The organism is Actinomadura sp. B10D3, from assembly GCF_039871695.1.
In the GTDB taxonomy this organism is placed as follows: domain Bacteria; phylum Actinomycetota; class Actinomycetes; order Streptosporangiales; family Streptosporangiaceae; genus Spirillospora; species Spirillospora madurae.
Genome location: NZ_JBDPLY010000032.1, coordinates 56196 through 113866, shown reverse-complemented (window position 1 = coordinate 113866; position 57671 = coordinate 56196). Strand labels below are relative to the sequence as shown.

38 protein-coding genes (2 of these 38 cut by a window edge) are annotated in these 57671 nt (G+C 73.2%); 17 read left to right on the top strand and 21 right to left on the bottom strand.

What is annotated here, in order from left to right:
* Nucleotides 1–300: the 5' end (the start) of a hypothetical protein gene (locus tag ABGB11_RS35010; RefSeq protein WP_347639773.1), read on the bottom strand. 1140 nt of this gene lie to the left of the window's left edge; the window shows 300 of its 1440 coding nt (coding positions 1–300); it begins with the start codon at nt 298–300; the stop codon falls past the left edge of the window.
* Between the two features lie 169 nt (nt 301–469).
* Here ABGB11_RS35010 and ABGB11_RS35005 point away from each other — a divergent pair, with 169 nt between their 5' ends.
* From ABGB11_RS35005 to ABGB11_RS34990, 4 genes are read left to right on the top strand one after another with little or no spacing between them, the layout of a single operon-like run.
* The gene (locus ABGB11_RS35005) at nt 470–1999 is read left to right on the top strand and encodes an ABC transporter substrate-binding protein (protein WP_347639772.1); all 1530 of its coding nucleotides are present in this window, start codon (nt 470–472) and stop codon (nt 1997–1999) included.
* A gap of 58 nt (nt 2000–2057) precedes the next feature.
* The gene (locus tag ABGB11_RS35000; RefSeq protein WP_347639771.1) at nt 2058–3137 is read left to right on the top strand and encodes a LacI family DNA-binding transcriptional regulator; all 1080 of its coding nucleotides are present in this window, start codon (nt 2058–2060) and stop codon (nt 3135–3137) included.
* A gap of 23 nt (nt 3138–3160) precedes the next feature.
* Complete coding sequence (locus ABGB11_RS34995; protein WP_347639770.1) at nt 3161–3724, top strand: TetR/AcrR family transcriptional regulator; 564 nt, start codon at nt 3161–3163, stop codon at nt 3722–3724.
* A 9-nt stretch (nt 3725–3733) separates the two neighbouring features.
* Nucleotides 3734–4519 (top strand): MBL fold metallo-hydrolase, encoded by a 786-nt coding sequence (locus ABGB11_RS34990; RefSeq protein WP_347639769.1) that lies wholly within the window; start codon nt 3734–3736, stop codon nt 4517–4519.
* Here the strand turns inward: ABGB11_RS34990 and ABGB11_RS34985 are convergent.
* Nucleotides 4510–6741, bottom strand: a complete 2232-nt coding sequence (locus ABGB11_RS34985) for an ATP-dependent RecD-like DNA helicase (RefSeq protein WP_347639768.1) — start codon at nt 6739–6741, stop codon at nt 4510–4512. The two genes, ABGB11_RS34990 and ABGB11_RS34985, sit on opposite strands and share 10 nt — an antisense overlap.
* Before the next feature lie 132 nt (nt 6742–6873).
* Between ABGB11_RS34985 and ABGB11_RS34980 the strand changes: the two genes are divergently transcribed.
* The 3 genes from ABGB11_RS34980 to ABGB11_RS34970 are packed head-to-tail and all read left to right on the top strand — an operon-like array spanning nt 6874 to nt 9238.
* Nucleotides 6874–7251, top strand: a complete 378-nt coding sequence (locus ABGB11_RS34980) for a PA domain-containing protein (protein WP_347639767.1) — start codon at nt 6874–6876, stop codon at nt 7249–7251.
* The gene (locus ABGB11_RS34975) at nt 7245–8069 is read left to right on the top strand and encodes a transferrin receptor-like dimerization domain-containing protein (protein ID WP_347639766.1); all 825 of its coding nucleotides are present in this window, start codon (nt 7245–7247) and stop codon (nt 8067–8069) included. The genes ABGB11_RS34980 and ABGB11_RS34975 overlap by 7 nt, the downstream gene beginning before the upstream one ends.
* A 2-nt stretch (nt 8070–8071) precedes the next feature.
* On the top strand, nt 8072–9238 hold the full coding sequence (locus ABGB11_RS34970) for an aldose epimerase family protein (RefSeq protein WP_347639765.1): 1167 nt from the start codon (nt 8072–8074) through the stop codon (nt 9236–9238).
* Here ABGB11_RS34970 and mtnA read toward each other — a convergent pair.
* Nucleotides 9214–10251, bottom strand: coding sequence for an S-methyl-5-thioribose-1-phosphate isomerase (gene mtnA / locus ABGB11_RS34965; RefSeq protein ID WP_347639764.1), 1038 nt, complete (start codon nt 10249–10251; stop codon nt 9214–9216). The genes ABGB11_RS34970 and mtnA overlap by 25 nt on opposite strands.
* Nucleotides 10252–10397: 146 nt before the next feature.
* On the opposite strand from mtnA, the gene ABGB11_RS34960 reads away from it, so the two are divergent.
* The 4 genes from ABGB11_RS34960 to ABGB11_RS34945 all read left to right on the top strand — a co-directional run bounded on the left by ABGB11_RS34960 (nt 10398) and on the right by ABGB11_RS34945 (nt 18277).
* A complete protein-coding gene (locus ABGB11_RS34960; RefSeq protein ID WP_347639763.1) occupies nt 10398–11189 on the top strand; it encodes a hypothetical protein in 792 nt (263 codons plus the stop codon).
* Entirely contained in the window at nt 11186–12709 is a 1524-nt protein-coding gene (locus ABGB11_RS34955; protein WP_347639762.1) for a DNA polymerase Y family protein, read from the top strand. Before ABGB11_RS34960 ends, ABGB11_RS34955 begins: the two co-directional genes overlap by 4 nt.
* Before the next feature lie 9 nt (nt 12710–12718).
* Nucleotides 12719–16033 (top strand): error-prone DNA polymerase, encoded by a 3315-nt coding sequence (locus ABGB11_RS34950; protein WP_347639761.1) that lies wholly within the window; start codon nt 12719–12721, stop codon nt 16031–16033.
* A 129-nt stretch (nt 16034–16162) separates the two neighbouring features.
* Nucleotides 16163–18277 (top strand): protein kinase, encoded by a 2115-nt coding sequence (locus tag ABGB11_RS34945; protein WP_347639760.1) that lies wholly within the window; start codon nt 16163–16165, stop codon nt 18275–18277.
* A 14-nt stretch (nt 18278–18291) separates the two neighbouring features.
* On the opposite strand, the gene ABGB11_RS34940 is transcribed toward ABGB11_RS34945, so the two are convergent.
* Complete coding sequence (locus ABGB11_RS34940; RefSeq protein WP_347639759.1) at nt 18292–20445, bottom strand: MMPL family transporter; 2154 nt, start codon at nt 20443–20445, stop codon at nt 18292–18294.
* Nucleotides 20446–20562: 117 nt separating this feature from the next.
* Nucleotides 20563–21492 (bottom strand): Ppx/GppA phosphatase family protein, encoded by a 930-nt coding sequence (locus tag ABGB11_RS34935; protein ID WP_347639758.1) that lies wholly within the window; start codon nt 21490–21492, stop codon nt 20563–20565.
* 107 nt (nt 21493–21599) lie between these two features.
* Here ABGB11_RS34935 and ABGB11_RS34930 point away from each other — a divergent pair, with 107 nt between their 5' ends.
* Nucleotides 21600–21983, top strand: a complete 384-nt coding sequence (locus ABGB11_RS34930; protein WP_347639757.1) for a PH domain-containing protein — start codon at nt 21600–21602, stop codon at nt 21981–21983.
* Nucleotide 21984: 1 nt separating this feature from the next.
* On the opposite strand, the gene ABGB11_RS34925 is transcribed toward ABGB11_RS34930, so the two are convergent.
* Nucleotides 21985–22878: a ribokinase gene (locus ABGB11_RS34925; RefSeq protein ID WP_347639756.1), complete on the bottom strand. Its 894-nt coding sequence runs from the start codon at nt 22876–22878 to the stop codon at nt 21985–21987.
* A gap of 357 nt (nt 22879–23235) precedes the next feature.
* Here ABGB11_RS34925 and ABGB11_RS34920 point away from each other — a divergent pair, with 357 nt between their 5' ends.
* From ABGB11_RS34920 to ABGB11_RS34905, 4 genes are all read left to right on the top strand, one after another.
* The gene (locus tag ABGB11_RS34920) at nt 23236–23970 is read left to right on the top strand and encodes a Crp/Fnr family transcriptional regulator (RefSeq protein WP_347639755.1); all 735 of its coding nucleotides are present in this window, start codon (nt 23236–23238) and stop codon (nt 23968–23970) included.
* A 72-nt stretch (nt 23971–24042) separates the two neighbouring features.
* Nucleotides 24043–24816, top strand: coding sequence for a hypothetical protein (locus tag ABGB11_RS34915; RefSeq protein ID WP_347639754.1), 774 nt, complete (start codon nt 24043–24045; stop codon nt 24814–24816).
* Nucleotides 24817–24825: 9 nt separating this feature from the next.
* Nucleotides 24826–26772, top strand: coding sequence for a hypothetical protein (locus ABGB11_RS34910; protein ID WP_347639753.1), 1947 nt, complete (start codon nt 24826–24828; stop codon nt 26770–26772).
* Nucleotides 26769–27641: a hypothetical protein gene (locus ABGB11_RS34905; RefSeq protein WP_347639752.1), complete on the top strand. Its 873-nt coding sequence runs from the start codon at nt 26769–26771 to the stop codon at nt 27639–27641. Before ABGB11_RS34910 ends, ABGB11_RS34905 begins: the two co-directional genes overlap by 4 nt.
* 225 nt (nt 27642–27866) lie before the next feature.
* Here the strand turns inward: ABGB11_RS34905 and ABGB11_RS34900 are convergent, their stop codons facing one another.
* A complete protein-coding gene (locus ABGB11_RS34900) occupies nt 27867–28085 on the bottom strand; it encodes a hypothetical protein (RefSeq protein ID WP_347639751.1) in 219 nt (72 codons plus the stop codon).
* A gap of 83 nt (nt 28086–28168) precedes the next feature.
* Between ABGB11_RS34900 and ABGB11_RS34895 the strand changes: the two genes are divergently transcribed.
* On the top strand, nt 28169–28972 hold the full coding sequence (locus tag ABGB11_RS34895) for an SAM-dependent methyltransferase (protein ID WP_347639750.1): 804 nt from the start codon (nt 28169–28171) through the stop codon (nt 28970–28972).
* A 9-nt stretch (nt 28973–28981) separates the two neighbouring features.
* Here ABGB11_RS34895 and ABGB11_RS34890 read toward each other — a convergent pair whose 3' ends face one another.
* The 14 genes from ABGB11_RS34890 to ABGB11_RS34825 form a co-directional block, all read right to left on the bottom strand.
* Entirely contained in the window at nt 28982–29770 is a 789-nt protein-coding gene (locus ABGB11_RS34890) for an aldo/keto reductase (protein ID WP_347639779.1), read from the bottom strand.
* 53 nt (nt 29771–29823) lie between these two features.
* A complete protein-coding gene (locus tag ABGB11_RS34885) occupies nt 29824–30042 on the bottom strand; it encodes a hypothetical protein (protein ID WP_347639749.1) in 219 nt (72 codons plus the stop codon).
* A 277-nt stretch (nt 30043–30319) separates the two neighbouring features.
* Nucleotides 30320–33259: a glycosyl hydrolase gene (locus tag ABGB11_RS34880; protein WP_347639748.1), complete on the bottom strand. Its 2940-nt coding sequence runs from the start codon at nt 33257–33259 to the stop codon at nt 30320–30322.
* Nucleotides 33256–33825, bottom strand: a complete 570-nt coding sequence (locus ABGB11_RS34875; RefSeq protein ID WP_347639747.1) for an alpha-L-rhamnosidase C-terminal domain-containing protein — start codon at nt 33823–33825, stop codon at nt 33256–33258. Before ABGB11_RS34875 ends, ABGB11_RS34880 begins: the two co-directional genes overlap by 4 nt.
* On the bottom strand, nt 33822–34457 hold the full coding sequence (locus ABGB11_RS34870) for a hypothetical protein (protein WP_347639746.1): 636 nt from the start codon (nt 34455–34457) through the stop codon (nt 33822–33824). Before ABGB11_RS34870 ends, ABGB11_RS34875 begins: the two co-directional genes overlap by 4 nt.
* Nucleotides 34454–37648, bottom strand: coding sequence for a family 78 glycoside hydrolase catalytic domain (locus ABGB11_RS34865; RefSeq protein WP_347639745.1), 3195 nt, complete (start codon nt 37646–37648; stop codon nt 34454–34456). Before ABGB11_RS34865 ends, ABGB11_RS34870 begins: the two co-directional genes overlap by 4 nt.
* 10 nt (nt 37649–37658) lie before the next feature.
* Nucleotides 37659–40412: a family 78 glycoside hydrolase catalytic domain gene (locus ABGB11_RS34860; protein ID WP_347639744.1), complete on the bottom strand. Its 2754-nt coding sequence runs from the start codon at nt 40410–40412 to the stop codon at nt 37659–37661.
* Nucleotides 40413–40465: 53 nt separating this feature from the next.
* The gene (locus ABGB11_RS34855; protein WP_347639743.1) at nt 40466–44185 is read right to left on the bottom strand and encodes a glycosyl hydrolase; all 3720 of its coding nucleotides are present in this window, start codon (nt 44183–44185) and stop codon (nt 40466–40468) included.
* A gap of 52 nt (nt 44186–44237) precedes the next feature.
* Nucleotides 44238–47351: a glycoside hydrolase family 78 protein gene (locus ABGB11_RS34850; RefSeq protein WP_347639742.1), complete on the bottom strand. Its 3114-nt coding sequence runs from the start codon at nt 47349–47351 to the stop codon at nt 44238–44240.
* A 110-nt stretch (nt 47352–47461) separates the two neighbouring features.
* Nucleotides 47462–48880: an L-fucose/L-arabinose isomerase family protein gene (locus ABGB11_RS34845; RefSeq protein ID WP_347639741.1), complete on the bottom strand. Its 1419-nt coding sequence runs from the start codon at nt 48878–48880 to the stop codon at nt 47462–47464.
* A 19-nt stretch (nt 48881–48899) separates the two neighbouring features.
* Nucleotides 48900–51110, bottom strand: a complete 2211-nt coding sequence (locus ABGB11_RS34840; protein ID WP_347639740.1) for an alpha-L-rhamnosidase C-terminal domain-containing protein — start codon at nt 51108–51110, stop codon at nt 48900–48902.
* A 9-nt stretch (nt 51111–51119) separates the two neighbouring features.
* On the bottom strand, nt 51120–53648 hold the full coding sequence (locus ABGB11_RS34835) for an alpha-L-rhamnosidase C-terminal domain-containing protein (protein ID WP_347639739.1): 2529 nt from the start codon (nt 53646–53648) through the stop codon (nt 51120–51122).
* A gap of 143 nt (nt 53649–53791) precedes the next feature.
* Nucleotides 53792–55843 carry a bifunctional aldolase/short-chain dehydrogenase gene (locus ABGB11_RS34830; RefSeq protein ID WP_347639738.1) on the bottom strand — a complete coding sequence of 684 codons (2052 nt, stop codon included), beginning with the start codon at nt 55841–55843 and terminating at the stop codon, nt 53792–53794.
* A gap of 11 nt (nt 55844–55854) precedes the next feature.
* Nucleotides 55855–57671: the 3' portion of a family 78 glycoside hydrolase catalytic domain gene (locus ABGB11_RS34825; RefSeq protein WP_347639737.1), read on the bottom strand. It continues 1426 nt past the right edge of the window; the window shows 1817 of its 3243 coding nt (coding positions 1427–3243); the start codon falls outside the window, past its right edge — the gene reads right to left on this strand; it ends in the stop codon at nt 55855–55857.

Here is a 57671-nt window from a genome sequence, read left to right as displayed (position 1 = left end):
GCCGTGGCCGTAGTCCATGAACATCAGCGAGATGGCGCCCTTGGCGTCCGACACCCCGCCGACGCGCCGCACGCCCTTGGTCGCCTCGGACTTCTTCACGGCGGCGGGGTCGGCCCGGTGGTAGTGCCCGGCGTGGCCCCCGCCCGTACCCTCGCCCTCGGCGGCGGCCTTGGTGGTCTGCTGGTTCTCCGGCTCGGGCGGGCACGCCCAGGCGGAGCCCGCCATGAGCGCCACGGCGGCCGCGACGGCGGCGCCGCCCCGCAGCGCGCGCCCGGCGGGAAGGGATGTGCGAGGGAGCATCGCGCCTCCACGGAACGGATCTTCGCAAGCGCCAGTGTGACCGGGACACCGGACGTGATCAACAATTCCCGGGTCACGAAATGGACTCAGGACCATCAGGAGTGGTCGGACCTGACATCCTGGTCCCGATCGTCCCGTCCGCGTCCGCTCCGGCTCCCGGGAGAGGCCGTTGAAGAGCTCCACCCGCACCGCCGCCCTGATCATCGGGGCCGTGGCGGTGCTGCTGGCCCCGGTCGCGGCCTTCACCGCCTGGAGCGAGCCGGACGACCCGCGGATCTCGGTCGGCGCGCCCGCTCCGGCCACGCTGCTGCCGGGCGACGTCAGCGACACGGCGGGCCGGATGATCGCGAACGCGGTGTGGAGGGGCCTCGTCTCCTACGACCACGACACGGGCGCGTCCGTGAACGCCGCGGCCGAGACGGTCACCAGCGAGGACCGGCGGGTCTGGACGGTCCGGGTGCGCGAGGGCGAGACCTTCCAGGACGGGACGCCCGTCACCGCCCGCTCGTTCACCGGCGCGTGGACGGCCGTGCTGCGCGAGGGCTGGGCCGGGTCGCGCCTGTTCACCGACGTCGCCCGCGTCAAGGGCGCCCGGAAGGGCGAGGACAAGGTGTCCGGTTTGAAGGTCGAGGACGACCTGACCTTCACGGTGACCCTCGACCGTCCGCTGGGCAGGTTCCCCTCCATGCTCGGCGACCCGGCGTTCTTCCCGCTGCCCGAGAGCGTCCTGAAGTCGCGGGACTGGACGTCCTACGGCCGCGCCCCCGTGGGCAACGGCCCCTTCCGGGTGGCGTCGCGGAGCACGCGGGAGATCGTCCTGAAGCGGCGGTCGGGCCGCGGCCGGGCCGTCGTGGTCAAGGCGATGCCGGACGCGAAGCGCCAGTACGAGGCCGCCGGCGGCGGCGACCTGGACGTCGCCACGCTGGTGCCGCCGAACCGGCACGAGTCGATGGAGGCCGACTTCGGCGACCGGCACCGTGCCGTCCCCGGGCGGGACGTGACCTACCTGGCCTTTCCCGGCGGGGAGGAGCGCCTCGCGTCCCCCACCGTCCGGCAGGCCCTGTCGATGGCGATCGACCGGTCCGCCGTGACCGAGGGGCCGCTCGGCCACCAGTACTCCCCCGCCGACTCGCTCGTCGCGCCGGGCATCCGGCCCGGCCACCGCGAGGGGCAGTGCCGCCTCTGCGTGCACGACTCCAAGGCCGCGGTCGCCGCGCTCGCCGACGCGGGCGGGCTCACGGGCCCGCTGAACCTCTGGTACGAGGCGGGCCGCGGCGACGACGCGTGGGTGCGGGCCGTCGCCGGTCAGCTCCGCAAGGAACTGAAGCTCGACGCCCGCCCGCGCGCCGTGGCCGACCTTCGCAAGGCCGTGGACGACCATGAGGTCGACGGCCCGTTCGTCGTGCACACCACGGCCGCCTACCCGGCCCCGGTCGCCGCGCTCGCGCCGCTCCTGGAGGCGGGAACCGGCTTCGACGACGACTACACGACCGGCCTGGTCGACGACGCCCAACGGGCGGTCACCGCGGGTGACAGCGTGATCCCGGCCCGGCTCGCCGAGACCGCCATGCTGCGCGACATGCCCGCGATGCCGCTGTGGTCCGCCCATGACCACCTGGTGTGGTCGGAGCGCATCCGCGGGGTCACCGCGAGCGCCTTCACCGGGCTGCGCCTGGAGCGCCTCACCATTCCGGAGTGACGCGCGCCTCGCTTCCGCCAACTTTCGAACGAGACTCCGAAATCCTTATGCTGCGGGCATGCAGCAGGACGACGAGACAGGCCGGGTGACCCTGGCCCAAGTGGCGGATCAGGCCGGCGTCTCCATTTCGACGGTTTCGAAAGTTCTCAACGGACGCGAGGACGTGGCGAGCAAGACCCGGCTGCGCGTGGAGCAGCTGCTGGAGCACCACGGCTACCGGCGCGGGTCCCGGGCCGCCACCGAGGCGCCGCTCATCGAGATCGTCCTGCACGAGATCGAGAGCCTCTGGACGATGGAGCTGATCCGCGGCGTGGAGAGCGTCGCGACGGCCAACGGCGCCAGCCTGGTCCTGACCGAGAGCGGCACCCGGCACTCCCCCGGGCCCGAATGGATCGGCGGGGTGCTGCGGCGCCGGCCGCTCGGCGTCATCCTGCTGTTCTCCAGCCTGCCGCCGGCGCACAAGAAGCGGCTGCGGTCCCGCTCGATCCCGTTCGTCATCATCGACCCGGCCGGCGACCCGGACCCGGACGTCCCGTCGGTGGGCTCGGCCAACTGGTCCGGCGGGCTGGCGGCGACCCGGCACCTCATCGACCAGGGCCACCGGCGGATCGCGATCATCACCGGCCCGGCGGACATGCTGTGCTCCGTCGCGCGCCTGGACGGGTTCCGGTCCGCGATGAGCATGGCCGGGCTGGACGTCGAGCCGACCTTCGTGACCTACGGGGACTTCCACGTCCAGGGCGGCTTCGAGCGGGCGATGGAGCTGCTCGGCCGGCCCGACCGGCCCACGGCGATCTTCGCGGGGAGCGACCTGCAGGCGCTCGGCGTGCTGGAGGCCGCGCGGGTCCACGGCCTGCGGGTCCCGGACGACCTGTCGGTCGTCGGCTACGACGACGTCGCGGTCGCCCCCTGGGCGAGCCCCGCCCTCACCACCGTCCTGCAGCCGCTGCGGCAGATGGCCGAGTCCGCCGCCCAGATGCTCCTGAGCATCCGGGCGGGCGAGCCCGTCGCCACCCGGATGGAGCTGTCGACCAGCCTGGTCGTCCGCAAGAGCACCGCGCCGCCGCCCCCGGAGGACGGGAAGGACGAGGACGGCCCCCGGGGGGAGCGGGACGCGGCTCCGGAGTTGAATCTATAGACCAGTCGGTCTAGTCTCGTCCCATGACACCCCGGGGCGAGACACGAGAGCGCGTGCTGCGGACGGCCGCGGACCTCTTCCAGCGGCAGGGCTACCACGGCACCGGGCTCAACCAGGTGCTCGCGGAGAGCGGGGCGCCGAAGGGCTCGCTGTACTTCCACTTCCCGGACGGGAAGGAGCAGTTGGCGTCCGAGTCGGTGGCGCTGTCCGGCCGCGCCGTGGGCGAGGCGCTCACCGAGGCCGTCCTCGCCGCACCCGACGCGCGGGCCGGGCTGGCGGCGATGGGCGAGCACTTCGCGCGGAGCCTGCGCGAGTCCGGTTACAGCAAGGGCTGCCCGGTCGCGACCGTGGCGCTGGAGACGGCCGCCGAGAGCGAGACCATCCGGGCGGCCTGCGACGACGTCTACGCCGGGTGGCAGCGGGGCATCGCGGCGGCCCTGCGGGGATGGGGCGTGCAGGACGAGCGCGCCGAACCGCTGGCCGCGCTCGTCCTGTCGTCCCTGCAGGGCGCCGTCATGCTCGCCCGCGTCCAGCGGGACGCGTCGGTCATCCACCGCGTGACCACCCAACTCGCCGACCTGATCTGAGGAGCCCACATGCGCGTTCACCACCTCGACTGCGCCCCCATGCGGGAGATCGAACCGGCGGACGGGCCGCAGAGCCCGCTCCGGCCGGCACGGGCCGCCGGCCATGTGCTGCTGGTCGAGACCGACGCGGCCGGGCTGGTGCTCGTGGACGCCGGCATCGGCCTCGGCGACATCGAGCGCCCGTCCGAGCGGCTACTGGACGACTGGGTGGAGATGGCGGGGCCGACGCTCGACCCCGCCGCGACGGCCGTCCGGCAGGTCGAGGGCCTCGGGTTCCCGGCCTCCGACGTGCGGCACATCGTCCCGACGCACCTGCACCGCGACCACGCGGGCGGGCTGAGCGACTTCCCGGACGCGGCCGTGCACCTGTTCGAGGCGGAGCGGGCGGACGGCGGCAAGACCCCGGCACAGCTCGCCCACGGCCCGAAGTGGGTCGTCTACGAGGACGGCGAGGGCGAGACCTGGCACGGGTTCGACGGCGTGCGGGCCCTGGAGGGCGTGCCGGAGGACATCCTGCTGATCCCGCTCGGCGGGCACACTCCGGGCCACGCCGGGGTCGCGGTCCGGGACGGCGACCGGTGGCTGCTGCACGCGGGCGACGCGTACATGTACCACGGGGAGGTGGACCGCCCCGAGCCGGTCACGCACCCGCTGATGGAGCTCGTGCAGGCCGGCGGCGAGGTCGACCGGGAGCTGCGGCTCGCGAACGTGGCCCGGCTGCGGGAGCTGGCGCGCGGCGGCGAGGTCGAGGTGTTCTGCGCCCACGACCCCTGGGAGCTGATGCGCTACCGCTGAGAGAGGCGGTGCGCCAGTGCGGTGTGGCGGCGGCCGGCCCCGGCGGTGCGGACGGCGGCGGCCAGCGCGCGGCGCGACCCGACGAGGACGACGAGCTTCTTCGCTCGGGTGATGCCCGTGTAGAGCAGGTTGCGGCGCAGCATCATCCACGCCCCGGTCGTCAGCGGGACGACGACCGCCGGGTACTCGCTGCCCTGCGACCGGTGGATCGTGATCGCGTAGGCGTGGGCGAGTTCGTCCAGCTCGTCGAAGGCGTAGTCGATGCTCTCGTCCTCGTCGGTCAGGACGGTGAGCGACTGCTCTTCGAGGGAGACGGACGTGACCACGCCGACAGTGCCGTTGAAGACGCCCGCCTCGCCCTTGTCGTAGTTGTTGCGGAGCTGGGTGACCTTGTCGCCGACGCGGAACACGCGCCCGCCGTAGCGGCGTTCGGGGCGGGCGTCGTCGTGCGGGGTCAGCGCCTCCTGGAGCATCGTGTTCAGCGTCCCCGCCCCGGCCGCGCCCCGGTGCATGGGCGTGAGGACCTGGACGTCGCGGCGCGGGTCGAGACCGAACTTGCGCGGGATGCGGTTGGCGACGACGTCCACGGTCATCTCGGCGGCCTCGTCCTGCTCCTCGCACGGGAACAGGAAGAAGTCGTCGTAGCCGCGGGTGTGCGGGTGGTCGCCGGAGTTGACGCGGTGCGCGTTGACGACGATCCCGGACCGCTGCGCCTGCCGGAAGATCTTCGTGAGCCGCACCCGCGGGATCGCCTCGGCGCCGAGCAGGTCGGCCAGCACCTCGCCCGCGCCGACGGACGGGAGCTGGTCGACGTCCCCGACGAGCAGCAGGTGCGCGCCGCGCGGGATCGCCTTCACCAGCTTGTTGGCGAGGATCAGGTCGACCATGGAACTCTCGTCCACGACGACCAGGTCGGCGTCCAGCGGGCTGTCCTGGTCGAACTTCGGGTCGCCCCCGGGCTGGAGCTGGAGGAGCCGGTGGACGGTCGCCGCCTCGTGCCCGGTCAGCTCGGCGAGCCGCTTGGCGGCGCGGCCGGTCGGCGCCACCAGGACGATCTTGGCCTTCTTCGCCGCGGCGAGCTCCACCACCGACCGGACGGTGAAGCTCTTGCCGCAGCCCGGCCCGCCGGTCAGCACCGCGACCTTGGAGGTCAGCGCGAGCTTGACGGCCTCCTCCTGCTCGGGCGCGAGGGCCTGGCCGGTGCGCTGCCTCAGCCACGGGAGCGCCCTGTCCCAGTCGACGTCCGCGAACGCCTTCAGCCGGTCGGTCGGCGCGTCCAGCAGGTCCAGCAGCCCGCGGGCGAGGGACCGCTCGGCCCGGTGGAACGGCACCAGGTAGACCGCCGGGATCGTCGCGGCGTCCTCCCCGCCGCCGGGGATCGGCTCGCGGACGACGCCCTCGTCGCGGGCCAGCTCGTCCAGCGCCGGGACGATCAGCTCGCGCGGCACGCCGAGGATCTTCTCGGCCGCCGTGACCAGGTTCGGCTCGGGCAGGAAGCAGTGCCCGTCGTCGGCCGCCTCGGACAGCGTGTACTGCAGGCCCGCCTTGATCCGCTCCGGGCTGTCGTGCGGGATGCCGACCGCCTGCGCGATCGTGTCGGCGGTCTTGAACCCGATGCCCCACACGTCCGACGCGAGCTGGTACGGCCGCCTGCGGACGGTGTCGATCGACTCGTCCCCGTACTTCTTGTAGATGCGGACGGCGAGGGAGGTGGAGACGCCGACGCCCTGGAGGAAGACCATGACCTCCTTGATGGCCTTCTGCTCCTCCCACGCGTCCGCGATCCGCCGGGTGCGCTTCGGGCCGAGGCCGGGGACCTCGACGAGGCGCTCCGGCTCCTCCTCGATGATCCGCAGGATGTCGGTGCCGAAGTGCCCGACCATCCGGTCGGCCATCACCGGGCCGATCCCCTTGATCATCCCGGAGCCGAGGTAGCGGCGGATGCCCTGGATCGTCGCCGGCAGGACGGTCGTGTAGGAGTCCACCTCGAACTGCTTGCCGTACTTCGGATGCGAGCGCCACCGCCCGACCAGGCGCAGGCTCTCCCCCACCTGGGCGCCGAGCAGCGCGCCGACGACCGTGAGCAGGTCGCTCCCGCTCTTGGCGGTCGCCACGCGGGCGACGGTGTAGCCGGTCTCCTCGTTGGCGTAGGTGATCCGCTCAAGGACCGCCTCGAGCTCCGCCGGACGCGGCGTGGCGGTGGGGGTCGCGGGGGTCGGCACGTCAACCATGATGGCCGATCCACCGGGCGGGCTGGCCGGATCCGGCGAACGTTCTGGATCTTCCGGTGATCGCGGCGTACGGTCCGGGCGCACCCGTACGTGCACCCGCAATGCGTACCGGAGGTATCGCTGGTGTTCCGCTCCCGAGCCCAGGCGCTGGCGGCGCTCGGCGCCCCTGCCGTGTCCCTCGCCCTCACGCTCACCGCGCTGCCGCGGCACGTGAAAGTGGAGATGACGGCGCCGCAGCGGCGGTCCCTGCCGGTCAAGGAGAAGAAGCGTCCCTGGCAGAAGCACTACGACGACGTGATCCCCGGGCACAACGGCATGTCGCCGTCGGGGAACGTCCGCGGCGAGGTCGTCTACGCCAACTACGGCCGCCCCGAGGACTTCGCGCTGCTCGCCGAGAAGGGCGTCTCCGTGAAGGGCAAGATCGTCCTCGTCCGGTACGGGGCGGTGTTCCGCGGGATCAAGCCGCGCGAGGCCGCCAAGCGGGGGCCAAGGGCGTGCTGATCTACTCCGACCCGGCCGACGACGGGTTCGCCCGGGGGCCGGTGTACCCGGACGGGCCGTGGCGCGCCGCGGACGGCATCCAGCGCGGGAGCGTCGCGCAGATCCAGCTCAAGGCCGGGGACCCGCAGACGCCCGGCCGGCCGTCGGTGAAGGGCGCGCGCCGGATCCCGCCGTCGCAGGCCCCGATGCTCAAGGGGCTCGTCCCGACGACGCCGATCTCCTACGGCGCGGCCGAACCGCTCCTGCGCGCGCTGAACGGCGACCAGGTGCCGGAGGAGTGGCAGGGCGGCCTGCCGTTCGCGTACCGGTTCGGCCCCGGCGGGACGAAGGTGCACCTGGACCTGAAGAACACGTTCCAGGTCCGCCCGCTGTGGGACGTCACCGTGCGCATCCCCGGCAGCGAGCATCCCGAGCAGGAGGTCATCCTCGGGGCGCACCATGACGCGTGGACGTCCGTCGTCGTTGACGTCTCGCGCGACATCGAGCAGGCCAAGGCCTGGCAGCGCGCGGCCGAGGCCCTGCAGGCGCGTGCGGACGCCGCGCTCCGGAAGGGCGACACGGCCGCGTTCCGCCGCCTCAACGACAAGATCATGCAGACCGAGCGGGACCTGCTGACCGGGGCGGGGCTGCCGGGCCGTCCCTGGTACCGGCCCCAGGTCTACGCGCCCGGCATCGACACCGGATACGCCACCCAGCGGCTTCCCGCACTGAACGACGCACTCTTCGTCGACCGCAACGTCCGTTCCGCCAAGGCGTACGAGGCCCGCCTGTTCGGGAGCCTCCGCGCCGCGACCCGCACCCTCGCACCGGAGGAGTAACCATGAAGAGAATCCTGGCGATCACGGCGTCGGCCGTGGTCGGCTCCGCCCTGGCGGTCTCCGCCGTCCCGGCGGGCGCCTCGCCCTCTCACCAGCGGCCGGGCATCTCCAAGGAGCCGTTCGGCGCCCTGGAGGACGGCACGAAGGTCGACCGCTACACCCTCACCAGCGGGCGAGGCGTCCGGGTGCGCATCATCACCTACGGCGGCATCGTCCAGACCCTCGAGACACCGGACCGGCACGGGCGGCGCGCCAACGTCGTCCTCGGCTTCCCGACGCTGAAGGACTACGTCGACCTGAACGGCGGTCCCTACTTCGGCGCCATCATCGGGCGGTACGCCAACCGCATCGCCAAGGGCCGCTTCACGCTGGACGGCACCACCTACCAGCTCGCCCTCAACAACGGCGAGAACAGCCTGCACGGCGGCCCCGAGGGCTTCCACACCAAGGTCTGGGACGCGCAACCGATCAAGGACCGCGACAGCGTCGGCCTCCGCCTGGAGTACACCAGCGCGGACGGCGAGGAGAACTACCCCGGCACGCTCAAGACCACCGTCACCTACACGCTGACGACCGACGACCAGTTGCGGGTCAACTACCACGCGACCACCGACAAGGCCACCATCGTCAACCTGACCAACCACTCGTACTTCAACCTCGCCGGGGAGGGCACGGGCACCATCTACGACCACCGGCTGACGCTCAACGCGTCCCGCTTCACGCCGGTCGACCAGACGCTGATCCCGACCGGCGAGCTCGCCCCGGTGAAGGGCACCCCGTTCGACTTCACCCGGCCGCACGCGATCGGCGAGCGCATCCGCGTCAACGACCCGCAGCTGCTCATCGGGCAGGGGTACGACCACAACTTCGTGCTCGACCAGCGGCGGGCCGGCGCGCTCACCGAGGCCGCGCGGGTCATCGAGCCGCGCTCCGGGCGCGTCCTGAAGATCAGCACGACCGAGCCGGGCATGCAGTTCTACTCCGGCAACTTCCTCGACGGGACCTTCGCCGGGACGAGCGGCCGCATCTACCGGCAGGGCGACGGGTTCGCGCTGGAGACCCAGCACTTCCCCGACTCCCCGAACCAGCCGGACTTCCCGTCCACCGTCCTGCGGCCGGGCGAGACGTTCGACTCCACCACCGTCTACGGGTTCTCCGCCGCCCGCTGAGCGGGCGTCACGCCGGCCGACACCTCCAGCACGCCCGTCTCGGTGACCAGCGCGGTCACGAGGCGGGCGGGCGTGACGTCGAAGGCCGGGTTGTGCGCGCCCACGCCGTCCGGGGCGGTCCTCGCGCCGCCCCAGGACAGGATCTCCGCGGCGGGACGCTCCTCGATCGGGATGCCGGCGCCGTCCGGGACCGCGAGGTCGACGGTGCTCCAGGGCGCGGCGACGACCATCGGGATCCCGGCGGCGTGGCACGCCAGCGCCACGCCCACCGAGCCGATCTTGTTGGCGGTGTCGCCGTTGGCGGCGATCCGGTCGGCGCCGATGACCGCCACGTCCGCGAGGCCGCGCAGGATCGTGCTCGGCGCGGCGCCGTCCGCCTGGACGGCGCACGGGATGCCCGCCCGGTCGAGCTCCCACGCGGTGAGCCGCGCGCCCTGCAGGAGGGGCCGTGTCTCGTCGGCGTAGACCATCTCGACGCGTCCCCGGGCGTGCAGCTCGCGGACGACGCCGAGCGCCGTTCCCCACCCGGCCGTGGCGAGGGCGCCGGCGTTGCAGTGCGTGAGGATCCGCAGGGGCCGGTCGCCCGCCCGCGCGAGGATCCAGTCGGCGCCGAACGCCCCGATGGCGCGGTTGCCGCGCACGTCCTCGTCCAGGAGCGCCTGCGCCTCGGCCGCCACCGCGTCGGCGCCCTTCGCGACGTACGGGCGGACGCGGTCGACACCGGCCGCGAGGTTCACCGCCGTCGGGCGCGCCTGCCGGACCCGGGCGATCGCGGCGTCGCGCCCGGCGTCGTCCCAGCCCTCCCTGGCGGCCTGCCGGACGGCGATGGCGACGCCGAACGCGCCCGCCACCCCGAGGGCGGGGGCACCGCGCACGACCAGCCGCCGGATCGCGTCCACGAGCGCGGCGACGTCGTCCACGACGACATGCTCCACCCGGCCGGGCAGCACGGTCTGGTCCAGGAGCCGCAGCCCCTCGCCCGTCCACTCGACGGTCCGCGCGTCGTTCTCCATACCGCCCATCATGCCCAAAATCCCGTGAAGCCCGACGCCACCGGGCTTCCCACCTCCCTCGACTCCGCGCCGTGACCTGCGGCAACTTGACACGGATCGAACTCTTGTTCGAAATTGGTCAGGAGCGGGCGAGAGGAGGGACCACCGTGCCGGAGGCGGCCCTGCGGGACCTGGCGACGGCCCTGGAAAGCATCGCCCTGGAAGGCGCCGAGCCGGGTCCGGAGGCGGCGGTGCCCGTGCTGCCCGCCCTGCGGACCGTGGTCCCCGGAGGCGGGCTGCGGCCCGGCTCCATCGTCGGCCTCGGCGGCCCCGGCGCCGGGTCCCTCGGCCTCGCCCTCGTCGCGGGCGTGTCCCGGCACGGCGGCGAGGACGGCACCGGCGGCTGGTGCGGCGTGGTCGGCCTCCCCGGCTTCGGCGTGGCCGCCGCGGCCGGCATGGGCGCCGCCCCCGAGCGGCTGCTGCTCGTCGACGACCCCGGCGACCGCTGGCCGGACGTCGTGGCCGCGCTGGCCGAGGCCGTCGAGCTGGTCCTGCTGTGCCCGCCGGAGCGCCCGGGCGCCGCCGCGGTCCGCCGGCTGTCGGCGCTGGCCCGCAAGCACGGCAGCGTCCTCACGCTGACCGGCCCGTTCGCCGGCGACTGGCCCGGCGTCCGGCTGCGGTTCCGGCTGGAGGACGCGGCCTGGGAGGGGCTCGCCGGCGGCCACGGGCGGCTGACCGGCCGCCGCGTCGAGGTCGTCGCCGAGGGCCGCGACGCGCCCGGGCGCGGACGCCGCGCCCGCCTCTGGCTCCCCGCGCCGGACGGCACCGTCCGGACGGACGAGACGGCGCGGCCGCCGCTGGAGCTCGTCCCGGGCACCGTCGCGGCGGGGGCCCCGGTGCACGCACCGCGCCCGGTCCTCCCCCGCGCCCACGCGCCCGCAGGGGAGGGGGTCGCATGACTCGGGTGCTGGTGGTGTGGTGCCCGGACTGGCCGGTCACCGCGGTCGGGATCGACGCGGCGACCCCGGGCGCCGCGGTGGTGCAGGGCCAGGTGGCGGCCTGCACGGCCGCGGCGCGGGCCGAGGGCGTGCGGCGCGGGCAGCGGCTCCGGGACGCGCAGCGCCGCTGCCCGGAGCTGGTGGTGCGCGACCGGGACACGGGCGCCGAGGGGCGGCTGTTCGAGGCCGTGGTGGAGGCGGTCGCCGAGCTGACGCCGCGCGTGGAGGTGGTGCGCCCGGGGCTGTGCGCCATCGCGGTGCGCGGGCCCGCCCGGTTCTACGGGGGCGAGGAGGCGCTGCGCGTCCTGGTGCAGGACACGGTGGTGGAAGCCGGCTTCGACTGCGGGACAGGCGTCGCGGACGGGCTGTTCGCGGCCGAGCTGGCGGCCCGTGCCGGGCAGGGCGGCGTGGTCGTCCCGGAGGGCGGCGCGGCGGCGTTCCTCGCGCCGTACCCGCCCGCCGTCCTCGACCGGCCCGACCTGGCCGACCTGCTCCGGCGCCTCGGCATCCGGACGCTCGGCGACTTCGCCGCGCTGCCGTCCGGGCACGTCGCCGGGCGGTTCGGCGCGGACGGGGCGCTCGCGCACCGGCTGGCGCGCGGCGAGGAACCGCGCCCGCTCGCGCCGGTCGAGGGCGCCGCGGACCTGTCGGTGCGCGCCGGGTTCGACCCGCCCGCCGAGCAGGCGGAGCGGGTGGTGTTCGCGGCGAAGCGGCTCGCGGGCGAGCTGCACGAGGGGCTCGCGGCTGGCGGGCTGGCGTGCGTCCGGCTGGAGGTCGCGGTCGGGTTCGCCGGCGGGCACGTCCTGCGGCGGCTGTGGCGGCACGACGGCCTGTCGGCGCTCGCCGTCGCCGAGCGCGTGCGCTGGCAGCTCTCCGCCCACGACCCGGCGGGGACGGGCGGCGGCGCCGACGCCGTCTGGGGCGGCGTGACCTGGATCGAGCTGGCTCCCGACCAGCTCGTCCCCGACGAGGGGCGGCAGGAGGGGCTGTGGGGCCGCACCGCCGTCACCGACCGGATCGCGCGGGCCGCCGACCGCGTCCAGGCCCTCCTCGGCCACCACGGGATCACGCGGCCGGTGCTGGTGGGCGGGCGCGGGCCGGGCGAGCGGGTCGTCCGGGTGCCGGTCGGCGACCTGGCCCCCGCCGCGCCGCCGGAGGGCCCGTGGCCCGGCCGGGTGTCCGGCCCGGCGCCGGCGGTCGTCCCGCCGGAGCCGTCCCCCGCCGAACTGGTCGACGCGTCCGGGACGGCGGTCGTGGTGTCGGCGCGGTGCGAGGTGTCCGCGCCGCCCGCGGTGCTCGCGGTCCGGGGGCGGCCCGCCGCGGTCACCGGCTGGACGGGCCCGTGGCCCGCGGACGAGCGCTGGTGGGACCCCGCCGCCGCGCGGCGCCGGGCGCGGTTCCAGGTCACCACCGAGGACGGCGCCGCCTACCTGCTCGCCGTCGAGGGCGGGCGCTGGCACGTCGAGGCCGTCTATGACTAGCGGGCACTGATGGGGTGGCACAATCCGCCCGTTCCGTGGCGGGAGGTCGAGCAGCGGCTGTCGTGGCGGTCCGCCGAGCGGTCTCCGGAGGACGCGGAGGACCGCCCCCCGCCAGAAAGCGCGCGGGGTCCGGAGCCGCTGCCGGAGGCGCCCGCCGCGCCGCGCCGGGCAGGCGCGGACGTGCCGTGGGCTGAACTGCACGTCCACTCGTCGTTCAGCTTCCTGGACGGGGCGAGCGACCCCGGCTCGCTGGTCGCCGAGGCCGCGCGGCTCGGCGTGGAGGCGATGGCGATCACCGACCACGACGGCATGTACGGCGCCGTGCAGTTCGCGCAGGCCGCGGGCGAGGCCGGCATCGGGACGGTGTTCGGCGCGGAGCTGAGCCTCGGCCTGCCGGGGCCGCAGACCGGCGAGCCCGACCCGGCGGGGCGGCACCTGCTCGTCCTCGCCCGGGGCGCGCCCGGATACGCGCGGCTCTGCTCGGCGATCACGGCGGCGCAGCTCGCGGGCGGGCGCAAGGGCCGTCCCGTGTACGACCTGGACGCGCTGGCCGGGGCCCACGACGGCCACTGGGCGGTGCTGACCGGGTGCCGCAAGGGCCCGGTCCCGGCGGCGCTGGAGGCGGGCGGGCCGGACGCGGCGGAGCGGGAGCTGCGCGACCTCGTCGGCAGGTTCGGCCGCGGCAACGTGTTCGTCGAGCTGATCGACCACGACCAGCCCGACGACGACCTGCGCAACGAGGCCCTGGTCGAGCTGGCGCGGCGCGCCCGGGTGGACGTGGTCGCGTCCAACAACGTGCACCACGCGGCGCCCGGGGCCGACGCGCGGCTGGCGCAGGCGCTGGCGGCCGTCCGGGCCCGGCGCAGCCTGGACGAGATGGCGGGCTGGCTCCCCGCGAACGGGACCGCGCACGTCCGCGGCGGCGCCGAGATGGCGAGGCGGCTGGCGCGGTTCCCCGGCGTCCGGGAGCGGACGGTCGCGCTGGCGCGCGAGTGCCTGTTCGGCTTCGAGGTGGTCGCGCCGCGGCTGCCCGACTGGCCCGTCCCGGACGGGCACACCGAGGCGAGCTGGCTGCGGCACCTGGTGAAGGAGGGCGCGCGGCAGCGGTACGGGCCGCCCGAGCGGGAGCGGATCTCCGGCGCCCACGAGCAGATCGCCAAGGAGCTCGACGTCATCGAGCAGCTCGGCTTCCCCGGCTACTTCCTGATCGTCCACGACATCGTGGAGTTCTGCCGGAGCAGGGGGATCCTGTGCCAGGGGCGCGGGTCGGCGGCCAACTCGGCGGTCTGCTACGCGCTCGGCATCACCGGTGTGGACGCCGTCCGGCACGGGCTGCTGTTCGAGCGGTTCCTGTCGCCCGGCCGGGACGGCCCGCCCGACATCGACCTGGACATCGAGCACCGGCGGCGCGAGGAGGCCATCCAGTACGTCTACCGGAAGTACGGGCGGGAGTGCACGGCACAGGTCGCGAACGTCATCAGCTACCGGCCGCGGATGGCCGTGCGGGACGCGGCGCGCGCGCTCGGCTTCTCCCCCGGCCAGCAGGACGCCTGGTCCAAGGGCATCGACCCGCGCGACCCGGTCGGCGCGGAGAACGACGTCCCGGCGCCGGTGACGGAGCTGGCGGGCCGGATGCTCACGCTGCCCCGCCACCTCGGCATCCACTCCGGCGGCATGGTCATCGCGGACCGGCCCGTCGGTGAGATCTGCCCGATCGAGTGGGCGACGATGGCGGACCGCAGCGTCCTGCAGTGGGACAAGGACGACTGCGCGGCGGCCGGCCTCGTCAAGTTCGACCTGCTCGGCCTCGGCATGCTCGCGGCGCTGCACGACTGCTTCGACCTGGTGGCGCGGCACCACGGGCGCCGGTACGACCTCCAGTCGGTCCCGGCCGAGGACCCCGAGGTGTACGACATGCTGTGCGACGCCGACACGGTCGGGGTGTTCCAGGTCGAGTCGCGGGCGCAGATGGCGACGCTGCCGCGGCTGCGGCCCCGCGAGTTCTACGACCTGGTGGTGGAGGTCGCGCTGATCCGGCCGGGGCCGATCCAGGGCGGGTCCGTCCACCCGTACCTGCGGCGGCGCAAGGGCCTGGAGCCCGCCGACTGCCCGCATCCGCTGATGGAGCCGGCCCTGTCGCGCACGCTCGGCGTCCCGCTGTTCCAGGAGCAGATGATGCAGCTCGCCGTCGACTGCGCGGGCTTCACCCCGGCCGAGTCCGACCAGCTGCGGCAGGCGATGGGCGCCAAGCGCGCCCCCGAACGGGTCGAGCGGCTGAGGCGGCGGCTGCTGGACGGGATGGCCGAGCGCGGCATCCCGCCCGAGATCGCCGAGAGCGTGTACGAGAAGATCCTCGGCTTCACCGGGTTCGGGTTCCCCGAGTCGCACGCGCAGAGCTTCGCCCACCTGGTGTACGCGAGCGCCTGGCTGAAGCGGCACTACCCCGCCGCGTTCACGGCCGCCCTGGTGCGGAACCAGCCGATGGGGTTCTACAGCCCGCACAGCCTCCTGAACGACGCGCGCCGGCACGGTGTCGTGGTCAGGAGCGCGGACATCAACGCCAGCGACGTCCATCCGACGCTGGAGGAGCCCGTCGAGGTGAGGTCCGGCCACCCGCACGCGCCCGCCGCGGCGCAGCCCGCGATCCGGCTCGGGTTCGCGGGCATCCGCAACCTGGGCGACGAGACCGCGGAGGCCGTCGCGGCCGGGCGCCCCTACACGGGCATGGAGGACCTCGCCCGGCGCGTGCCGCTGTCGGCCGGCGCCCTGGAGGCCCTCGCCACCGCGGGCGCGTTCGACGGGTTCGGCCTGTCGCGGCGCGAGGCGCTGTGGGCGGCCGGCGCCCTCGCCGGCTCGGGGCCGGGGAGCCTCGAAGGCGTCGCTCCGGGCGCGTCCGCCCCCGCCCTGCCGCCGATGACGCCCATCGAGGAGACCCTCGCCGACCTGTGGGCGACGGGCGTCTCCCATACCCACCCCGTCGCCCACGTCCGGGAGGCGCTGGACGAGCTGGGCGCCCTCTCCGCCGCGCGGCTCGCCGGGACGCCGGGCGACACCAACGTCGTCGTCGCCGGCCTCGTCACCCACCGGCAGCGCCCGCCGACCGCCGGGGGCATCGTCTTCATGACCCTGGAGGACGAGACCGGCATCATCAACGTGGTGTGCCCGCCGCAGGTGTTCCAGCGGTACCGCGGCCTCGCCGTCGACTCGCAGGCGCTGCTGGTCGGAGGGCGGCTGGAGCGCGCCGACGGCGTCGCCAACGTCCGCGCCACCCGGCTCAGGAGGCTCCCCGTCCCCGGCCGTGTCAAGGCCCGCGACTTCCACTGATCCGAGATCGGAGGGCGGACGCTAGAACCTGGACGCGTCCTCTGACATCGTATGGAACGTCGGGGCCGCGTGCCGCCGTGGGGCGGCCCGCCAGGACGTGGCTCCGTGGGGTTGAAAGGTGATCTCTCCATGGACGCGACCTCCCTGCGTGAGCTGCGTCCGGACGACCCCACGCGGATCGGCCGGTACCGGATCGAGGCCAAGATCGGCGAGGGCGGGATGGGGGCCGTCTACCTCGGCCGCGACCCGGACGAGCGGCCCGTCGCGGTGAAGGTGGTCCGGGCGGAGCTGGCGGGCGACAGGACGTTCCTCGCCCGGTTCCACGACGAGGCCGCCAACGCCCAGCGGGTGGCGTCCTTCTGCACCGCGCAGGTCCTGGAGCACGGCGAGGACCTCGGCCTCGCGTACATGGTCACCGAGTACATCGACGGGCCGTCGCTGCTCCAGCACGTCAGCGACAAGGGCGCGCTGTCGCCGGGCATGCTGCACGGGGTGGCCGTCGGGGTGGCCGCCGCGCTCGTCGCCATCCACAGCGCGGGCCTGGTGCACCGCGACCTCAAGCCGAGCAACGTGCTGCTGTCCATCTCCGGGCCCCGCGTGATCGACTTCGGGATCGCCCGCGCGCTGGACATGGCCTCGTCCCACACCCGCACCGGCCAGGTCGTCGGGACGCCCGGCTGGATAGCGCCCGAGCAGATCACGACCCAGCAGGTCACCCCGGCGGTGGACGTGTTCGCGTGGGGCTGCCTGGTCGCGTTCGCCGCCAGCGGCCGCAACCCGTTCGGGCAGGGGTCGTTCCAGCTCCTGGCGGCGCGGGCCGTGCACGCCGACCCCGAGATCGACGACCTGCCGGCGCCGCTGGCCGGGCTCGTCCAGGCGGCGCTGCGCAAGGACCCCGCGCAGCGGCCGAGCGCCCGCGACCTGCTGCTCGCCCTCGTCGGCGGTGCCGGTGAGGCCGCCGTGACGACCGAGCTGGGCGAGGCGTGGACGTCCCCGCCCGCCGGCGACCCGGGCGCCACCTCCCGGGACGTCCCTGCCCCCTCCCCCGCCCCCGCCCCGCCGCCCGAGCCCGCTCCGTCACCGGCGGCACCGACCGCGCAGTCTCCGTCCCCGCCGGTCCCGGCGCCACCTGTTCCGTCGCCTGGACCGGTCACGACCGCACCGGAGCCGGTAGCGGAGCCGGAGCCGGAGCCGCCGACCGAGCCCGCGTACGAGCGGCGCACCGACCCGCCCACCGAGCGCCAGTACGTCGCGCCGGTGGCCCCTCCGGGGCCGCGCCCCGGAGGGAGGGACCGGCCGTCCCGGCGGACCACGCTGATCGCGTCGACCACGGCGGCGGTGCTGACCGCGGCCGCCGTGGCGGGCGCCGTCTACTACCTCAACCGGCCGTCCGGCAACGCGCGGAACACCGGGGCGGAGAGCGCCACGTTCCCGGCCGACCCGATGTTCGTGCGGATCGACACGGCGCCGGGCTGGCCGCGGGAGTGCCACGGCGACATCGGCGTCTACAAGCCGGGCGACCGGTCCGCGACGACGCTCGTCAAGGGCTCGCAGTGCGACATCCTGCCCGAGCGCTCCCCCGACGGGAAGCTCGTCGCGTTCACCCGGCAGCGCCCGCAGAGGGCCGAGGCATGGGTGGTGAACGCGGACGGCAGCGGCGCGCGGAAGGTCACGGACATGGCGCGCGGCACCCGCCTGACCTGGTCGCCGGACGGCACCCGCCTCGCGTACATGGGCGACGAGGACGGCGTCCGGCAGATCTTCACGGTCCCGCTGCGGGGAGGCCCGGCGACCCAGGTCACCACGGACTCCTCGGCGAAGGACGACCCGATGTGGTCGTCCAAGGGCCGGATCGTGTTCTGGAGCAAGCGGGACGGCGACGCGGAGCAGATCTACTCGCTCGACCCGAACGACCCCGGCGGCGCCTGGAAGCGCCTGACCTCGGACGGCGTGCGCGCGGTCGACCCGGAGTGGTCGCCCGACGGGTCGCGGGTCGCCTTCGTGCGCGGCGAGGCGACCGGCAGCGACATCTGGCTGGTGAACGCCGACGGGTCCGGCGCGCACGCCCTGACGTCCGGGGTCGTCCGCGACATGGACCCGGCGTGGTCGCGCGACGGGCGCTGGCTCGCCTACGTGCGCGGCGACGTCACCGAGCCGGTGATCCACGCGATCCGCGCCGGCGGCGAGGACGACCGCGTCGTCTCCCCGGAGGGGAGCACGCTCGGCCACCCCAACTGGTCCTGACCGCGGGGGCCGCGCTACTCGCGGGCGGCGTGGGCGGCCTCCCGGGCGGCGCCCTCGGGCCGGGCCCGCGACAGCGCGCTCGGCCACCACATGTGCCGGCCGAGATCCAGGTTCAGCGCGGTGACCAGCACCGACCGGACGACGAACGTGTCGAGCAGCACCCCGAACGCGACCGTGAAGCCGAGCTCGGCGACGAACACCAGCGGCAGCGAGCCGAGCGCGGCGAACGTCCCCGCGAGGACGGCGCCCGCCGAGGTGATGACCCCGCCGGTCGCGGCGAGCCCGATCAGCGCGCCGCGCCGCGTCCCGTGCCGCTTGGCCTCCTCGTGGACGCGCGTCATCAGGAAGATGTTGTAGTCGGTGCCGAGCGCCACGAGGAACACGAACGCCCACAGCGGGAACGACGGGTCGGCCGATGCGAACCCGAACACGTGGTCGAACACCAGCGCGCTCACGCCGAGCGCCGCCGCGTACGACAGCACGACGGTGGCGACGAGGATCAGCGGCGCGACAACGGCGCGCAGCAGGACCCCGAGGATCGCGAGCACGACGACGAGGACCAGCGGGATGACGGCGTTCTGGTCCCGGTGGGAGGCGTCGTTGATGTCGAGCGTCACCGCCGACGTCCCGCCGACCAGGGCGTCCGCGCCCGGCACGGCGTGCACGGCCGTGCGGGCGCGCTCGACCGCGGTGAAGGCCTGCTCGCTGTCGGGCGCGGCGGCGAGCGTGCCCTCCAGGTACACCCGGCCCTCGATCGGCCGCCCCGGGTCGTTCCCGGCCGGCGCGACCGCGGTCAGGCCGGGGACGGTGCCGAGGGCGGCGGTGACCTCGTCCTGCGTGCCCGCGTTGGTGACGATCTGCACGGGTGACCCGCTCCCGGCCGGGAAGTGGCGGGCGAGCACCTCCTCGCCGGTGACCGAGTCCGGCTTGCCGGTGAACGCGTCCTTGCTGGGCAGCGACCCGGTGTTCAGGCCGAGGATCCCGGTGGCGAGCGCTCCGAGCACCACGGCCGTGACGACCCAGGTGACGCGGGGGCGGACGGCGATGGCCCCGCCGATGCGCGCCCACAGGCCCCGCTCGGACGGCTCCCCCGTCCCGTAGTCCGGGCGGCGGGGCCAGAACATCCAGCGCCCGCCGATGACCAGCAGCGCGGGCAGCAGCGTGACCATCGCGGCGAGCGCCACGACGACGCCGATCGCCATCACCGGCCCCATGCTCTTGGTCGAGTTCAGGACGGCGACGAGCAGGCACAGCATGCCGAGCGCGACCGTAGAGCCGCTCGCGATGATCGCGGGACCGGCGCGGTGCAGAGCGATCGCCATCGCCTCGTGCCGGTCGCGGTGCCGCCGCAGCTCCTCCCGGTAGCGGGCGGTCAGGAGCAGCGCGTAGTCGGTCCCCGCGCCGAAGACCAGCACGGTCAGGATGAACGCGGCCTGCCCGTTGACGGTGAGGCCGGCGTGCGCGGCCAGCAGGTAGATGAGCGCCTGGGCGGCCGCCAGCGCGAAGCCCACGCACAGGATCGGCGCGAGCCACAGGATCGGGCTGCGGTAGGTGATCAGCAGGATCGCGATGACGATGGCGGCGGTGATGAACAGCAGGGTCGAGTCGAACCCTGCGAAGACGTTGCTGAAGTCGCCCGCGTACCCGGCGGGGCCGGTGACGTGCGCCTTCAGGCCGGGGTCGCCGTGCTGGACGATGTCGCGGTAGTCGTCGACGGCGGGGCCGAGGAGGTCCCAGCCCTCGTTGCCGACCTGGACCGTGACGATCGTCTCCAGGGCCGTGCCGTCCTTGGCGGGGATCGGGCCCTGGACGTCCACGGCGAGCCGGCGGGGCGGGTCGGAGCCCTCCGGGTCGCCGGTGACGGCCTGAAGCCGCGGCACGTCCGCCGCGGCCTTCGCCCTGTCCGCGGCGGTGATCGGGGCGCCGTCCCGGTGGTAGACGATCACCGCGGGGAAGGTGTCGGCGGGCGTGAACCGCTCGGACTCCTCGACGACCCGGGTGGCCTCGGCGTTGCTCGGCAGCCACGCCGACGACTCGTTGGTCTGCGCGCCGGTGAGCTTGCCGGCCAGCGGCATCGCGACGACCAGGACGACGATCCAGACGCCCAGCACGACCCACTTGCCCCGCCGCCCGCAGGGCAGGGAGGAGAACCTGTTCGCGCCCGTCATCGAGACCCCCCAGAACCGAAGCCGCCCGCAGTTTCCTCCCTACGCGGCTCCGGGCCGGGGGGTAAAGACAAGGCGCGTCTAGTTATGGCCTAGAGCAGGCCATTTCCGGACAGGCCCCTATCCGACGATCATGTCCAGCCGGCGGAGGATGACGCCCTCGCGCAGCGCCCACGGGCAGACCTCCAGCTCGCCGAGCTCGAACAGGTCCATCGCGGCGTCCGCGACGATCGCGCCGGCGAGCAGCTGCGGGGCGCGCCGCTCCGACACGCCGGGCAGGTCGGCGCGCTCGGAGGCCGGCATCTTCGCCAGCTTCTCGGTCCACTCGGTGAGGGTGTCCCCCGGCAGCACGCGCCGCTGGTACGGGCCCTCGGACGTCGGGACGGCGCCGCCGATCCGGGCGAGCTGCTTGAACGTCTTGGACGTGGCGACCGCGTGGTCGGCGGCGCCGTACCGGGCGACGTCGCCGACCCGGCGCGCGATCTCCGCCCGGACGTGCCGGCGCAGGTTGCGGACCTCGTCCGGGGAGGGCGGGTCCGCGGTGAACCAGTCGCGGGTGAGCCGGCCCGCGCCGAGCGGCAGCGAGAACGCCGCGTCCGGCTCCTCGTCGATGCCGCACGCGATCTCCAGCGAGCCGCCGCCGATGTCCACGACGAGCAGCCGGCCCGACGACCAGCCGAACCAGCGCCGGACGGCGAGGAACGTCAGCCGCGCCTCCTCGTCGCCGGACAGCGCGCGGATGTCGATCCGCTTGTCGTCGCGGATCCGCGCCAGCACGTCGTCGCCGTTCGAGGCGTCGCGGACGGCGGAGGTGGCGAAGGCGACGAGGTCCTCGACGCCCTTGTCCTCCGCGATCTGCAGCGCCTCGTCGACGAAGTCGCGCAGCAGGCGCTCGCCCTCCCCGGACAGCCGGTCGCCGTCCTCCAGGTGCGCGGCGAGCCGCAGCTCCGCCTTGTGGGAGAACGCGGGGAGGGGCCGGGCCCCCTGGTGGGCGTCCACCACCAGGAGATGCACGGTGTTCGAGCCCACGTCCAGCACGCCGAGTCGCATGGTGCGACGCTATCGGACGCCCCCGGCGCGGGCGCCCTCGCGCTGCGGCTATGGTCTCGTGCATGGAGGCGAGCCCGGAGCGACGTTGGCGCGTACCGCCAGGTCACGTGGCGGTGAAGTGCGCCGCGGCGGCGGCCGTCACGGCGCTCGCGGTGCTGTACTCGCACGACCCCCAGTTCCTGCTCCTGGCGGGCGCCGCGGCGATCGGGCTGAACGCGCTCGCGCTGCGCGACCTGGTCGCGCCCGTCCGGCTGGCCGCCGACGGCGACGGCCTCACCGTCGCGGCCGGCTACGCCGGGCGCCGCCGCGCCCGGTGGGACGAGGTGACCGCGATCCGGGTCGACGAGCGCCGCCGGCTCCTGCTGCACACGCGGCTGCTGGAGGTCGAGACCGCGGACGACCTGCACCTGCTGAGCGCGTTCGACCTCGGCGCCGACGTCCACGACGTCGCCGACGAGCTGTACCGGCTCCGCGCCCGCACCGGCCGCTGAGCTACGCGCCGGGCAGCTCGTCCGGCGTCGGGTAGGAGCTCTGGGCCCCCTGCTTGCGGACGGCGGCGGCGCCCGCGCGGGTGGCGTAGGCGGCCGCGTCCGGCAGGGCGTCGCCGCGGGCGAGCCGCAGGCAGAGCGCGGCGGTGAACGCGTCGCCCGCGCCCGTGGTGTCGACGGCCTTCGCCTTCGGCGACGGGACGGCGGTCGTGCCGCCGCCGGCGGCGACCACGACGCCGTCGGCACCGAGCGTGACGACGACCGAGCGCGGCCCGGAGCCCGCGAGCGCGGCCGCCATGCGCGCGGGGTCGCCGTCGCCGCCGAGCAGGAAGGCGGCCTCATGCTCGTTGACGACGAGGGGGTCACAGAGGGCGAGCAGCCCGTCCGGGATCGGCGCGGGCGGCGAGAGGTTGAGGACGACCCGCCCGCCCGCGCGCTCCGCGGCACTGGCGGCGGCCTCCACGGCGGGCAGCGGCACCTCCAGCTGGAACGACACGACCGCCGCGCCGGCGATCATCTCGCGGGCGTCCTCGACGTCGCCGGGGCTCAGCCGGGCGTTGGCGCCGGGCGAGACGATGATGCTGTTGTCACCGTCCGGCCCGATCGTGATCAGCGCGACGCCGGTCGGCGCGTCCGGTGTGGTGACCAGGTGGTCGAGGGCGACGCCGTCCGCGGCGAGCGCGGCGCGCAGCAGGGCGCCGTGCCCGTCGTCGCCGACCCGCCCGACGATCCCGGCCCGGCCGCCGAGCCGGGCCGCCGCGACCGCCTGGTTGGCGCCCTTCCCGCCCGGGTGGGTGGCGAGGTCGGAGCCGAGCACGGTCTCCCCCGGGACCGGCCGGCGGTCAACGTTCACCACCAGGTCCGCGTTGACCGATCCCACCACGACGACGTCCCACATGTGCTTTTCCACACGTCATCGATTACATGCCGCGGGCCGGCGGGCGCAAGCCGTCACTCCGCGCGCAGCTCGGCCAGGTCGACGATCTCGGCGAGGTCGTCGACGGACCGGTAGTAGCCGCGCCCCACGGGAACCCCGTTCCTCGTCACGAGGAACGCGCTCGTGCCCCGCACTCCGGCGAACTCCGCCCACACCCCCAGCCCTCCGATCGCCCTCCGCGTATGAAGTATTACACTTCGTTACATTGAGTATGTCTGCTGTAGGTTCTCCCGGGCTCGGCTCCGCGCACGGAGGACTCCTCCACTGGCCTCACTTTCACGGCTACTCGGCCCGATGCCGTTGACGCATGATGGTGTCGTGGTCGCCCACGATCCCTTGCCTCGTAGAAACCCGGAGACTGTCGTGTTCGAGGCTCGCACGTGGCCGAAGGGCACCTTCCTGAGTCAGCTTTCGGTCCCGGACAGGACGAGGTTGCTCAGGCTGGGCGTGCTGCATTCGCTAGGGCCGCAACGTGCTTTGGTGCGGCAGGGAGATCCTGCGGGCTCGGTCTGGTTATTGATCGACGCACTGGTCAAGGTGAGTGCTCGGGTGGAGAACGGCACAGAGGCGCTGCTGGCGCTCCGGGTGAGCGGCGACATGATCGGAGAAATGGCGGTCCTCGGTGAGACGGTGCGGTCCGCGACCGTCGTCACATGTGGCCGGGCGGTTGTGTGCCAGATCCGAGGTGAGGCGTTCGTCGGCTTCCTCCAACGGCACCCGACCGCGGCGCTCATCCTGAACCAGATGACGATCGATCGGCTCCGCTGGTCCAACCAGCGACGCCTTGATTTCGCTGGTTACGCGGCCGGGCAGTGCCTGGCTCGGGTTCTGCTCGCCCTCGCCGGCCGGCACGGTCGCCCCTGCGACATGGGAGTGGACCTGGGCATCCCCTTGACTCAGGCCGAGTTGGGCGGCCTGGTCGGCGCCAAGGAGGACACGGTGCAGAAGGCGTTGCGCGCACTCACTTCCGACGGGCTGGTGTCGGTCGCCGGACGCCGCCGTGTGGTCATCACCGACCTCGCTCGGCTCACCGAGTTCGCGGATCTGCACTGAACCCGGATTTATCCGGGTTGCCGCGCATGGTCTGGCCCGATGCTCTGGGCACCCGGAACATCGGAGGAAAAGATGGGCGTTCCCGAATACCGTGTTCTGTTCACGGTCGACATCGAAGACTACAGCAGCCGTACTGACGCCGAGCAGCGGACCCTGCAGGCCGCGCTCGGCCGGATCCTGGACGACGCCGCCGACATGGCCCGGCTGAACCGTCGTGAGTGGCAGCGCCAAGACGGAGGTGACGGCGTCTACGTAGTCCTGCCGGCGGGCACTGACACAGGGCCGCTGATGGATGTGTTCGTCCGCGAACTGGACGCGGCACTGGGGTCGTACAACCGGCGGCAAACGGAGGAGACGTTCACCCGTCTCCGGCTCCGCATGGCCGTCCACATCGGTCCGCTCCATCTGGACGGTGCAATGGGGTGGCCTGGCCAGCACGCGGTGCAACCGGCTCGCCTGCGCGACTCCGACCCGCTGCGAGCGGCGATGCGCGAACTCTCCGAGGCGGACTTGGGAATCATCGTCTCCTCCGACATCTACCGTGACTACATCACCCAGGGGCCCGGACATCCCCGTCCGACACTCTTCCGCCCGGTGTGCGTCGCCGTGAAAAAGCAGGTCTATCGCGCCTACCTGTACGTTCCACGGTTCGATCTGGCGACCATCGCCGCGCTCAGTCCCTATGACCCGGAAGACGGGACCGAGGGCGGCGAACCTGGGCCCGCGCTTCCGCCTTCGTCCCCCTACCCACATGGAGACAAGGCGGGGAACCGGGCGGCGAACGTCTCGTATGGGGGAGACGCCTTCAGCGGGGACAAAGTCGCTGGTAACAAGAACATCTATTAGGCGGCCGCGATGTCCGACGACGAGGGAGAGCCCAGGGCGCTGGAGGGCCTTCCGGAGCAGGATCGAAGCCCGTCGGAGCTCAGACGGCTCCAGGAGCAGGTGCGGGAACTCCGGCGGATGTTCAACGACCAGTTCAGACCACCGAACACAGCCCACGGAGGGGACGCGTTCGGCGGAGACAAGGTCACAGGCGACAAGCACATCCACATGGCCGAGGGGAAGGACTCGTGGCAGCTCGCCCCTGTCCCCCCGGAACGCTGGGACGACATCAGGCTGCGGTTCGCCGGTACCGCGTCCAAAGAAGCACTGGTCCACCGCCTCGACAACGAGCCCGTCGCCGTACTGCAAGGACTGCCGGGAACGGGGCGTACGACCACCGCCCTGGCAGCGTTGGCTCACCGATGTCATGAGCTGCGGATGATCCGCTCGACAGAGCCGCCCACCCTGCTAGACAAGGGGAAGCTCAGCCCAGGGCATGGATATATGTACAAGGCGTCCGGGCAGAGCTGGGCCAAGCGCCTCACAGAGGTGGACCTTCTGGGGTGCCGGGAGACGCTCAAGGAGCTCGATGCCCGGATGGTCATCGTGGTGGGTCAGGATTCGGACACGAGCGAGGTGTCGGAGCTCGTCACCGACCATCAGCGGCCAGACCCGAGTGACGTGCTGGCCCGTCAGCTGGGCCACCGGCTTGCCGGAGGACCGCACGACCCCACAGAGATCCTGGGCCGGATTCCAGCCGAACCGACAAGCCCCCGGGACGCCAAGGAATTAGCCGTCAGGCTGGCCGCCGCGCTGCGATCGGGCGGATCGGTCGAGGACGTCTGCAGCGACCGTCCGGACCCATGGCGACATGAGGCGCGCGCCGTGCTCCATCAGGAGGACGACCAGCGGGACCTTGGACGCCGGGCCTTCGTGATCGCGGGGGCCGTGCTGGACGGGCAGCCCACGGTTCAGGTCTGCCGCGCGGCCTACGACCTCGCCGGGCGGCTTTTCGAGGTCGAGAAGCAGAAGGAGGACGCGAAGCTGGGCATGCTTCCCTTCGCGGCCATGCTTGATGACTGGCTCCAGCACGCCCGCGAGCAACGGCCCCACATCGTGCAGGAGGTGGATCGGAGGCTGTCGTTCCGGGCGAAGTTCGCCCCCGCGGTCCTGGACGCGCTCTGGCTCGACTACGTGGTCGCGCACCAAGCGCTGCTCGACTGGCTGTCGCGGTTGGCCCGCGACAACGACCCGCTGGTGCGGCTGAAAGCGGCCCAGACCGTGGGTCGGTTCGCCGCCTACGATTTCGACTTCGTCTACGAGCATTGCATCGCCGGATGGGCCGCCAGCCGTTTCGAGGCGCTGCACATGGCCGCCGCATGGGCGCTGGAGGCGGTCGTCGCCGAATGCCCGCAGCGGCATGACCGTGTAGCAGGCCTTCTCCGAACGTGGTTGCAGCAGGCACGGCCGGAAGAAATCGCCCGGCAGTCGACCGCCGTCCGGCTGCTCGGCACACTGCTTGGCGAGCAGGCCGCCGGACAGGCCATGGAGGCGCTGAAGTCGATCGCCCGCCGCCATCCCGACGCCCTGAACCCTGCCATCCGCGACACCGTGGTGGAGTTGTACGCGAGCGGCTCCACCCGTGTGGTGCTCAGCCATCTGCTCAGCTGGGCGCGATCGGAGTCACGGGAGCTGGGCAGACTCGTGGCCGCGTGCCTGACGAAAGTCGCACAGCTGACGCACGGCGGGCGGCCCCGCATCCTCGCGCAATACGAGGAGGATCCCGCGTTCGTCGGGGAGCTGTGGCGTCAGGTCCTGGTCTCCCAATACTGCGGACAGGATCCTTGGAATGCCCTGCGCGGCTGGGTGAAGGACGGCACTCGCTTCGACGCGCTGCGGGACGACCTCTATACCGAACCGGGGTTACGTCCACGCATGCGGTTCTACGGCCTTCTCTCGAAGGAGTTCATGACATGAGCACGGTTCGCATGAACTGCGGCAACCACGGCCCTGTCGATAGAGTTCCTACCTACCTCAGTCTCGGTACTCGCCTGCGGCGATGGTTACAGCGTTCCGGAGGTGCGTTCCGGGCGGTGCACCATCCGGGTGCCTTTCATCTCGTCGTTCCGGCGAAGGGCGATGGCTACACCTTCTCCGTCACCGTCCATTTCACCTGGTGCGTGACCGGACACGAGTATCCGGAAGTGCTCGCGGCGCGTACCGAAGAGCACCAGTTCATTGTGAAAGAGCGCCTGGCCACACAGGTACGGGCGGTGTCGCGTGACTTCGCCCCGTACGAGGCGGGCGAAGCGGAGGAGCACTTCGACCAGGTGGCCGCGACTCTCTTCGCCGATACCAGGCTGGAGTTCCTCTCGGGAGACCAGACCGACGGTGAAGCGCGCCCCATCGATCACCGGACGATCGTGGCCTTGGACAAACCCGTGCGGGACGTCCAGCGCGAAGCGTGGATTAAGCGGCAGAACGCAGCCAACGAGCATGAACTCGCGCGCCGGCTCGTAATGTATTTCGGTGACCGCCGCCTGTTGTGGCAGCAGTTCCTCAGAAGCGGGCAGAGTGAATGGCTGACCCCGTACGCCGTCGCACTGGCAGAGGCCCCGGACGCGGTGGCCAAGGTCGTCGAGCGGATGGCGAAGGACCGGCGTGTCGAGGCCAAAGAGCTCGCCGATCACGTGGCGGACCAGGTACGGCAGTACGAAGCGCGCGACGCCTTCGACCTGATGATGCAGAACGACCTTGTCCTGCGCCATCTCATGGAGCTGATCGGGGTGCCCGGCATTCCCCCGCCCGCGCCCCCACCCTTCGACGGCCCAGGGGCAAGTCGATGAATTCCGCGGGCGCCGCTGGCCTTCACCTGTTGCCTCCAAAGTGGAGGCCCCGTCCCTCCCTCACACCACCAGATCCTTCCGGGTCACCCCCAGACCCGGGTCCCCTCCAGGACTGGGATCGCCCGGTGGGCCGCCGGCGCGGCCCACCGGGCGTGGGTCACGGTGTGGTGCCACGGAAGGTTCGGGTGCCGGAGCCGACCGTGGCGGGCCGGCCGGCGCAAGCCGTCACTCCGCGCGCAGCTCGGCCAGGTCGACGATCTCGGCGAGGTCGTCGACGGACCGGTAGTAGCCGCGCCCCACGGGAACCCCGTTCCTCGTCACGAGGAACGCGCTCGTGCCCCGCACTCCGGCGAACTCCGCCCACACCCGGTGCGCCCCCGTCAGCCGCACCGCCGTCACCCGCAGCCCGCCCGGTCCCGTCCAGCTCCTCCGATCATCCCCCATATACGGAACGTTACAGAGCATGACTCTCTGCACCTGAAGGGAGGGGTGTTGCCGTGCGACGGCCGATGACCGATCATGACCCGGTGACCGACTCCCCGGACCGGGCCGCCGAGGCACTCGACCCCGGCTCCCCCAACGTGGCCCGGATGTACGACCACTGGCTCGGCGGCAAGGACAACTTCGCCGCCGACCGGGAGGCCGCCGAGCGCGTCGTGGAGATCTCCGGCGGGCGGGTCGTCCGGGGCGTCCGGCTGAACCGCGCCTTCCTCGGCCGGGCGGTGCGGGACGCCGCCGCGGCCGGGATCCGCCAGTTCCTCGACCTCGGATCGGGGCTGCCGACCCGGGAGAACGTGCACGAGGCGGCGGCGCACGCACGCCCGGACGCCCGGGTCGTGTACGTCGACAACGACCCCGTCGTGTGCGCGCACGGCCGCGCCCTCCTCGCGGAGACCGGGAACGTCGGGTTCGTGGCGGCGGACCTGCGGCGGCCGGACGACGTCCTCGGCGATCCCGCGGTCCGCGACCTGATCGACTTCTCCGAGCCGGTCGCGCTGCTGCTGGTGTCGGTCCTGCATTTCGTGGCCGACGAGGACGACCCCGGCGGCGTGGTCGCCCGCTACCGGGACGCGCTGGCGCCCGGCAGCCGGCTGATCCTCTCCCACCTCGCGACGGACGCGTTCCCGGACGAGATGGCGGAGACCGAGAAGGTGTACGAGGGCGCCAGCGCACGCCTCGGCGCTCGCCCCCGTGCCCGGATCCGGGAGTTCTTCGACGGGTTCGAGCTGCTGCACCCGGGCCTCACCGGGCCCTGCGAATGGCTGGCCGGCGGCACCGCGGCCGACGGCGAGCGGTTCGCCGGCCTCGTGGGCGTGGGCGAGCTCCGCTGAGGCCCGGCGCTAGACCATCTCGAAGGTGGCCGGGTCGGGGCCGACGCGGATGGCCTTGTCCAGCTCGCCGATGGCCTTCAGGTCGTCGGGCGACAGCTCGAAGCCGAAGACGTCGATGTTCTCCGCGATCCGGGCGGGCGTCACCGACTTCGGGATGACGATGTTCCCGATCTGCAGGTGCCAGCGGAGCACGACCTGCGCCGGGGTGCGCCCGTGCTCCCGCGCGATCCGGCCGAGCGCCGGATCGTCCAGGAGGCCGTGGCCCTGCCCGAGCGGCGCCCACGCCTCGGTGTGGATGCCGTGGTCGCGGTGGAAGGCGCGCAGCCCGTCCTGCTGGAAGTACGGGTGCAGCTCGATCTGGTTGACCGCCGGCACCGGACCGGCCTCGACGATCTGCTGCAGCGTCTCGATCGTGAAGTTGGAGACGCCGATCGACCGGACGCGCCCGTCCTGCTTCAGCCGCTCCAGCGCGCGCCAGGTCTCCAGGTAGAGGCCCCGGCTCGGCGTCGGCCAGTGGATCAGATACAGGTCCAGATGGTCGAGCCCGAGGCGGGACAGGCTCGCGTCGCAGGCGCGCAGCGCGTTGTCGTAGCCCTGCTCGCTGTTCCACAGCTTGCTGGTGACGAACAGCTCGTCCCGCGGGATGCCCGACGCGCGCAGCGCACGGCCGACGCCCTCCTCGTTCTGGTAGGCGCTCGCCGTGTCGATGCTGCGGTAGCCCTTCTCCAGGGCGGTCGTCACCGCGTGTTCGGCCTCGTCGTTCCCGACCTGGAACACCCCGAAGCCGAGCTGCGGCATCGCGTTGCCGTCGATGAGATCAACGTTCGGTACGGTCACCTGTCCGTCCTCCTTCATGGTGTGCCGGGCGCGATCGTGCCCGCGAAACCGCCCCCCTGAACATCGGCCGGGCCGGGAGAACGGCGGGTCGCCGGGCCAGACAGTCCGGTCGCGCTTGGCGCCGTCCCGAAGTCGAGGGTGACGGACGATCCGGCGCCGCTCAGGCGGGTCGCACGGCCCTTGAGCACGGCGTCCGCGCCGTCGACGGTCCCGCCGGTCCTGAACACCGACACCGGGTGGAGCGTCCGGGACGACGGGGAGAGGTTGTAGCGCTCCCACGGCGCCGCACCGTGCCCGTGCGTGCCGGGCGGTGCGGCCTGGGCGGTGCCGGGCGGGGCGGCCTAAACCGCGATGAGCGCGGAGGCGCCGAGGGCGACGGCGGCGACGCCGCGGCGTCTTCTGGATACGCTGCTGTGCATGGATTCCTCGCGTTTCCGGTCTTTGTGCAGGACGTGGGATTGAGGGGTTCACCGTGCGGGAGGGCGGGCCAACGCCCTCCCGCACGCTTGCTCAGCGGACCGCGGCCTCGGCGTAGGGCACGAGGCGCACGGGTCCGAGCAGCCCGTACCTCTGGCGGGACGCGGAGCCGTACACGTCCGGGTCGGAGACGCGGAGCCGGTTGTTCAGCGTGGTGGCGACCTCGACCTCGATCGTGTTGGCGCCGCGCCGCAGGTAGGGGCCGGCGTCCACGCTCGGGACGATCACGCTGACCGGGGGCAGGCGGCGGCCGTTGATCGTGACGCGGCAGGTGTCGAAGACCTCGCCGAGGTCGAGCAGGGCACCGCCGCCCGGCCAGGTGACGGTCGTGGTGTAGGTGCCGATGCCGGAGACGTCCGCGAGCTCGGGGATGTCCGGCCACGCCGTGAGCTCGTCCAGCGCGATGTCGTGGCGCTTCACTCCGTCCGGCGTCATGTCCTCCACCCGGAGCCGCCAGGACGTGAGGGTCCGCGCCTCGGGCACCGCCGCGATCCCGGTCGTGACGGTGCGGCCTCCGGCGAGGGTGGTGCTGTAGGTGCCGGCCTTGGTCGCGCGGGCGATGAGGCGGTGCCCCTCGACGCGGAGCCGGACGTCCGACGCGGTGGCCGCGGGCGCGCGCCCGCCGCGGGCGAACATGACCACGGTGGCCTCGGACGGCTGGAGCGCCACCCGGAGCGTGACCCGGTCGCCGTCCTCGCGGTAGACGGCGACGCGCTCGGTCTCGCCCGTCCACAGGTCCAGCCGGTACGGGACGGCATCGCGGTCGGTGCGGGTGAACGTCACGTCGTGGTCGATCGCGGCCGCGGGCGGCTTGACCGTCTCGGCGTGCTTGCCGTTGCAGAGGTAGTAGTAGTCCGTGCGCCCGTCCTGCCGGTGGGCGTTGAGCAGGGTCGAGCTCTGCGCGTAGCCGGCCGCGGGCCGCAGGCCGAGGTCGTGCAGGGCGCCCGGCACGTCCGCCTCCGCGGCGACGTTGCGGACGCAGGGCTCCGCGAACAGGTCCTTGAGGACCTCCTGCAACTGCTCTCTCTCGCCGTCCCGCGCGAGGCCCGGGACGGTCGCGGCCGACCAGTCGCCGAGGAAGACCAGCGGGAGGCCGGCCCTCGTCAGCTTCAGCATGGTCCGGGCGGTGGGGAGCGGCAGCGTGCACTCCTTGCCGGAGAACCGGTCGCCTTCGACGAACAGGACCTTGTAGGCGGGGCCGTCGGGCGCGAGCCGCCCGCCGGACACCCGCGCGGAGGGCAGTTCGAGGAGGGGCGCGCTGACGAACTGGTGCGTCCAGCCCAGCGGCACGCCGCTCGCCGTGAACCATCCGGCGCCGATGCCGGTCTTGCTGTAGCCCTTCTGCCGGAAGACGGCGACGTCGATGCGGCTCTTCCCGGCCTGCGTGGTCTGGTGCACGCGCGACAGGTACCCGGCCACGTCCGGCACGTGCCGCCAGGTCGGCTGGCGCGGTCCCCACGACTCGGAGAACCCGATGCCGCCGTTGTAGGGGGTGAACGCCGCGAAACCCGGCCACGCCGCACCCGGTGCGGTCGCGTACGAGAAGCCGTGCAGGACGGTCTGGTTGAGTCCGGCCGCGTAGGCGCCGCCCATGGTGCGCAGGAGCTTGCCCCAGGTGGTGTTGTAGGCGCCGCCCTGGTAGGCCCCTGCCTCGCAGGAGAGGATCTTCCGCCCGCCCATGTCGCGGCCCCCGGCGAGGGCACGGTAGTCGTCCAGGTTCTTGAACCCGAGCGACTCTCCTTCCGGGACGTCCAGGATGGCGGAGGAGTAGATCGAGTCCGTCTCCAGCCCGTACGGCTGCGCGCGGTACTCCAGGCCGATCGAGTGCGCCCACTTGGCGATCGCCGCGAAGTGGTACTCGTTGAACAGGTCGGAGAGCGTCAGCCAGAAGTCGTGCCGGACGTGGGACGTGGTCGCCGCGTCGTAGGCGAACACGGTGTCCTCGTCGTGGCGGACGACCACCGGCAGGTACGGCGTCAGGTCGTAGCCGCGGCGCCGCCTGAACTCGGCGGGCAGGTCCGGCGTCCAGTTCAGCGCGTCCGTCTCCAGCTCGATGGAGTCCTCGAACAGGGTCGCGCCCGCCCGCTTGATCAGCCTGCGGATGCCGCGGGTGAGCAGGCGCGCCTCCCAGAACGCGGTGACGGCGCGGGTGCCCGTCCTGCTGAAATGGTCGACGACGTGGCCGTCCGGGGCGCTGTGCGGGCCGGACTCGGGCCGCTGCCCGCTGCCGCGCCGCCAGTGGGCGAACAGCAGCCAGTCGCCGCCGTCCGGGGCCGTCCAGGTGATCCGCTCCCCCGCGACCCTGCCGGTCAGGTCGGTGAACGACGCGGGGTCGAGGCCGGTCTCCTTGCGGGTGGCGTTCGCGGCGTCGATCCGCACGGCGTGGACGGCGACGAGATGCCGCTTGGTCACACCGTCCCCGGGGGCGGCGACCGGGTCCGGAAGGGGGCCGTCGTGGGTGGAGCCGCCCGCGACGGTGACCGTCCCGAAGGCGAGCTCCTGCACGGCGGCCTCGTCGTCGGCCGTGATCGTCGGGACGGCGGCGGGCCAGGCCGGGCCGATCGTCAGGTCGACGGTGACGCCGCGCCGGGCGGCCTGGTCGAGCGCCGCCTCGGCCCCGGCGTTCCAGGCCGGGGTGCCCCAGCCGTGCCCCGCGGGGTCGAGGACGGACTTGTCGCGGATGCTGTGGTGGACCGCGACGATCTCCGCGCCGCCGAACCCGGCGGCGGCGATCTGGTCGACCTCGCGCCGGATCTCCGCGGGGTCGACCAGGCCGTCCGGCCACCACCAGCGGAACCGGGGCCGCACCGCCGCGCCGGGGCGGGCGAATGCGCCCCCGCCCGGCCGCGGTGCCGGCCGGGCCGCCGCCCGGCCCCCGAGGGCGGGGGCGGCCGCCGCCACGGCCGCGGCGGCGGTGCCCGCCTGCAGCACGCGCCTGCGCGTGACCCCCCGCCCCATCAGATCGTCGTTCACTGTCTCCTCCTGATCACCGATGTGCGGCCGGAGCCGACCGGGCCGAGGGTGAGGAGCCGGCCGGTGGCGTCGCGGCCCGTGGAGCGGGGGGCGCGGGAATGGGGTCCGGTGACGTGGAAGGCGCGCGGATCGTCGTCGCCCAGCTCGACCACGATGCGGGCCGAGGTGTTGGGCGGCACGTCCACGTCCAGGCGGTGGCGGCCGTCCCTGTCGAGCGCGACCGAGACCGGGCCGCGGATCGTCGGGACGCGCCCGGAGATCCGGGTCAGGCCGCCCGGACGCGGCCGGACCTCGATCTCGGCGGCGCCCGGCGCGGTGATCCGCACGCCGAGGACGTGCCGCGGGACGACGTTCGCGGGCGCCGAGCCCCAGGCGTGCGAGAACGTCATGTTCGGCTTGAGGGAGGGGTCCCAGGCCTCGGCGGCGATGGTCGCGCCGAGATGGTCCATCATGTGCAGCCAGGAGCTCATGCCGGTGGCCGTCATCAGGCCGATCGCGGCCTTTGCCTGGCCGGTGGCGGACAGTGCGTCCAGGAGGAACTGCGCGCCGTAGACGCTGACCTTCATGCCGCCGTCCGCGAGGGTCCTGCCCAGGGCGCGGACGACGGGTCGGGAACCGTTCCGGGCGAGGCCACGCCGAGCGCGACGGGGTACGCGGTGGCGTGCTGCGCGCTGTGCGTGGTGCCCACGCCGTCCAGGAACCGGCCGTTGGACGCGTCGAGCAGGTTCTCCCGCATCGCGGCCGCCAGCCGGCCGGCGCGTCCCCGCCAGCTCCTCGCGTCGGCGGTCTTGCCCAGGACGTCCGCGATGTCGGCCATGGCGGTGAACGCGGCGTACTGGCAGGCGTTCACCACCGTGTTGACCTCGGTGAAGACGTAGCCGTCCCGGTTGGACACCGGCCAGTCGACCAGGTCGGCGAAGTCCGTGCTGGACGAGCCGGCGAACTGGACCTGGTAGTGCGTCTGCTTCGTGCCGGGTCCGAGATCGGCGACCTGCCAGCTCAACCTGGGTCCGGCCGCCGTGACGCCGAGCCCGGCGGGCAGCAGGGACGTGAGCAGCCCGGACGGGGTCCGGTCCCGTGCCGGCGCCCCCGCCGGGGACGTCGCCGAGGCCGGGCCCGCGTCTCCGAGGACGACCGCCCCCGTGACGCCGGCCGCCGACGCTTCCAGGAAGCGCCGCCGGCTCATCCCTCCGCTCACGAGCCGTTCCCCTCGAACGCCCAGTCGCCGGAGCCGACCTCGAAGACGGCGCGGCCGTTCTCGACGCCGGCCCATCGGGCGTCCCGCGGCGCCTTCGGCCTGGCCGTCCCGCCGAGGAGCGGGAACTCGACCCGCGCCGTGGTACCGGGCGGGACGGTGACGTCCAGCCGCACCTTCTTCCCGGTGCGGCGCCAGGAAGAGGCGGCCTCCCCGCGCGGCGTCCGGTAGGTGGCGGCGGCGCGGGTGATGTCGCCGACGACGGCGGGACGGACGAGGAGCGTCTCGAAGGCGATCGAGTCGTCGGTCTGGCCGAGGCCGGCGAGCCCGGCGTGGAACCACTCGTCGATCGCGCCGAGCATGAAGTGGTTCTGGGAGTTGCCGGACGTGGGCCCGTCCCAGTTCTCGGTCAGCGACGTCGCGCCGTGGACGACCTGGTAGCCGTAGCTGGGGTTGCCGGTCTGCGTGGCGAACGCGTGGATCACGTCGTCGCGCCCGGCCGCGGACAGGACGTGGAACACCGACGGCAGGGCGATCTCGCCGACGGTCAGGTGGTAGCCCTTCTCCTCGATGGCGTGCACGAGGTGGGCGAGGACGGCGTCCCTCTTCCCGTCCGGAACGACGCCCATGTCGAGGGCGAAGGCGTCGCACGCCTGGCTGCCCGAGCCGTAGGTGTCGCCGGTGGCGTACTTGGCGTTGAACGCCGCCCCGACGTCCTTGGCCAACGCCTCGTACTTGGCCGCGTCCGCGTCCTCCCCGATGACCTTGGCGATCCGGGCGAGGGCGGACACCGCACGGTGGTAGCCGAACGTGGCGGTGACGCCCTTCGGGGTGCTGGTGTCGAAGGCGATCCAGTCGCCGAGGCCGTAGTCGAGGAGATGCCCGTCCGCCTTGGCGGACAGGTAGTCCACGTAGCGGACCATGTTCGGGTAGTAAGTGCGCAGCGTCGCCACGTCCCCGTACGCGCGGTACATCTGCCAAGGTGCGAACACGATGACGTTGCCCCAGTTGGGATCGTCCCTGAAGCCGTCGGAGAACACGGTGAACTCGGGGGCGATGTCTGGGACGAGCCCGTCCGAGGTCTGGGCCTCGGCGATGTCTCGGACGATCGCGCCGTAGTAGGCGTTGACGTCGTAGTTGCGGGCGACGGCGGGGAACACCAGGTTGGCCTGCTCCAGCCAGCCGAGCTTCTCCCGGTGCGGGCAGTCGGTCAGGACGGAGTACATGTTGCTCTGCACGGCACGGTCGATGATCTTGTGGATGTCGTTGAGGAGGCCGTGCGAGCTGGTGAACGAGCCCGCCTTCTCGTTGGCGGCGCGCAGCACGATCCCGGTGACCGTGCCGTCGTCCGGCGCCGACGGCAGCCCTTCGAGCTGCACGTAGCGGAACCCGTGGTAGACGAACCGCGGATGCCAGGTCTCGACGCCCTTGCCGGACAGCGTGTAGGTGTCCCAGATCGGTGAGCCGGTGGTGTGCTGGCTGACCGTCCCGTCGTCGTTGAGCAGCTCGCCAGGGCGCATCGTCACCTTCGTCCCGGCGGGCCCGCTGACGCGCAGCCGCGGCCAGCCGGCGAAGTTCGTGCCGAGGTCGACGACGTACACGCCGTCCTTCGGCCGGGTGATCTTCTTCGTGCGCAGGGTCCCGACGGGGACGATCGGCGGTGCGGTGCGGGCGGCGAGCCGCGCGGTGGGCGAGGCGACCGTGACCGCGTCCGTCCAGTCCCGCGGCGTGCGGCGGGCGTCGTGGTCCTCGCCGCCGTACCAGTTGGTGAACGTGGTGGCGCCGAGGGCCGTGCGCCAGGAGGCGCCGGACGCGATGACGTCGCGCGACCCGTCGGTGTAGGTGATCTCCAGCTGGCCGAGGAACGCGGGCTTGCCGTCCGACCGGGTCAGCTTCTCGTAGCGGCCGGGCGTCGGAGGCACGTGCGCCATGCCGGTGCCGAGCTCCACCCGCACGGTGTTGCCGCCGTGGCGCAGCAGCCCGGTCACGTCGTAGGTCGAGTAGACCAGCCGTTCCTTGTACGCGCTGTAGGGCGGTTCCAGGACGGCGTCACTGACCGGGCGACCGTTCACGGTGACGTCCAGGACGCCGAGCGCGGTCGCGTAGAGGCGCGCCGTGCGGACGCGCTTGCCCACCGTGAACTCGCGGGAGAAGACCGGGAGCGCTTCGGGCTGCCGGCGCAGCGGCGGAGGCGCCTCCTGGCCCGTGACCGTGGCGGCCGTGTCGAAGGCCTGCCCGTCGGTCGACGTCTGGACGGTGAAGTCCTCCGGGAAGTTGGCCGTCTTCTCGTCGTCGGTCGTCGCGTCCGTCCGCGGGTACAGCAGGATCCGGTCGAACCGCTGTTCCTTCCCCAGGTCGATCTGGATCCAGATGGGCTCCGTGAGGGCCTGGTCCTTGCGCTCCAGGCTCGTGTAGCCGAACGGGGCGGTGTCGCTGGTGAGCGACCCGTCCGTGACGGCCTTCGGCTCCCACTGGCGGGGGACGGTGTAGCTCTCCGACGCGGTCACGGGCGCCTTCGCCGCCAGGTTCGCGCCGGACGTCCCGTCCTGCACCTGGACCTCGGCGAGCTGGAGCCGCGACACCTTGTACGGCCAGCCCTCCTTGAGCGGCAGCCCGAGCCGGGTCACGTTCAGCCGGACGTAACGGGCGGAACGGGCGGCGAACGCGACCGTGACCGGTACCGGCTCCGGATCGGTCGACCACGCGGGGTTCCCGATCCACCGGGCCGTCCAGTCGGCGGCTCCGAGCAGGCCCGTCTCGAAGTGGGACGGCTCGCTCCACGCGGACGCGCGGCCCTGCCCGTCCCACACCCGGACCTGCCAGGACGCGCGCTCCCGGGACTTCAGCGCGCGTCCGGCGTACACGGCCGACACGGCGCCGCCCGCGACCTTGCCGGAGTCCCACAGGTCGGGGTCGCTCAGCCGAGCATCCGCGGTGGCGACCCGCACCTGGTAGGCCGACTGGACGGCGTTGCGCGGGCCGGTGGCGAACCGCCAGCTCAGCGTCGGCTTCGTGGCGTCGATCCCGAGCGGGGACCGCAGGTGGTCGACCTGGAGGTCGGCGGGACGCAGCGTCCGGGCCCCGCCCGCCGCGGGGGCGGCCGAGGCGGGCGAGGCGACGGCGCCGCTCGCCGTGACAGCCGCCGCGGCGACCCCGCCCGCCTGGACGAACCTTCTTCTCGACAGTTCGGACATCGATGGCTCCTCAGAGGTGGTCAGAGCGGAAGGTGAGGTGGCCGGAGCCGGCTTCGAAGACGGCGTAGCCGTCCTTCATCCCGACGAAGCGGGCGCCGCCCGGCTCCTGACCGCGGGGTCCGGACACGCGCACGTCGCGGGCGGACCGGGCCGGGACGTGGATCTCGGCGCGGACGTTGACCGGGACGTCCACGGACAGGGCGAAGCCGCGCCCGGCCCGCCGCCAGGTGACGCCGACGTCGCCGCGCTGCAGCGGGACGGTGCCGGACGCGCGGTCCAGCCCGGTCAGCGGCGGCCTGATCCGGACGGCGGCCGAGGCCGGGGCGGTCACGGTGACGCCGAGGAGGGTGCGCTGCACCTCCACGAGCGACGTCGCGCCCCACGGGTGGGAGAAGCTCTGCCCGGTCTCGGGCGCGTCCCACGACTCCCACGTGAACGTGCCGCCCCGCGCGAGGATGTTGCCCCAGCCGGGCCCCTTGGTGTCGGTGAGGCGGGTGACGACGTCCCGCGGCCGGTCGGCGAGCGCCTCCAGCAGGCGGTGCGCGGTCATCGGCCCCATCTGCAGGCCGAGCCCGGCGATGTACGACTCGATCGTGTCGCGGGCGCCGGCGGGTGCGACGCCGTAGGCGAGCGCGTAGGCGTTGGCGATCTGGGAGGCGTGCGTGCTCTGGGCGCCGTCGCTTTTCAGGCCGTCGATGTAGACGCCGTCGGGGCGCCGGAGCCGGGCGTTGATGCTGCCGGTGAGGATGCCGGCGTCCCTGCGCAGCGCGGCCGCCTCGCCGGTCTTGCCGAGCGCGTCGGCCGCGCGGGCGGTGGCGTTCAAGACGTCGACGCCGAGGACGTTGATGACGGTCCGGGCGGCGGTGTCCATGTCGTGCCCGTAGCGCATGGTGGCGGGCCAGTCGATGATGCCGTACCGGTACTGCCCCGAGCCGCCCTCCAGGTTGGTGACCAGGCCCGTCCCCGCGTCGATGTAGCGGCGGACGTAGCCGGCGACCGCGGTCATCACCGGGTACGCCTCCGCCAGCGTGGACGCGTCGCCGGACTGCTCGTAGTAGTCCCACACCCAGCCGGGGAACATCTCGGTGTAGTCGGGGATGTCGCGCTTGCCGTCGCCGTTCGGGTAGACGGCGTTGAGGCGGCCGTCCGGCCAGTACCGCGCCTGCGACGCCATGAACTCGCGGATCGCCTGCCGGCTAAGCCGCCGCTCCCCGTAGGCGCCCATCATCGCCTTCGAGGTGCCGACCGAGTCGCCGAGGAACTGGCCCTTCTCCCGGGTGGGCGTGTCGACGAACTGGGTCTGCGACCCGTACAGCGCCGACCGCGCCATGAGGTCGTAGACCGCGTTCACGCCCGCGTTCGACGTGCGCAGATCGCCCTCGCGCGTCACCTCGTCGTGCTGGACGACCGCGGAGATGTCGCCCGCCTCCGCGCCGGAGCCGGGCGCGATCTCCAGGTAGCGGAACCCGACGTAGGTCAGCGGCCGGAACGTCTGGTCGCCGTCGCGCTGGGTGTAGCCGTAGCCGAGGTCGGTGTCCTGGTTGTCGTCCTTGGACCGCGAGACCGTCCCGTCGGCGTTGAGGACGTAGGAGGCGTGCATGTCGACATGGCGTCCGGCGACGCCGTCGCGGAACCGCACCACGGGCACGGCCGGGATCACCTTCCCGAAGTCGGCGACCAGCGCCCCCGACTCCAGCCGCGTGACCTTCGCCGGCCTGACCGTCCGGTAGGTGAGCGCGGTCTCCTGGCCGCTCAGGTGCTTGAAGACGGTCGTCGGGTGGGCGCCGACGACCTGCGCGTCCTCCCAGGAGGAGGCGTCGTAGCCGGGCTTGTCCCAGCCGAGCCGGGCGGCGGTGCCGTCGATGTCCTCGACGTAGTCGCCGGCGTCGCCGTTGCGCTTCGGCGCCTGCTTCCAGGGTCCGCGCGCCACCTTCCACGACCCGTCGGTGACGACGACCTGCCGCGTCCCGTCGGCGTGGTCGATGACCAGCCGGACGAGCAGGCCCGGTTCGCCCTTCGGGCGTCCCTGCCCCGACCCGTACCAGTGGTAGAGCGCACCGATCGTCGCGGGCTGCCCGGCCTTCAGCTTGGACGTGACGTCGACCGTCCTGTAGTAGCCGTCGTCGGGATGCTCGAAGGCGGGGCCGTGGTCGACGGTCTCGCCGTTCAGGTGGAGCGCGTACTGCTGGCCGGCGGCGATGTGCACGCGGGCCCGCACCACCTTGGACCGTCCGACCGTGAAGTCCTTGCGGGCGAGGGTGTAGTCGTCGGCCTCCGCGGTGGTGCGCCGGATCCAGGTGGCCTGCCAGTCCTTGTCGGCGATCCCGGTGTCGAAGGTGGAGGGCCGCGCCCACGGAGAGCGCTTTCCCGTCCTGTCCCAGGTACGGACGGTCCAGGTGTAGGACGTCTCCGGCGCCAGCGCCGGCCCCGCGTACCTCACGTACTCCTGGCTGCCCGACCGGACGCGCCGGCTGTCCCAGACCGTCTTGCCGGACGGGTCCCGCACGACGATCTCGTAGGCGCTCTGCACCTCGCCGGGATCCCGGTCGCGGGGTGCCCACCCGAACAGCGGGGCGCCCGCGACGTTCAGGGGCCGGGCCTGGTCCCCCACGGTCAGCGCGGCCGGGGACAGGGGCGCGTGCCCGGCCTGCAGCGCGGCCTGGGCGGTGCCCGGCAGCCCGGTGACGGCCGCCGCCGTCACGGCGGCGACGGCGACCAGGACGGGACGGAAACCGGCGGAGCGGGTCATGTCACGGCGTTTCACGAGGATCGACCTCCAGTTCGTTGACGGGGCTTGCGGTGCCTGCCGGATCCGGCCTACGGCCGTACGCTGAACCCGCTCATCTGCACGTTCGCGCGGATGCCGTCCCAGCTCCTGGTGATGTCGAGGCGCACGTAGCGGGCGCTGACCTTGGGGAACGTCGTCGTCCCGCCCTCCTTCAGGGTGTCGGTCGCGGTGGCGACGGTGCGCCAGGTCCGCCCGTCCGAGGAGACCTGGATCCCGTAGTCGCGCGGCCCGTAGTTGGAGCGCCCGCCCACGGCGACCGACCCGATCTCGACGGGCGCGCCGAAGTCGACCCCGTAGCGAACCGGGGCGGCGGGCGTCGGTCCCTGGCCCGCGGCGCGTCCCCAGGACACCCAGAACGTGCTGGGCGACCCGTCCACGGCGAGCTTGGCCGGGTACCGGTCCTGCCCGGCGTCGGCGACCACCCGCGGGAACGGCGCGCCGCCCGGGTTGAGGGCGAGGTCGCCGGAGTGCCGCAGGGTCACCGCAGTGGCGGCGGACGGCCCGGTGTCACTGCGCGCGGTCACCTTGAGGGTGCTCGTGCCGGACGCGACGCCCTTGTCACGGAGCCCGACGGGGACCGTCACCGACCCGCCGGCCGGCACCGTGACGCGGTCCCGCTCCGGCTCGGCACTGATCCCCGCGGCGGCCGACGCGGTGAGCGTCACGTTCGCCGCGCGTGCGGAGGCGTTGGTGACCAGCACGGTCGCGCGGTTGTAGCCGCCGTCCGCCAGCGGCAGCTCCGGTTCGAGAGCCTCGGCGGTCAGCACCGGACGGTCGCCGCCGGCGGGTGTCAGGGTGACGGGCCCGAACAGCCCGTAGTTCATCGGCGTCCGCGACGCGGCGCCGGTGCCGGGTGCGGCGCGGACCGCGTTGAGCAGCGTGGAGGCGACCCGCACGGTGATCGTGTTGGCGCCCGGCCGCAGGTGGCGGCCCACCGGGACGTGCCGCAGATCGGCCTGGTTCAACGGCGGGAGGTCGTGCCCGTTGACGTTCACCCGGACGGTGTCCACCGGTGTCCCGAGGTCGAGTTCGGCCTCGCCGATGCCTTTCCAGCCGCTGTCGAGCGTGACGCGCGCGGTGTAGGTGCCGACGCCCGAGACGTCCTTGAGGTCCACGGGGTGGCCGTTGCCCGTGGTGATCGACGACCAGGAAGGCAGCGCGCCGTCCGCACCGGCCTTCACCGTGACCGGCCCGAGCGCCTTGTGGGCGGTGTCACCGGGCCTGCCGGAAGGGCCGGGGCCCCAGGCGTCCACCGACAGCGACCACTCGTCGAGCCGCACCGGCTTCGGGACGGCGGCCGTCCCCTGCCCGCCCGGCCGAGGGTCGCGCGGGTGGCCGGTGAAGGTGGCGTCGCGGCGCGGCGTGACCGCGATGACCGTGGCGTCGTTCCCGGCCAGCCGGACGGGGACGGTGACGGTCCCGTGGCCGGACGTGTAGTCCGTGATCGGGGTGATCTCGCCGGTCCAGGTGTCCAGCCGGTAGGGGACGCCTTGGCCGGTCAGGGTGACCTTCTGCGCGGTCGTCGTGTTCGTCTGGTTGTACAGGAAGTAGTAGTTCGTGGGACCCGCCTGGCGGCGCACGTCGAGGAGCGCGCCGGATCCGTCGTGCGGCGTCGCGGCCGGCGTGACGGCCAGGCGCCGCAGCGCCTCCGGCGCGTCCGCCTCGCTCGCCACCCGCACCACCCCGCGCTGCCGGAGGAGTTCGGCGACGACCGACTTCAGCCGCGCGTCCTGGCGCGCGGCGTCGCCGTTGCCGGGCACCGTGCTCGGCACGTCCCCGACGATGACGACGGGCAGTCCCTGCCGCGCCAGCCGGAGCAGCTTCTCCGCGGCGTCCACCGGCATCGTCTTCTGGTCGTTCAGCAGCACCGCACGGTAAGCGGAGCGGTCTCCGAACAGAGTGCCGTGGGAGTAGGCGGCGTCCTTGCGCTGGAGCAGCGCCGGGCTGAGGTACTCGTAGGTGTATCCGGCCGACGCCAGCGCCGAGGAGCTCTGGATCAGCTTGTTCGACCCGCTCCCGGTGGTGCCGGTGCCGTTCATACCGAAGTCCTGCCAGTACACGGCCAGGTCGAAGCGGGGCTTGCCCTGCCGGAGCACGAGCTGCATCCGGGCCAGGTGGTCGTTGACGGCGCGGTAGTCGCCCCAGTTCGGGCCTCCCTTGTCGCCCCACGCCTCCGAGTAGGAGGTGTTGCCGCCGTAGGTCATCCCGGGCCAGGCCGACTGCGGCCCGGCGCCCGCGGGCCCCCTGCTCAGGTACGGGAAGCCGTGCCAGACGATCTGGTTCACGCCGCCGGCGAAGCCCCGGTAGACGGCCTGCAGGTTCGAGGCGTCCGATCCGGCGCCGGCCGTCGAGCCCCACACCGAGCCGGAGAATGCGCAGCACTCGTCGGACACCACCGGCCGCCCGGACACGTGCGCGCCCGTGGCGACGACGCGGTAGTCCTGCACGTTGCTGTAGGCCCCGACCGACTGGCCGAACGCCAGCGACTCGCCCTCGGGCACGTCGACGTGCGCGGCGGCCTCGGAGACGTCCACCGGGATGCCGTAGGGCTGGATGCGGGTGCTGATGTGGTGCTTGTGCGCCCAGGTGCGCAGCACGTCGAGCCGGTTGCGGATGTAGAGGTCGCTGAGGGTCTGCCGGTAGTCGGTGCGGACCCGGGCGCCGGCACCGCCGCCGAAGTCGAAGAACGGCCGGTCGGTGATGCCCTGGTCGCCCGCGCCGGCGAGGGCCGGGAGCACCTTCACCGGGTCGTAGCCGCGCAGCCTCGTCCACTGGTCGACCAGCTCGGACGTCCACTTCTGGGTGGAGCCCAGTTCGAGCGAGTCCTCGAACAGGTCGCTCTCGCCCATCTGGGCGAGCAGCTTCCGCACGTCGCGGGTGAGGATGTGCTCGTCGTAGAAGTCCGTGGTCGCCCTCGCCCCGGCCTTGCTGAACGGGTCGAGGGCGTAGTTGGTTCCGGTCGCGGTGTAGCCGGACAGCGACTGGCCGCTGGGCGTCTGGTAGAAGGCGATCAGCGCGTACGTGCTCGTGCCGTCGCCGGGGAAGTCGACGGTGAGCGCGCCCTGCGCGTCCACCTTCGAGGTGACGTCGGTGACGCTCGCGCGGTCCAGCATCCGGGGCGCGCTGGAGGACGCGCAGTCCGCGTCATCGCATCTGGCGACGAGCGCGGCGATGAGCGTCCGTTTCGCCCCGGCGGGCGGTGCGACGTTGAAGTTCGTCGGCAGCTCGCCGGACCTGCGGGTGCCGCCCTTGTGGAACTCGTGCGAGAAGACGATCTGCTGCTGGGCGCTCGGATCGTTGACGTCGTCGACGGTGGGGACGGTCGCGGGCCAGCGGGGACCGATGGTGAAGTCCAGGCCGAGTCCCCGCGACTTGGCCTGCGCCAGCATCGTCCGGGTCTTCTGCGCCCACAGCGGGGTGCCCCAGCCGTAGGTCTTCAGGAACTCCGGCGTGTTGCTGCCGGCGCCCTCCACGTTGAACGGCGCGACCTCGGCTCCGCCGCCGCCCGCCTTCTTGATCTGGTCGAGTTCGAGGCCGAGTTCGCCGTCGTCGGTGTAGGCGAGCGGCTGCCACCAGCGGTACTTGGGCCGCACCGACGCCGGAGGGTCGGCGAAGGTTCCGCGGGTCAGTTCCGGGGCGGCCGGGCCGAACGACGGGGCGTCCGCGGCCGCGTCGACGGCCGCGAGCCCCGACAGCGCCGTCAGCGCGGCCACCGGCACGGCGAGCAGCCGGGTCTTGGAACGGATCATGAGGGGTGGCCCTCCAACTCGATGACGCGGCTGTCGTTGTGGTCGTTACGGGTCATCGGGTTCTCGCCGTGAAGCGGTAGGAGCCGGAGCCGACCTCGAAGACGGCGGCGCCGTCCTGCATGCGCAGGAACTTCGCACCCTGGTACGTGACGTCCTCCGCCTTCGCGGCCGGCACCCACACCTCGGCGGTGGTGTTGACGGGCACCGAGACGTCGAGGGTGAACCGGTCGCCGCGCAGGCTCCACCGGCTGGAGACCGGCCCGTAGACCGAGTCGTACGCGGCGGCGGCGCGGTGGACGTCGCCGCCGGGGCGGGGCCGGATCACGGTGCGGCGGTAGCCGGGCTCGGCCGCGGCGATCCCGGCGATGTTCTCGTACATCCATTCGCCGACCGCGCCGTAGGCGTAGTGGTTGAAGGAGTTCATCGCGGCGTCCTGGAAGGAGCCGTCCGGCTTGATGGAGTCCCAGCGCTCCCACATCGTGGTGGCGCCCTTGCCGATCTGGTAGCCCCAGGACGGGAAGGTCCGCTGCTGGAGCAGCCGGTAGGCGGCGTCGCCGTGCCCGGTCGCGGTGAGGACGGGCAGGAGCCGCGGGGTGCCGAGGAAGCCGGTGGACAGATGCCAGTCGCGCGCCTCGATCAGCTCGACGAGGCGGTCGGCGGCGGCCTTCCTGGCGTCCGCGGGCAGCAGGTCCATCGACAGCGCCAGGACGTAGGCGGTCTGGGTGTCGCCCTTCAACCGCCCGTCCTTCAGGTAGGCGGCGGTGAACGCCTCCTTGACCCGCTTGGCCAGGTCCTCGTACCTCGCGGCGTCGCCGGGGCGGCCGAGGACGCCGGCGACCTGGGCGACCAGACCGGCGGCGTAGGCGAAGTAGGCGGTGCCGATGACGTCCTTGGGCGTCTCGGCGTCGACGTTGAGCCAGTCCCCGTAACCGGACGCGGGCCGCAGCAGCCCGTCGCTGTGGCTCTCCAGGTAGGAGATCCACTTCTGCATCGCCGGGTAGTTCTGTTCGAGGACCTGCCGGTCCCCGTACGCCCGGTACAGGTTCCACGGGACGGTGACGCCGGCGTCACCCCAGCCTGCGGAGCCGCCGCCGAGGCCGCCGACGGTGGGGGCGATGTCGGTGAAGGCGCCGTCCGCGGTCTGCGAGTCGCGCATGTCGCGCATCCACTTGGCGAGGAACCGCGCCGACTCCATGTTGTAGGTGGCGGTGCGGGAGAAGACGTTGATGTCTCCGGACCAGCCGAGCCGTTCGTCCCGCGCCGGGGTGTCGGTCGGGATCGACAGGAAGTTGCCGCGCTGCCCCCACGTGATGTTGCGGTGCAGCTGGTCGAGCATCGGCACGTCGGTGTCGAAGGACATCGTCAGCGGCTCGGCGGTGTGCTCCACCCGGCCGGTCACGGCGTCCTTGCCGGGCGTGCCGGGGTAGCCGGTGACCTCGACGTAGCGGAAGCCGTGGAAGGTGTAGCGGGGCTCGTAGGTCTCGGTGGCGCCGCCCTTGAGGGTGTAGGTGTCGGTCGCCTCGGCGGTGCGCAGGTTCGCGGTGTAGAGGGTGCCGTCCTTGTTCAGGACCTCGCCGTGCCGCAGGGTCACCTTCGTCCCGGCCCGGCCGGCGACGCGCAGCCGGACGGTCCCGACCACGTTCTGGCCGAGGTCGAAGATGTACACGCCCTTCTCCGGGCTGGTCACGGCGACCGGCTCGATCTCACGCTCGATCCGCGTGGGCGCGGCGGACTGCGCCACGGGCTTCGCCGTCGCCTCGCCGTTGACGAGGACGGGCTTCCAGCCCCGCGCGTCGAAGCCGGGACGGCTCCAGCCGGGGGTCTCCTCGCGGGCGTCGTACCGCTCCCCCATGAGCAGGTCGGAGGTGAGGACGGGGCCGGTGGCGCTGCGCCAGCTCGGGTCGGTGACGACCCGCTGCGACGTCCCGTCGGTGTAGTCGATCTGGAGCTGCGCGCGCAGCCACGGGCGCGGCCCGTACCGGCCGGGTCCGAAGCTCGCCACGTGTCCGGCGTACCAGCCGGGCGCGAGGGTGGCGCCGATCGCGTTGCCGCCCCTGCGCAGCAGCCGCGTCACGTCGTAGGCCTGGTACTGGACGCGGGTCTTGTAGTCGGTCCAGCCGGGCGTCAGCTCGTCGTTCCCGACCCGCCTGCCGTTGATCTCGGCGGTGTAGACGCCGAGGGCGGTCGAGTACAGGCGGGCCCGCTCGACCTTCTTCCCGACGGTGAAGTCCTTGCGGAGCTGGGACGTCAGCCCGTCCGGCCCGGTGGAGACGGTCTGGAACGAGAACCGGCGGTCGCCGGGGGCGGGCTCGCCGTCCTTGTACGCCTGCCCGTGGTCGTAGCCGCCACCGGTGTGGCTCCACCAGCCGATCTGCCCGGACGGGTCGGACTGCTCGATGTAGTACGTCCCGGCGGGCGCCGGGGTGTCGAGGGTGAGGGCGGCTTCGGCGTTGTCGGCGTGGTCGACGACGCGGCGCTGGGCGAGGATCTCGCCGCCGGGGCCGTCCTTGCGCAGCGCGGTGGTCGCGTCGGCGTCGGCGGTGTTCCACGTCGGCATCGGGATCGACACCTTCGTGACCGGCTTGTCGGAGGTGAACGTCTGCCCCTGCGTGGTGCCCGCCTTGAGCTGGGATGGGTCGTTCTGCCCGGTGAAGGAGGTGGGCAGCGGCAGCGGCGCGTCGTGCCCGATCCACTGCCCGGCGAGCGTCCCGCCGTCCAGCAGGCCGGTCTCCCACCAGGTGGCCTTGCTCCACGCGGACGGGCGGCCGGTGCCGTCCCACACCCGGACCGTCCAGTAGTAGCGGGTCCGCGGCTTGAGGCCCGGCCCGGTGTAGGGCACCAGCACGGACTGCGCGGACTCCACCTTCCCGCTGTCCCACACGTCCGGTGCGGACAGGCGGGACGGCGCGGACGCCACCCGCACCTCGTACGCCGACTGCACCTGCGCGCGCTTCGCCGAGCCGAGCCGCCAGGTCAGCCGCGGGCGGGCGGCGTCGAGGCCGAGCGGCCGGTCGGCGTACTCGGTGCGCGTCTGGACGACCGTCACGGCGCCGCCCGGCGAGGCCGCGGCGGGGACCGCGCCGGCCGTGGTGACGACGAGGAGGAGGGACGTCGGGAGGACGAGGAATGGGGACGTGGGACGCAGCGCTCTGGGCGTTCGCCGCATGGGTTTCCTCCGGTTTTCGGGCGCGGCGAACAGAGCCCGCGGCCCGGTGGGGCACGGGCGCGGCTCGCCGTCACCTCAGTTGTGGATCCCCCGATCCTGTGCGGTGGGGTTCAGGGCCCCACCTCGATGAGCTCGATCTCCAGGAGGTCGGCCAGGGCCTTCAGGTCGGCGATCCGGTGGCCGGTGCCGAGCGCCCAGTGGTGGGAGATGCCGGTGGCGGACCAGGCGTCGGTCCACTCGCCGGGGTCGCAGCCGAAGTCGACGCGGGACGTGGTGTTGCCGATCTGCAGCAGCGGGCCGTTCACGGTCTCGCCCTCGGACGCGGCGAACGCGAACCGGCCGTCGCGGCGCTGGATGATCCCGAACGCGGTGACCGGGCCGTGCTTGACGTCGAACTCCACGGACACGCCGTAGCCGCGCTTGCCGTGGTAGACGCCGAGGCCCCGCAGCAGCGGGCGGCGGGCGCTGATCGCCAGGTGCGCGGGCCCGTCGTGGCCCATCTCGACGTGGCCGCGGTGGAAGTCGAGGGCCTGCAGCTCGGTGAACGAGCCGCCCGCGCCGAGCCGGTCGGCGATCAGCATGGCGAGGGACGTGCGCAGCTCGTACTCGCCGGCCGCCGGGATCCCGCGCGCGGTGAGCAGCGAGGCGCCGAGGATCATCCCGGCGCCGAGCCGCTCGTGGACCTCGCCGTCCAGGCCCCGGTGGTAGTAGGCGAGGCTGTCCAGCTCGAAGTCCTCGGCGAGCCGGTCCAGGCCGACCGCGACGCGGGCCGCCCAGGTGAGGTCGTCGTCGTTGACGGACGCGTCCAGCTCGAAGATCTTCTCCGCCTCGGCCTTCTTCGCGGCCGTCTCGGCGTCGGTGACCTTCTCCACCCGGACCCGCAGGTCGTCGAACTCCAGCACCTCGACGTGCCCGCCCAAGTTGGCGCTGACGAGCGTGAGGTCGGTGGAGACGTCCAGCATCCCCGGGTACAGGTGGCCCATCAGCCCGTGCCGGCCCCGCCGCAGCGCGGCCCGCACCCCGGCGGCCCGCACCCAGCGGCCGATCTTGGCCCAGGCCCGCTCGTCCTCCAGGTAGCCGGAGACCGAGCGGAACGGGACGCCGCAGCGCGCGAACGCGTTCGCCATCTCCGGCAGCGGGCAGGCGCCGCAGTAGGCGAGCCACTGCCCGGTGTCGAAGGTGGCGTGGTCCATCGACTCGGTCGGCTGCAGGTTGATCAGCAGGACCGGTGCGTCGGCGCGCTGGGCGACGGGGACCAGCATCGTCGCGGTCATGTAGGTGGTGAGGAAGCCGACGATGATGTCGCAGCCGGCCGCGCGGAGCCTCTCGGCCGCCGCCGCGCCCTCCTGCGCGTCGGAGATGAACCCGACGTCGACCACCTCGGCGCCGAGCCCGCGCATCCGCTCCGAGACGCGCTCGGCGGACCGCTCGAGCTGCGGCAGCAGATCCGGGAACTGCGGCCAGTAGGCGCCGAGCCCGCCGGCGACCAGTCCGACCTTCACCGCCGGTGGCGCTGTGTTGTCTGCCATTCCTCTCCTCCTGTCGGGGCTATTGGGCTGTGAGGGTGTGGCGCCCGGCGGACGCCCCGTCCACGTAGACGTACCTTCCGTCGCTGGACACACCGTGCACGGTGGCCTTCCCCGCGGCCCAGACCGTCCGCCCGTCGAGCGTGACCCGCCGGGTTGACGCGTCGACCGGGACGGCGAGGCGGCCGCGGGTGCCGCGCGGCGCGGTGACCTTGAGCTGGAAGCCGTGCCCGGTCCTGCGCCAGGACGCGGCGATGTCGCCGTGCGGGGTCGGCACGGTCCCTTCGGCCCACTTCAGCTTCCCTGTGAACGGGACCACGGCCCAGGACGAATACCCGGGGGCGGCCGGGCGCACGCCCAGCACCCTGGAGCTGAGCGTGACGGTCGGCTGCGCGGCCCAGCCGTGCGCGAGGCTGGAGAACTGCTTGAGGTTGGGCGTGCCGTCCGGCTGCATGTGCTCCCAGAACGTGGAGCCGGGGTCCTGCTCGAGCTGGTGGCCCCAGTACTTGCGGATCAGCTCCAGGCCGGACGAGTCGCCGGTCTCCAGGCGGGCGTCGGCCTCGAACCCGCTCGGCAGGGGTGCGTAGAACGGCGGGAGGCTGGCGTTCGGCGTTGACGTGGAGACCGTCAGCGACCCGATGTCCGTCCAGTTGTTGGCGCGGAGGTAGGCGAGGGCCCGCTTCGCGCGGTCGCCGCCGGCGATGCCGGTGAGGACCGCGGTGACGTTGCCGTCCTGCGGGTAGGCGCCGGGGATCTCGCGGGACAGCCGGTACGCGCCGGTCTCGTCGTCCCAGAGCTGGTCGTTGACGGCCTTCTTCACGGCGGCGGACCGGTCGGCGTAGGTCCTGGCGGCCGAGGCGTCGCCGCGCGCCTTCGCCATGGCGGCCATCTGCTCCAGGTTGCGGGCGTAGAGGGCGTTGACGTAGGTCTCGTGGCCGCAGTCGGAGTAGCCGTAGTGGCCGCACGACCCGGAGTTCTGGAACCCGATCAGCCCCTTGCCGTCCTCGGCGCGGACGGACTCGAGCCAGGCGGTCGCCCTGGTGAGCTGCGGCCACCACCTGTCCAGATAGGCGCGGTCCCCGGTGTACCACCAGTGGTCGTACATGTTCGCCACGAACCAGGTGACGTACTCGCCGTAGGTGCGCAGCTCGTTCTGGTTGTGCTGGCCGACCAGGCTCGCGGCGGGCATGTAGCCGTCCGGGAGCTGCTGGGCGGCGAGGGACGAGAGCGAGTTGTCGACCGAGCCCATGTCGTAGGTGCTGACATAGGCGACGGGCGCCTGGACGGCGAGGTCGCCCTGCCAGACGATCCGGTCGCGCTTGCCGCCGTCGTAGATGACGGAGACGTTCGGGTCGGCGTGCGGGACGGGGGCGTCGGCATGGTCGCCCTCCCCCGGCTCGTAGGGCCACTTCTTGGCGGTGTTCGGCGCGCCCGTGTTGATCTGGACGGTGTACGCGCCCGCGTACCAGATCTTGTTCAGCAGGTCGTCGCTGGACAGGAAGTGGCCGCGGTAGCCGTCCAGGTCGCGCTGGTCGGGCGCGGCGGTGAAGTCGAGCGAGATCGCGTCGATGTCGACGGCGCCGGGGCCGTCCAGGAACAGCGTCGCGTACCGGAACCCGCCGCGCAGCTCCGTGTCGCGGACGGTGCCGGGCAGGCTCGCGCCGTCCAGCGGGAGGGCGTGGCTGTCGGTGTCGGCGGTGTAGGGCTGGCCGGGGAAGCCGTTCCAGATGTTGGCGGTGTCGCAGCCGGGCGCGATCTTGCCCTGGCCGTCGTTGGCGTCCGGGTCCAGCGCCATGTACCGCACCGACTCCGAGAAGCAGGCGCGCAGCTTCGGAGACCCCGAGGCGCCCTTCACCCGGACCTTCAGGTGCCCGGCGACCTCCTTGCCGAAGTCGACGATCAGCAGCGGGGAGCCGGCCCGGTCGCCGGCGCCGCCGAGCCGGACCGAGCCGCCGCCCTTCCTCAGGGCGGACTCCGGAGAGCCGTCGATCGTCCCCTGCCGCGGGTCGGCCTTGAACACCTTGGCGGGCTTGACGTCGCGGCTGGACGGGGCCAGGACGTAGGGGCGCCACTGGCCGGGGCGCGGGGTGTAGGAGGCGTCCTGCCAGGGGCCGCGCGGGTGCGGCGCGGCGACGGCGGGCATCGCCAGGGCGGCGGTGCTGGTGATCGTGAGCGCGGCGGCGACGGCCGCGCGGGCGAGGGAGCGGCGGGCGGTGGTGGGGGGAACCATCATCACTCCAGGTCAGCGGGAGGCGGTCAGGGTGGACGTGCCGGTCAGCCCGGGGATCTGCACGAGGCCGTCCCGGACGGTGACGCCCGGCCTCACGGCCGTGCCGCCGTGCCAGACGACCTTTCCGTCGACCCGGACCTCCGACGCGCCGTCCGCCGGGACGCCGGCGGTGGCGGTGGTGCCTCCGGGCGCGGTGACTCGGAGTGTGAACGTCCTTCCCTGCTGCTTCCACGCGGCGGTGATGTCGCCGTGCGGGGTGGGCACGCGCCCCTCGGCCCAGCGCAGCCCGCTCGCCGGGTGCGGGAGGACGCTGAACGTCCCGAACCCACCCGACGTGGGCGTGACGCCGAGGACCTGGTTGGTGAGGAACGCGGTGGGCGCGGCGGCCCATCCGTGCGAGAGGCTCGTGTAGGAGCCGAGCTGCGGCGCGCCGGCCGGGCTGACGTTCTCCCACAGCGTGCCGGGCTGGGCCTTGCCGAGCATCGGGTACCAGGTGCGGCGGAGCAGCGACATCGCGCCCGCCATGTCGTCCTGGGTGGAGTGGGCCAGCAGCGACTGGGCGGACACGAACGGGCTGATGTACTGCGGGACGGCGCCGCCCGGCTCGTCCACCGTGAGGTCTCCGTGCGGGTTGGCGAGCGCGTCGCCGAAGAACTCCAGCACCGACTCGGCGCGGTCACCGGTGGCGACGCCCGCGACGATCGCCATGGCGTTGCCGTCCTGCGGGTGGCGGCCGTCGGACGGGCTGACCTTGTACGCGCCGGCGTCCGCGTCCCAGAGGCGGTCGTTGACCGCCTTGGCGGTGCGGGCGGCGTGCTCGCGGTAGGTCGCGGCGAGTGCGGTGTCGCCCTTGGCCTCGGCGGCCTGCGCGGCCTGCCCGAGCACCTTCACGTACAGGGACGAGACGTAGGTGCCGCCCGCGTCGTTTCCGTAGCCCCAGGTGCCGCCGGCGCCCTTCATGGTGAGCAGGCCGTCGTCGCCGGCGTTCGACTCCAGCCACGCGACGTTCTTCTTCATCGCGTCGTACCACGTGTCGAAGAACGCCTGGTCGCCGGTGTAGAGGTAGTGCGTCCAGTAGTTGTGGACCCACCAGGCCGCGTACTCGCCCCAGCTCATGTTGTAGCCGTGCTTCTCGGTCAGGTACAGGCCGGGGATCTGGCCGCTGGCCGCCTGCCCCTTGGCCATGAACCCGACCGCGTTGGCGGACGGCTCCGACAGGCCGGTCGAGAGGTAGGAGACCGGGTCCGCGACGGCGTTGTCGCCGCCCCAGATCATGCGGTCGCGCTTGGCTCCGTCGCTGATGACGCTGGCGCCCTCGCCGACGATCGCGTCGTTGCGAACCGGGCCCTCCTGGCCCGGGTAGGGGCGCCCGGTCGTCGGGTCGATCGTCGCCATCTGGACGGTGTAGGCGCCCGCGTACCAGAGCCGGTTCAGGGTGTCGTCGCTGGACAGGAACGCGCCCTTGTAGCCGTCCAGGTCCGGGTTCGCGGGGTCGGCGGTGAACTTCAGCCGCAGGTCGGACAGCTTCACCTCGCCGGGGCCGTCCAGGAACACCATCAGGTAGCGGAACCCGCCCCGGATCACCGGGTCGGTCATGGCGGTGCGTCCGGCCCGCGTGTCGAGGTAGTGGGTCTCGGTGGCGAGGCCGACCGGGTCCTGGCTGTAGTCGGACGCGGTGGTGAGGTACTGCGGGCTCTCGCTGAACGCCAGGCCGAGCCTGGGGGTGCCCTTGCGGACGTCGGCGGTGACCTGGACCTGCCCGCCGACCTCCTTCCCGAAGTCGTAGACGACGTAGGGGCGGCCGTACTCGTTCGACGTGAGGGTGGTCGTCCCGTGGTGGAAGGCGCCGGACGGGTTCGCGACCGTCCCGCCGTAGGGCGCCACAGGGGCGCGGCCGCCCTTGGAGAGCGTCCAGACGGCGTGGATGCGGGCGCCCGGCCCAGGCTGGTCGGTGTTACGGAACGAGACGCGCATGTTCTCGGTGGATCCGACGATCGTCGCCGGGACGGTCACGTCGTAGTGGACGAGACCGGCCTTGTCACCGCTCCACACCCCGGCCTGCGCCGGGTCGGGCCTGCGCTCGTGCACGACCTTGCCGTTCACCAGCACCTCGTAGTGCGCGGTGGCGCTGCCCGCCTCCTCGATCCGGAGCGTCACGGGACGTCCGGGCGTCACCCGCAGGCGGTAGCCGAACCCCGCCCCGGCCTGGTCGCCCGTCTGGCGGGTCATCACACCGTCGGCCTTGGCGGTCGTGGACGCCCCGGCGTCCAGGTCGTGCCCCTCCTTCTCGGACTCCTCCGACGCGGCGGTCACGTAGTCGCCGTTCAGCCCGTACGACTCCCCCACCTTCTCCGGACGGACCGTCCGGCTGGAGGGAGCGAGGACGTAGCGATCGGCGCGGGACAGGGACGGAAGTCCCAGCGGATCTCGGGGTGCGGCGGAGGCGGCACCGGACGGGGCGGCGACCAGGGCGGCCACGCCCAGGCTCAGCGAGGTGATGACGGTCATGCGGGAACGCGCGAACTTCTCGGCCGGGGTCATCGTTGTCCCTTCGGGTTCCTTTGGTCGAGTGGGCCCATCGGGCCGGCCGGCGCCCGGGTGGGGACGGTCGGCCGCGGCGATGTGAGCGCCGCGGCCGGCCGTCCGGGCCGCCGGCCGGCCTTCCTCGGTCGGGAGCGCCCCTCCTAGCGCAGGAACGCGGCGGCGACGCCGGCGTCCACGGGGATGTGCAGTCCGGTGGTGTGGGTCAGGTCGCCGCCGGTGAGGGCGAAGACGGCGGCGGCGACGTGCTCGGGCAGCACCTCGCGCTTGAGCAGCGTCCGCTGGGCGTAGAACTCGCCGAGCCTCTCCTCCTCGACGCCGTACACGGCGGCGCGCTCGGCGCCCCAGCCGCCGGCGAAGATCCCGGAGCCGCGCACCACGCCGTCGGGGTTGACGCCGTTGACGCGGATGCCGTGCTCGCCGAGCTCGGCGGCCAGCAGCCGGACCTGGTGCGCCTGGTCGGCCTTGGTCGCGCCGTAGGCGATGTTGTTCGGCCCGGCGAACACCCCGTTCTTGGAGGAGATGTAGACGATGTCGCCGCCCATCCCCTGCTCGACCATCACGCGGGCGGCCTCCCGCGAGACCAGGAACGAGCCGCGCGCCATGACGTCGTGCTGGAGGTCCCAGTCGGCGGCGGTCGTCTCCAGCAGCGGCTTGGAGATCGACAGGCCGGCGTTGTTGACGACGAGGTCGACGCCGCCGAACGCCAGGACCGCGTCGCGGACGGCCGCGGCGATCTCCTCCTCGGAGGTCACGTCGGCGCCGGCCGCGACGGCGGCGTCCGGCGCGCGGAGCGCCGTCGCGCCGATCTCGGCGGCGACCTTCTCGGCCGCCGCGACGTCCATGTCGGCGACGACGACGCAGGCGCCCTCGGCGGCGAGGCGGCGGGCGGTGGCCGCGCCGATGCCCGACCCGCCGCCGGTGACGAGCGCGACCCGGGTGGCGAGCGGCTTCGGCTTCGGCATCCTGCGGAGCTTGGCCTCCTCCAGCTCCCAGTACTCGATGCGGAACTTCTCCGCCTCGTCGATGGGCGCGTAGGACGACAGCGCCTCGGCGCCGCGCATCACGTTGATCGCGTTGACGTAGAACTCGCCGGCGACCCGCGCGGTCTGCTTGTTCGCGCCGAAGGAGAACATGCCGACCCCGGGTACGAGGACGATGGCCGGGTCCGCGCCGCGCATCGCGGGCGACTCGGCCGTGGCGTGCCGGTCGTAGTAGGCGGCGTACTCCTCGCGGTAGGCGGCGTGCAGCTCCTTGAGGCGGGCCTTGACGTCGTCGAGCGGCGCGTCCGGCGGCAGGTCGAGGACCATCGGCCGCACCTTGGTGCGCAGGAAGTGGTCCGGGCAGGACGTGCCGAGCGCCGCGAGCCGCGGGTGCTCGGCGCGCGAGACGAAGTCGAGGACGGCCTCGCTGTCGGTGAAGTGCCCGACCTGCGGCCGGTCGGTGGACGCCAGCCCCCGGATCAGCGGGAACAGGGCGGCGGCACGGTCGCGCCGCTCGTCCTGCGGCAGCGTCGGGTGGATCACCTCGCCGAACGGGTCGGCCTTGCCGTGCTCGGCGATGTAGGCCTCCGCGGTGCGGATGATGTCGAGCGAGTTGGCCTTGCACTCCTCGCTGGTCTCGCCCCACGCCGTGATGCCGTGCCCGCCGAGGATCACCCCGATCGCCTGCGGGTTGGCCCGCTTGATCTCGGCGATGTCGAGGCCGAGCTGGAAGCCGGGCCGCCGCCACGGCACCCAGGCGACCCGGTCGCCGAAGATCCGCCGGGTCAGCTCCTCGCCGTCCGCGGCGGTCGCGATCGCGATGCCGGAGTCAGGGTGCAGGTGGTCGACGTGCACGGCCTCCACGAGGCCGTGCATGGCGGTGTCGATCGAGGGGGCACTGCCGGCGCGTCCGAAAAGGCAGTAGTCGAACGCGGCGACCATCTCGTCCTCGCGGTCGATGCCCGGGTAGACGTCCGCGAGGGCGCGCATCCGGTCCAGCCTCAGCACGGCGAGGCCCTTCTCGGTGAGGGTGCCGAGGTCGCCGCCGGAGCCCTTCACCCACATCAGCTCGACGTCGCGGGCCGTCACGGGGTCGGTGACCGTGCCCTTCGCGGACGCGTTGCCGCCCGCGTAGTTGGTGTTGCGCGGGTCCGAGCCGAGGGTGTTGGCCCGTTCCAGCAGCTGCTCCACCTCGGGTGGAGTGGCGGTCATCGGATATCTCCTCACTTGCGTGCGTGGAAGGTGTACGAGCCGGACGCGGCCTCCAGCCGGACGACGCTCCCGTTGGCGCCGGCCCCGGCTCCGAGGACGCGCACGCCCCGGGCGGAGGCGAGCGCCCGCCCGCTCTCGGTGACCCGGTCCGCGGTCGCGGCGGGCAGCTCGATCTCGGCGGTCGTCCCGACCGGGACGGTCACGCGGAGGACGAATCCGGAGCCGGACTTCGTCCACCGGACCGCGACCGGGCCGTGCGGGGTGGGCGCCGAGGCGTTCACCGAGGTCAGGTCGCCCAGCGGTTGTGGCGCGATCCTGATCCGGTCGAACCCGGGCGCGGCCGGCTCGATCCCGGCGAGGTCCTCGGTGAACCATTCGCCGATGGCGCCGCCGAGGAACACGTGGTCGCGGGACCGGGCGTCCAGGTCCCAGCGCTCCCACAGCGTCGTCGCGCCGTTGTCGACCCAGTAGCCCCAGCTCGGGTAGGTGCGCTGGGTGGCGACCTTGTAGGCCAGGTCGCCGTGGCCGCGCGCGGTCAGCTCGGTCAGCAGGTACTTGGTGCCGAGCGCGCCGGTGTTGAGGTGGTCGCCGCGCTCCTGGACGTCCCGGACGAGCCGGTCGGTGACGGCCTTCTGCGCCTCCTGCGGCGCCAGCCCGAGGGCCAGCGCGATCAGCGCGTTGGTCTGCCGGTAGCCGGGGTCGGTCGCGGTGACGTAGGCGTCGCCGCGCAGGAACGCCTTGTTGAAGGCGTCCTTCATCTTCGCCGCCGCCGCCCGGTAGCGGGCCGCGTCGGCGTCCTGACCGAGGACCTCGGCGATACCGGCGACGATCAGCGTGTTGGAGTAGGTGTAGGCGGTGCCGTGCAGCCGCATGTCCTCGGGCGTGTTGCCGCCGTACCCGGGGGCCAGGTAGTCGTTCAGCTTGCTCGGATAGAGCCCCTCGCCGTCGGCGCGGGTGAGCCAGCCGTCCAGGTAGCGGCGCATGGCGGGGTAGTTGTCCGCCAGGACGTCGCGGTCGCCGTACCGCTGGTACATCTGCCACGGGATGACGGTGAACGAGGCGTGCCACGGCGGCGACGGCCACCCGTCACCGAGGCCCCACCCGTTGTCGGGGACGATCGCGGGGACGAGCCCGTTCGAGCCCTGGCTGTCGCGGTGGTCGGTCATCCACTTGGTGAACAGCCGCCGCAGGTCGTAGCGGCCCATCTCCATCTCGGCCATGAGCTGGGCGTCGCCCGTCCACCCGTTCTTCTCGTACATCGGGGTGTCGGTCGGGATGCCGTGCCAGTTGTTGAGGACGGTCTGCCGGGTGGCGGTCTCCAGCGTGTTGAACAGCTTGTTGGAGCTGCCGAACGAGCCGACCGAGCTCAGGTCGCTGTGCACCTCGCGGCCGTCGAGGTCGGCGACCGTGGGGGGCTCGCCGGGCCAGCCGGTCACCTCGACGTACTGGAAGCCCTTGTAGGTGTAGCGGGCCTCCCAGGTCTCGGTCGTCCCGCGCCCGGCGAGGATGTACTCGTCGGTCTGGGAGCGTCCGGTGACCAGGCCGTTGCCGGACTGGACGGTGCCGTCGGCGTTGAGCCTCTCGCCGTACTTGAGGGTGATCTTCGTGCCCGCGGGGCCGCGGGTCCGGATGCGGGCCCAGCCGGCGGTGTTGTGCGGCATCTTGAACACGTGCACGCCCGGCTTGGGGCTGGTGACCGAGACGGGCCGCAGCGTGCGCGCGACCTTGATCGGCTCGTGCTCCTCGGGGACCACGGTGGTGGTCGGCGCGGACACGCCCGCCGCCTGCTTCCAGGCGGAGGCGTCGAAGCCGGGGCGGTCCCAGCCGG

Bases quoted from the DNA above. Each gene is read 5' to 3' on its own strand.
- ABGB11_RS34865 (WP_347639745.1), bottom strand. From the start codon at position 37,648: ATGTCCGAACTGTCGAGAAGAAGGTTCGTCCAGGCGGGCGGGGTCGCC.
- ABGB11_RS34970 (WP_347639765.1), top strand. From the start codon at position 8,072: ATGAAGAGAATCCTGGCGATCACGGCGTCGGCCGTGGTCGGCTCCGCC.
- ABGB11_RS34995 (WP_347639770.1), top strand. From the start codon at position 3,161: ATGACACCCCGGGGCGAGACACGAGAGCGCGTGCTGCGGACGGCCGCG.
- ABGB11_RS34830 (WP_347639738.1), bottom strand. From the start codon at position 55,843: ATGACCGCCACTCCACCCGAGGTGGAGCAGCTGCTGGAACGGGCCAAC.
- ABGB11_RS34845 (WP_347639741.1), bottom strand. From the start codon at position 48,880: ATGGCAGACAACACAGCGCCACCGGCGGTGAAGGTCGGACTGGTCGCC.
- ABGB11_RS34890 (WP_347639779.1), bottom strand. From the start codon at position 29,770: ATGCCGCAGCTCGGCTTCGGGGTGTTCCAGGTCGGGAACGACGAGGCC.
- ABGB11_RS34840 (WP_347639740.1), bottom strand. From the start codon at position 51,110: ATGATGGTTCCCCCCACCACCGCCCGCCGCTCCCTCGCCCGCGCGGCC.
- ABGB11_RS34910 (WP_347639753.1), top strand. From the start codon at position 24,826: ATGTCCGACGACGAGGGAGAGCCCAGGGCGCTGGAGGGCCTTCCGGAG.
- ABGB11_RS35000 (WP_347639771.1), top strand. From the start codon at position 2,058: ATGCAGCAGGACGACGAGACAGGCCGGGTGACCCTGGCCCAAGTGGCG.
- ABGB11_RS34900 (WP_347639751.1), bottom strand. From the start codon at position 28,085: ATGGGGGATGATCGGAGGAGCTGGACGGGACCGGGCGGGCTGCGGGTG.
- ABGB11_RS34855 (WP_347639743.1), bottom strand. From the start codon at position 44,185: ATGATCCGTTCCAAGACCCGGCTGCTCGCCGTGCCGGTGGCCGCGCTG.
- ABGB11_RS34950 (WP_347639761.1), top strand. From the start codon at position 12,719: ATGGGGTGGCACAATCCGCCCGTTCCGTGGCGGGAGGTCGAGCAGCGG.
- ABGB11_RS34875 (WP_347639747.1), bottom strand. From the start codon at position 33,825: ATGAAGGTCAGCGTCTACGGCGCGCAGTTCCTCCTGGACGCACTGTCC.
- ABGB11_RS34835 (WP_347639739.1), bottom strand. From the start codon at position 53,648: ATGACCCCGGCCGAGAAGTTCGCGCGTTCCCGCATGACCGTCATCACC.
- ABGB11_RS34925 (WP_347639756.1), bottom strand. From the start codon at position 22,878: ATGTGGGACGTCGTCGTGGTGGGATCGGTCAACGCGGACCTGGTGGTG.
- ABGB11_RS34945 (WP_347639760.1), top strand. From the start codon at position 16,163: ATGGACGCGACCTCCCTGCGTGAGCTGCGTCCGGACGACCCCACGCGG.
- ABGB11_RS34940 (WP_347639759.1), bottom strand. From the start codon at position 20,445: ATGACGGGCGCGAACAGGTTCTCCTCCCTGCCCTGCGGGCGGCGGGGC.
- ABGB11_RS34955 (WP_347639762.1), top strand. From the start codon at position 11,186: ATGACTCGGGTGCTGGTGGTGTGGTGCCCGGACTGGCCGGTCACCGCG.
- mtnA (WP_347639764.1), bottom strand. From the start codon at position 10,251: ATGGAGAACGACGCGCGGACCGTCGAGTGGACGGGCGAGGGGCTGCGG.
- ABGB11_RS34935 (WP_347639758.1), bottom strand. From the start codon at position 21,492: ATGCGACTCGGCGTGCTGGACGTGGGCTCGAACACCGTGCATCTCCTG.
- ABGB11_RS34915 (WP_347639754.1), top strand. From the start codon at position 24,043: ATGGGCGTTCCCGAATACCGTGTTCTGTTCACGGTCGACATCGAAGAC.
- ABGB11_RS34850 (WP_347639742.1), bottom strand. From the start codon at position 47,351: ATGCGGCGAACGCCCAGAGCGCTGCGTCCCACGTCCCCATTCCTCGTC.
- ABGB11_RS34990 (WP_347639769.1), top strand. From the start codon at position 3,734: ATGCGCGTTCACCACCTCGACTGCGCCCCCATGCGGGAGATCGAACCG.
- ABGB11_RS34905 (WP_347639752.1), top strand. From the start codon at position 26,769: ATGAGCACGGTTCGCATGAACTGCGGCAACCACGGCCCTGTCGATAGA.